53 protein-coding genes and 1 pseudogene (1 of these 54 cut by a window edge) are annotated in these 56,783 nt (G+C 54.1%); 23 read left to right on the top strand and 31 right to left on the bottom strand.

Features of this window, described 5'->3' with window-relative positions:
- Positions 1-67 precede the first annotated feature (67 nt).
- Positions 68-532 (top strand): DUF3841 domain-containing protein, encoded by a 465-nt coding sequence (locus BG910_RS06130; RefSeq protein WP_089036081.1) that lies wholly within the window; start codon positions 68-70, stop codon positions 530-532.
- A gap of 50 nt (positions 533-582) precedes the next feature.
- On the opposite strand, the gene rsgA is transcribed toward BG910_RS06130, so the two are convergent.
- On the bottom strand, positions 583-1,449 hold the full coding sequence (gene rsgA / locus BG910_RS06125; protein WP_089036080.1) for a ribosome small subunit-dependent GTPase A: 867 nt from the start codon (positions 1,447-1,449) through the stop codon (positions 583-585).
- Positions 1,450-1,605: 156 nt separating this feature from the next.
- Complete coding sequence (gene pyk, locus BG910_RS06120) at positions 1,606-3,075, bottom strand: pyruvate kinase (protein ID WP_089036079.1); 1,470 nt, start codon at positions 3,073-3,075, stop codon at positions 1,606-1,608.
- A gap of 362 nt (positions 3,076-3,437) precedes the next feature.
- Between pyk and BG910_RS06115 the strand changes: the two genes are divergently transcribed.
- Positions 3,438-3,947, top strand: a complete 510-nt coding sequence (locus BG910_RS06115) for a hypothetical protein (protein ID WP_089037168.1) — start codon at positions 3,438-3,440, stop codon at positions 3,945-3,947.
- Between the two features lie 414 nt (positions 3,948-4,361).
- Here the strand turns inward: BG910_RS06115 and BG910_RS06110 are convergent, their stop codons facing one another.
- From BG910_RS06110 to BG910_RS06105, 3 genes are read right to left on the bottom strand one after another with little or no spacing between them, the layout of a single operon-like run.
- Positions 4,362-5,261, bottom strand: a complete 900-nt coding sequence (locus BG910_RS06110; protein WP_089036078.1) for a hypothetical protein — start codon at positions 5,259-5,261, stop codon at positions 4,362-4,364.
- A gap of 9 nt (positions 5,262-5,270) precedes the next feature.
- Positions 5,271-5,516, bottom strand: coding sequence for a surface-adhesin E family protein (locus tag BG910_RS13170; RefSeq protein WP_408633794.1), 246 nt, complete (start codon positions 5,514-5,516; stop codon positions 5,271-5,273).
- Positions 5,446-5,670, bottom strand: coding sequence for a hypothetical protein (locus tag BG910_RS06105; RefSeq protein ID WP_089036077.1), 225 nt, complete (start codon positions 5,668-5,670; stop codon positions 5,446-5,448). Before BG910_RS06105 ends, BG910_RS13170 begins: the two co-directional genes overlap by 71 nt.
- Positions 5,671-5,879: 209 nt before the next feature.
- On the opposite strand from BG910_RS06105, the gene BG910_RS06100 reads away from it, so the two are divergent.
- Positions 5,880-7,739 (top strand): ribonuclease catalytic domain-containing protein, encoded by a 1,860-nt coding sequence (locus tag BG910_RS06100; RefSeq protein WP_089036076.1) that lies wholly within the window; start codon positions 5,880-5,882, stop codon positions 7,737-7,739.
- Between the two features lie 411 nt (positions 7,740-8,150).
- Here the strand turns inward: BG910_RS06100 and BG910_RS06090 are convergent, their stop codons facing one another.
- Complete coding sequence (locus BG910_RS06090) at positions 8,151-8,585, bottom strand: MarR family winged helix-turn-helix transcriptional regulator (protein WP_089036074.1); 435 nt, start codon at positions 8,583-8,585, stop codon at positions 8,151-8,153.
- Positions 8,586-8,879: 294 nt separating this feature from the next.
- On the opposite strand from BG910_RS06090, the gene BG910_RS06085 reads away from it, so the two are divergent.
- The 3 genes from BG910_RS06085 (at position 8,880) to hrpA (ending at position 13,033) form a co-directional block, all read left to right on the top strand.
- Positions 8,880-10,328, top strand: coding sequence for an MFS transporter (locus BG910_RS06085; protein WP_089036073.1), 1,449 nt, complete (start codon positions 8,880-8,882; stop codon positions 10,326-10,328).
- A gap of 53 nt (positions 10,329-10,381) precedes the next feature.
- Complete coding sequence (locus BG910_RS06080; RefSeq protein ID WP_198344833.1) at positions 10,382-11,542, top strand: M20 aminoacylase family protein; 1,161 nt, start codon at positions 10,382-10,384, stop codon at positions 11,540-11,542.
- 93 nt (positions 11,543-11,635) lie between these two features.
- The gene (hrpA, locus tag BG910_RS06075) at positions 11,636-13,033 is read left to right on the top strand and encodes an ATP-dependent RNA helicase HrpA (protein ID WP_089036071.1); all 1,398 of its coding nucleotides are present in this window, start codon (positions 11,636-11,638) and stop codon (positions 13,031-13,033) included.
- A 197-nt stretch (positions 13,034-13,230) separates the two neighbouring features.
- Here hrpA and BG910_RS06070 read toward each other — a convergent pair whose 3' ends face one another.
- The 4 genes from BG910_RS06070 to trxA all read right to left on the bottom strand — a co-directional run bounded on the left by BG910_RS06070 (position 13,231) and on the right by trxA (position 15,387).
- Positions 13,231-13,560 (bottom strand): thioredoxin family protein, encoded by a 330-nt coding sequence (locus tag BG910_RS06070; protein WP_089036070.1) that lies wholly within the window; start codon positions 13,558-13,560, stop codon positions 13,231-13,233.
- A 42-nt stretch (positions 13,561-13,602) separates the two neighbouring features.
- The gene (locus BG910_RS06065; RefSeq protein ID WP_089036069.1) at positions 13,603-14,394 is read right to left on the bottom strand and encodes an SDR family NAD(P)-dependent oxidoreductase; all 792 of its coding nucleotides are present in this window, start codon (positions 14,392-14,394) and stop codon (positions 13,603-13,605) included.
- Positions 14,395-14,456: 62 nt separating this feature from the next.
- Positions 14,457-15,002, bottom strand: coding sequence for an OsmC family protein (locus BG910_RS06060; protein WP_089036068.1), 546 nt, complete (start codon positions 15,000-15,002; stop codon positions 14,457-14,459).
- 52 nt (positions 15,003-15,054) lie between these two features.
- Positions 15,055-15,387, bottom strand: coding sequence for a thioredoxin (gene trxA / locus BG910_RS06055; protein WP_089036067.1), 333 nt, complete (start codon positions 15,385-15,387; stop codon positions 15,055-15,057).
- Positions 15,388-15,616: 229 nt separating this feature from the next.
- Between trxA and BG910_RS06050 the strand changes: the two genes are divergently transcribed.
- Both BG910_RS06050 and BG910_RS06045 read left to right on the top strand, forming a co-directional pair.
- Entirely contained in the window at positions 15,617-16,186 is a 570-nt protein-coding gene (locus tag BG910_RS06050; RefSeq protein WP_089037167.1) for a TetR/AcrR family transcriptional regulator, read from the top strand.
- A gap of 269 nt (positions 16,187-16,455) precedes the next feature.
- Complete coding sequence (locus tag BG910_RS06045) at positions 16,456-19,695, top strand: DUF3418 domain-containing protein (protein ID WP_408633793.1); 3,240 nt, start codon at positions 16,456-16,458, stop codon at positions 19,693-19,695.
- Positions 19,696-19,743: 48 nt separating this feature from the next.
- On the opposite strand, the gene BG910_RS06040 is transcribed toward BG910_RS06045, so the two are convergent.
- Both BG910_RS06040 and BG910_RS06035 read right to left on the bottom strand, forming a co-directional pair.
- The gene (locus BG910_RS06040) at positions 19,744-20,187 is read right to left on the bottom strand and encodes a hypothetical protein (RefSeq protein ID WP_198344832.1); all 444 of its coding nucleotides are present in this window, start codon (positions 20,185-20,187) and stop codon (positions 19,744-19,746) included.
- Positions 20,188-20,193: 6 nt separating this feature from the next.
- Entirely contained in the window at positions 20,194-21,075 is an 882-nt protein-coding gene (locus tag BG910_RS06035) for a hypothetical protein (RefSeq protein ID WP_089036065.1), read from the bottom strand.
- A 211-nt stretch (positions 21,076-21,286) separates the two neighbouring features.
- Here BG910_RS06035 and BG910_RS06030 point away from each other — a divergent pair, with 211 nt between their 5' ends.
- Complete coding sequence (locus tag BG910_RS06030; protein WP_232462251.1) at positions 21,287-21,649, top strand: MGMT family protein; 363 nt, start codon at positions 21,287-21,289, stop codon at positions 21,647-21,649.
- A gap of 112 nt (positions 21,650-21,761) precedes the next feature.
- On the opposite strand, the gene purB is transcribed toward BG910_RS06030, so the two are convergent.
- From purB to BG910_RS06015, 3 genes are all read right to left on the bottom strand, one after another.
- A complete protein-coding gene (gene purB / locus BG910_RS06025) occupies positions 21,762-23,132 on the bottom strand; it encodes an adenylosuccinate lyase (RefSeq protein WP_089036063.1) in 1,371 nt (456 codons plus the stop codon).
- A gap of 168 nt (positions 23,133-23,300) precedes the next feature.
- Positions 23,301-23,882 (bottom strand): YdcF family protein, encoded by a 582-nt coding sequence (locus BG910_RS06020; protein WP_232462250.1) that lies wholly within the window; start codon positions 23,880-23,882, stop codon positions 23,301-23,303.
- Between the two features lie 334 nt (positions 23,883-24,216).
- Positions 24,217-25,128: a patatin-like phospholipase family protein gene (locus BG910_RS06015; protein ID WP_089036062.1), complete on the bottom strand. Its 912-nt coding sequence runs from the start codon at positions 25,126-25,128 to the stop codon at positions 24,217-24,219.
- A 257-nt stretch (positions 25,129-25,385) separates the two neighbouring features.
- Here BG910_RS06015 and BG910_RS06005 point away from each other — a divergent pair, with 257 nt between their 5' ends.
- Complete coding sequence (locus BG910_RS06005; protein ID WP_089036060.1) at positions 25,386-25,865, top strand: SEL1-like repeat protein; 480 nt, start codon at positions 25,386-25,388, stop codon at positions 25,863-25,865.
- A gap of 514 nt (positions 25,866-26,379) precedes the next feature.
- On the opposite strand, the gene BG910_RS06000 is transcribed toward BG910_RS06005, so the two are convergent.
- On the bottom strand, positions 26,380-28,227 hold the full coding sequence (locus tag BG910_RS06000) for an ABC transporter ATP-binding protein (protein WP_089036059.1): 1,848 nt from the start codon (positions 28,225-28,227) through the stop codon (positions 26,380-26,382).
- A 127-nt stretch (positions 28,228-28,354) separates the two neighbouring features.
- Positions 28,355-28,933, bottom strand: coding sequence for a Holliday junction branch migration protein RuvA (ruvA, locus tag BG910_RS05995; RefSeq protein WP_089036058.1), 579 nt, complete (start codon positions 28,931-28,933; stop codon positions 28,355-28,357).
- A 223-nt stretch (positions 28,934-29,156) separates the two neighbouring features.
- Here ruvA and dinG point away from each other — a divergent pair, with 223 nt between their 5' ends.
- Positions 29,157-31,340: an ATP-dependent DNA helicase DinG gene (dinG, locus tag BG910_RS05990; RefSeq protein ID WP_089036057.1), complete on the top strand. Its 2,184-nt coding sequence runs from the start codon at positions 29,157-29,159 to the stop codon at positions 31,338-31,340.
- 269 nt (positions 31,341-31,609) lie between these two features.
- Here dinG and BG910_RS05985 read toward each other — a convergent pair whose 3' ends face one another.
- The 4 genes from BG910_RS05985 to bioH form a co-directional block, all read right to left on the bottom strand.
- A complete protein-coding gene (locus tag BG910_RS05985; protein ID WP_089036056.1) occupies positions 31,610-31,819 on the bottom strand; it encodes a type II toxin-antitoxin system YafQ family toxin in 210 nt (69 codons plus the stop codon).
- Between the two features lie 51 nt (positions 31,820-31,870).
- Positions 31,871-32,161, bottom strand: coding sequence for a type II toxin-antitoxin system RelB/DinJ family antitoxin (locus tag BG910_RS05980; protein ID WP_089036055.1), 291 nt, complete (start codon positions 32,159-32,161; stop codon positions 31,871-31,873).
- A gap of 186 nt (positions 32,162-32,347) precedes the next feature.
- The gene (locus BG910_RS05975; RefSeq protein WP_089037164.1) at positions 32,348-33,127 is read right to left on the bottom strand and encodes a methyltransferase domain-containing protein; all 780 of its coding nucleotides are present in this window, start codon (positions 33,125-33,127) and stop codon (positions 32,348-32,350) included.
- 245 nt (positions 33,128-33,372) lie between these two features.
- Complete coding sequence (gene bioH / locus BG910_RS05970; RefSeq protein ID WP_232462249.1) at positions 33,373-34,116, bottom strand: pimeloyl-ACP methyl ester esterase BioH; 744 nt, start codon at positions 34,114-34,116, stop codon at positions 33,373-33,375.
- Here bioH and BG910_RS12780 point away from each other — a divergent pair.
- The 5 genes and pseudogenes from BG910_RS12780 (at position 34,115) to BG910_RS12555 (ending at position 37,827) form a co-directional block, all read left to right on the top strand.
- Complete coding sequence (locus BG910_RS12780; protein ID WP_232462248.1) at positions 34,115-34,828, top strand: ComF family protein; 714 nt, start codon at positions 34,115-34,117, stop codon at positions 34,826-34,828. The two genes, bioH and BG910_RS12780, sit on opposite strands and share 2 nt — an antisense overlap.
- Before the next feature lie 65 nt (positions 34,829-34,893).
- Positions 34,894-35,358, top strand: a complete 465-nt coding sequence (trmL, locus tag BG910_RS05960) for a tRNA (uridine(34)/cytosine(34)/5-carboxymethylaminomethyluridine(34)-2'-O)-methyltransferase TrmL (RefSeq protein WP_089036052.1) — start codon at positions 34,894-34,896, stop codon at positions 35,356-35,358.
- Positions 35,359-35,401: 43 nt separating this feature from the next.
- Positions 35,402-35,899 (top strand): annotated as a pseudogene (locus BG910_RS05955) (septal ring lytic transglycosylase RlpA family protein); the annotation flags it as partial.
- 137 nt (positions 35,900-36,036) lie between these two features.
- On the top strand, positions 36,037-36,420 hold the full coding sequence (locus BG910_RS05950; RefSeq protein ID WP_089036050.1) for a hypothetical protein: 384 nt from the start codon (positions 36,037-36,039) through the stop codon (positions 36,418-36,420).
- Between the two features lie 243 nt (positions 36,421-36,663).
- Positions 36,664-37,827: an ATP-binding protein gene (locus BG910_RS12555; RefSeq protein ID WP_123805271.1), complete on the top strand. Its 1,164-nt coding sequence runs from the start codon at positions 36,664-36,666 to the stop codon at positions 37,825-37,827.
- Positions 37,828-38,001: 174 nt separating this feature from the next.
- Here the strand turns inward: BG910_RS12555 and recQ are convergent, their stop codons facing one another.
- Positions 38,002-40,341, bottom strand: a complete 2,340-nt coding sequence (gene recQ, locus BG910_RS05930) for a DNA helicase RecQ (protein WP_089036046.1) — start codon at positions 40,339-40,341, stop codon at positions 38,002-38,004.
- Between the two features lie 249 nt (positions 40,342-40,590).
- Here recQ and BG910_RS05925 point away from each other — a divergent pair, with 249 nt between their 5' ends.
- The gene (locus tag BG910_RS05925; protein ID WP_089036045.1) at positions 40,591-41,037 is read left to right on the top strand and encodes a surface-adhesin E family protein; all 447 of its coding nucleotides are present in this window, start codon (positions 40,591-40,593) and stop codon (positions 41,035-41,037) included.
- Between the two features lie 237 nt (positions 41,038-41,274).
- Here the strand turns inward: BG910_RS05925 and BG910_RS05920 are convergent, their stop codons facing one another.
- Complete coding sequence (locus BG910_RS05920; RefSeq protein ID WP_089036044.1) at positions 41,275-41,844, bottom strand: L-threonylcarbamoyladenylate synthase; 570 nt, start codon at positions 41,842-41,844, stop codon at positions 41,275-41,277.
- 70 nt (positions 41,845-41,914) lie between these two features.
- Complete coding sequence (gene purD / locus BG910_RS05915; RefSeq protein ID WP_089036043.1) at positions 41,915-43,183, bottom strand: phosphoribosylamine--glycine ligase; 1,269 nt, start codon at positions 43,181-43,183, stop codon at positions 41,915-41,917.
- Positions 43,184-43,380: 197 nt separating this feature from the next.
- Between purD and prfB the strand changes: the two genes are divergently transcribed.
- Positions 43,381-44,484 (top strand): peptide chain release factor 2, encoded by a 1,104-nt coding sequence (gene prfB / locus BG910_RS05910; protein WP_089036042.1) that lies wholly within the window; start codon positions 43,381-43,383, stop codon positions 44,482-44,484.
- 67 nt (positions 44,485-44,551) lie between these two features.
- Here prfB and BG910_RS05905 read toward each other — a convergent pair whose 3' ends face one another.
- From BG910_RS05905 to waaC, 4 genes are all read right to left on the bottom strand, one after another.
- The gene (locus BG910_RS05905) at positions 44,552-45,166 is read right to left on the bottom strand and encodes an IMPACT family protein (protein WP_089036041.1); all 615 of its coding nucleotides are present in this window, start codon (positions 45,164-45,166) and stop codon (positions 44,552-44,554) included.
- Between the two features lie 75 nt (positions 45,167-45,241).
- Entirely contained in the window at positions 45,242-46,177 is a 936-nt protein-coding gene (locus BG910_RS05900; protein ID WP_089036040.1) for an electron transfer flavoprotein subunit alpha/FixB family protein, read from the bottom strand.
- Between the two features lie 11 nt (positions 46,178-46,188).
- On the bottom strand, positions 46,189-46,938 hold the full coding sequence (locus BG910_RS05895) for an electron transfer flavoprotein subunit beta/FixA family protein (RefSeq protein WP_089036039.1): 750 nt from the start codon (positions 46,936-46,938) through the stop codon (positions 46,189-46,191).
- A 156-nt stretch (positions 46,939-47,094) separates the two neighbouring features.
- Complete coding sequence (gene waaC, locus BG910_RS05890) at positions 47,095-48,066, bottom strand: lipopolysaccharide heptosyltransferase I (protein WP_089036038.1); 972 nt, start codon at positions 48,064-48,066, stop codon at positions 47,095-47,097.
- A gap of 368 nt (positions 48,067-48,434) precedes the next feature.
- On the opposite strand from waaC, the gene tsaA reads away from it, so the two are divergent.
- Positions 48,435-49,121, top strand: coding sequence for a tRNA (N6-threonylcarbamoyladenosine(37)-N6)-methyltransferase TrmO (tsaA, locus tag BG910_RS05885; protein WP_089036037.1), 687 nt, complete (start codon positions 48,435-48,437; stop codon positions 49,119-49,121).
- A 161-nt stretch (positions 49,122-49,282) separates the two neighbouring features.
- On the opposite strand, the gene BG910_RS05880 is transcribed toward tsaA, so the two are convergent.
- Positions 49,283-49,573, bottom strand: a complete 291-nt coding sequence (locus BG910_RS05880; protein ID WP_089036036.1) for a helix-turn-helix domain-containing protein — start codon at positions 49,571-49,573, stop codon at positions 49,283-49,285.
- 374 nt (positions 49,574-49,947) lie between these two features.
- On the opposite strand from BG910_RS05880, the gene BG910_RS05875 reads away from it, so the two are divergent.
- Positions 49,948-50,544: a restriction endonuclease gene (locus BG910_RS05875; RefSeq protein WP_198344831.1), complete on the top strand. Its 597-nt coding sequence runs from the start codon at positions 49,948-49,950 to the stop codon at positions 50,542-50,544.
- A gap of 256 nt (positions 50,545-50,800) precedes the next feature.
- Here the strand turns inward: BG910_RS05875 and gap are convergent, their stop codons facing one another.
- Entirely contained in the window at positions 50,801-51,805 is a 1,005-nt protein-coding gene (gene gap / locus BG910_RS05870) for a type I glyceraldehyde-3-phosphate dehydrogenase (protein ID WP_089036034.1), read from the bottom strand.
- A gap of 469 nt (positions 51,806-52,274) precedes the next feature.
- Between gap and lpxC the strand changes: the two genes are divergently transcribed.
- Positions 52,275-53,192, top strand: coding sequence for a UDP-3-O-acyl-N-acetylglucosamine deacetylase (gene lpxC, locus BG910_RS05865; RefSeq protein WP_089036033.1), 918 nt, complete (start codon positions 52,275-52,277; stop codon positions 53,190-53,192).
- Between the two features lie 102 nt (positions 53,193-53,294).
- Here the strand turns inward: lpxC and ggt are convergent, their stop codons facing one another.
- Positions 53,295-55,070 carry a gamma-glutamyltransferase gene (ggt, locus tag BG910_RS05860; protein ID WP_089036032.1) on the bottom strand — a complete coding sequence of 592 codons (1,776 nt, stop codon included), beginning with the start codon at positions 55,068-55,070 and terminating at the stop codon, positions 53,295-53,297.
- Positions 55,071-55,116: 46 nt separating this feature from the next.
- On the opposite strand from ggt, the gene BG910_RS12245 reads away from it, so the two are divergent.
- Complete coding sequence (locus tag BG910_RS12245; protein ID WP_123805275.1) at positions 55,117-55,446, top strand: hypothetical protein; 330 nt, start codon at positions 55,117-55,119, stop codon at positions 55,444-55,446.
- A gap of 40 nt (positions 55,447-55,486) precedes the next feature.
- On the top strand, positions 55,487-56,783 hold the 5' portion of the coding sequence (gnd, locus tag BG910_RS05855) for a decarboxylating NADP(+)-dependent phosphogluconate dehydrogenase (protein WP_089036031.1). Its footprint extends 152 nt past the window's final position; only the first 1,297 of its 1,449 coding nucleotides appear in the window; the start codon lies at positions 55,487-55,489; its stop codon lies off the right edge, out of view.

The following is a 56,783-nucleotide window of genomic DNA, read 5'->3' as shown; positions in this document are numbered from 1 at the left end:
CCGCCCCGCCGAAGACTGCCTGCTGCTGCAACGGCAGGGTTTCCTGACCGCCGATGCGGCTTATGTGATGCCCGAGCGGCTGGCAGCCTACCGCTGGATGGCGGCGCGCTTGGCTGAAAAAGTCCCGCCACCTGCGAGTGTGGCGTTCCCCATTTGGGCGTGGCGTTTTGCGCACGGGCGGCGGCAGCCGAAACCTGATTTGCGGCGGCGCGGACATTTGGAAAAAGGTGCGGCAGGCGTTCGGATTGAGTTTGAAATTCCGCAGGAACAGGTTTTGCTCAGCAGTTTCGACGGCTGGCACGCGGTTTTGAACGATACGTTTTTTTCGTTGGGCGATGAGGAATATGAACGCTGCGAACGGCTGGAGGCCGAATTGCCGTCTGAAAAATTACGCGAAGCCAAAGAGAAGAGCTGGTACGGAATTTTTGATTTGAGCAAACTGCCCGGCCCCGATGTTTACGAAGTGCAGGCCGTGTTTTGGCGGCTGGATATGACGATGGTCGGGAAAGTGGATTTTTTACGGCAAGGGTAAAGCAAAGGCCGTCTGAAACTTTCAAACGGCCTTATTTTTCCCAAACCGCATTACCGCAGCAATTCATCCGTAATTTTCTGCAACAGCGCCACGCGGCTTGTTCTGACTTTGCCGTTTTCCGCGGCTTTTTTGACTGCGCAGTCGGGTTCGGCGCGGTGGGTGCAGTTGTGGAAGCGGCATTGTCCGGCGAGATGGCGCAAGTCGGGGAAATAGTGCAGCAGGTCGGCGGCTTCGAGATGGTGCAGGCCGAATTCCTGCAAACCCGGGGAATCAATCAATCGGGTTTCTTCATTTAAATCATACAATTGCGCGTGGGTGGTAGTGTGTTTGCCCGAATCGAGGGCGGTGGAGATTTCTCCGACGCGGGCGGTTTGGCTGCCCAAAAGTGCGTTGGTCAGCGTGGATTTGCCCATGCCGCTTTGGCCGAGAAAAATATTGGTGTGCCCCTGCAAAAGCGGGCGCAGGGCGTCGGCACCCGCGAGCGCGCTCACTTCGGCAATTTGGTAGCCGAGCGTTTGGTAAAACGCGAGTTTGTCGCGCCACGCAGCGGTTTCGGGCAGGTCGGTTTTGTTCAACACAATCACGGCTTCGATGCCCGCGGCTTCGGCGGCAATCAGCGCGCGTTGCAGCAGCGCTTCGCTCGGCGCGGGAACGGCGGCGGTGACGACAAATAATCTGTCCACATTGGCGGCAATCAGCTTGGTTTTCCACGCGTCTTGGCGGTAGAGCAGGCTTTGGCGCGGCAGGAAATCTTCGATGACGGCCTGTTCGCCGTTAATCGGGCTGATGCGCACTTGGTCGCCGCAGGCAAAATCGACGCGCTTTTTGCGCGTGGTGGCCTCGAAGGTCGCGCCGTCTGGCGTGCGCACGATATAGCGGCGGCCGTAGCTGGCGGTGATTTGGGCGGTGTCGGTCATGAAAGTGTTTGGTCGGAAAGGGGAAACGGTATTTTACAGGAAAAGGCCGTCTGAAAACCTGCAGGGGCTAGGGATTCCGTCCGATACGGCGCTTATCCGCAGGAGCGGCGAAAAATAAAGCAGCCCTTTTCGGGGCTGCTTTGCATTTTTGTGCCGTTATCTCACGGTCAGCACTTCCAGCGTGTTGGTCGAACCGCTTTCGCGCATTTTCGAGCCGCTGGTGATGATGTATTGGTCGCCTTGTTTCATGATGTTGCGTTCCACCAAAATCGCTTCCACCTCGCCCAGCGCGGTATCGTGGTCGGTGCTGGTAGCCAGAATCATCGGGCGCACGCCGCGGTACATGGCCATGCGGCGTTGGGCGGCAATGCTGGGGGTGAGCGCGAAAATCGGCAGCTGGATGTTGTGGCGGCTGATTTCAAAGGCGGTCGAACCGCTTTCGGTCAGGGCGACAATCGCTTTGGCGTGAACGGCGCGGGCGACGTTTACCGCGCCGGCTGCGATGGCGAGGTTGGTGCTGACGGCCTGCCCTTCGATGCGCTCGGAAACGCCGATGAGCGAATCCTGCTCGCGTTCGGCGGCGGCGGCGATAATCGCCATTTGGGTAACGGTTTCAAAGGGATACGCGCCGACGGCGGTTTCGGCGGAACACATCACGGCATCGGTGCCGTCCAACACGGCGTTGGCAACGTCACTCACTTCGGCGCGGGTCGGCACGGGGTTGGTAATCATGGATTCCATCATTTGGGTGGCGGTGATGCTGAAGCGGCGCAACTCGCGGGCGCGGCGGATCATGCGTTTTTGCAGCGCGGGCACGGCGGCGTGGCCGACTTCGACCGCCAAGTCGCCACGTGCGACCATGATACCGTCTGAAGCCAAAATGATTTCGTCTAAGTTTTCAATCGCTTCCACGCGCTCGATTTTGGAAACCAAACCGGGGCGCACAGCTTTGCTGTCTTTCATTTCTTCTTCGACTTTGGCACGCGCGATGTGCAAATCTTCGGCGGATTTGACGAAACTGACGGCGAGATAGTCGCAACCGATGGCGATGGCGGTTTTGAGGTCGCGGAAGTCTTTTTCGGTCAGCGCGCCTGCGGAAAGGCCGCCGCCGCGTTTGTTGATGCCTTTGTTGCTCTTCAAAACATGGCTGTTTTCAACGGTGGTCGTGATTTTGCTGCCTTCGACGCTGTCCACGGTCAGGGTCAGCAGGCCGTCGTCCAGCCACAAAACATCGCCGGCTTTGACGTCGTTGGGCAGGTCGCGGTAGTCCAAACCGACCGCTTCGCGCGTGCCCTCGCCTTCCAAAGCGGCGTCTAAAACCAGTTTTTCGCCTTTATTGAGCTGGATACTGCCGCCCGCGATTTTACCCACGCGGATTTTCGGTCCCTGCAAATCTGCTAAAATGGCGACTTCCTGACCGGAACGCTTCGCCGCTTCGCGCACGATGCGCGCGTTTTCCTGATGGAATTCGGGCGTGCCGTGGCTGAAATTGAAACGGACGACGTTCAGGCCGCCGACGCGGATCATGTCTTCGAGCAGCTGCACGTCGTTGCTGCCCGGGCCCAAAGTGGCGACGATCTTGGTGTTGTGACTGATACGGGTGGTATCGCGTTTTGAGGCGGTCATAAGAAGCATCCTTTCCGGTAAGGTATTGATTTCAACCGTCGGATTGTACGCCTGACGGTCGGTGTTTGGCAGAAAATTACATATTTTTCTGATTTAAACCAAATTTATAAAATTTATAAATGTAACAAACCTACATTTTTTTATAGTGAAGTAAAATAAGGAAGATACAAGGCGGCAAGCCGAAGACAGTACAACTAGTACGGGACAGATGAACTTGGCGCTTCAGCGCCTTAGTGAATCGTCCTCTTTGAGCCCAGCCGCAGCCAATGCTGTATATTTCTTATTTTTTAATTCACTATATTTTTCAGACGGCCGCTGATGCCGTCCGAAAACAAAACGCCTTTTGTTTTAAAGGACTGCACATGAAACGGCTGTTTTCGTCCCTCTCCGTCTGGCTGGTTTTGGCCGACATGGTTTACGGCTTCGGCCTCAACCTCTCGCAAAGCATGAGCCTGCAACAGGCCGCGCCGCATCAGGCCGACGGCCTCGCCGTTACCCCCGACATCGCCTTTTCCGGCCTCCAGCTCGCTGCAAACGGCGGCATGATCCTCATCATCGGCTTCGGGCTTTTGGTGTTGCTCCAGCTCAACCGCACTGTATTAAAACAACAAATCCTGTCTATCGGCATCTTCCGCACCCTCGGCCTGCTCGCCGTAATGGCGTTTACCCTTCCCGCACTGTGGGAATGGCTGTGGACAGCCGTTTCGCTCTCTCAGGGCAAACCTGTCGTCAACCTGACCAACCCGCGCTACCTCGTCGTCGCCCTCTGCCAGCCCTTTATCGCCGCCCTGTGCATCAGCCGCCTGTGGGGCTGGTACCGCCTGCATAAAACCGCACCGGTTGTGCCGGAAAACATCCCGCCTGTGGTATAAACAGGCGGTTTGAAACGTTCCTACATTTCCATTCCGCCCGTCTGTTTGTTTGAAATCTGAAAATGTGGATAAGGCCGTCTGAAAACGTCAAGCTGCGTTTTCAGACGGCCTTGTTTTATCCTATACGGGTATTCATAAATACCCGCGGGCTGGAAACAGAAAAGCCCCATTGGCGTGGGGCTTTTCTGCGAAACCAACCCTAGAAAGGATAGGTTTCAAATGAAACAGACCATTGCTAAGCGCTGCTTCAGACTGAAACTCAGTACAGTCATTTAATAAGATGATCTTAATGCTGTTGCTAAGTCAATAACGGGGCAGTAAAACCCAAAAAACTTTGTGTTTCCACCTGCCATAAAATGCAGGCGGTTTTTCTTGGCGCGAATGCCGTCTGAAATTTTTCAGGCGGCATCTACTTCATTTCAACAACCCTTTGTCCAGCTTCGACCAAAACGGATATTCTTTACGGCAGAATCCGACATAATCAGGCGCATTTTCAGCAGCCTGCAAAGCATTGTCCGAAGAAGTTTGAACGAGCGCCTGAATGGCTTTCTCGTCAAGAATTTCCCAACATTCGAGCTGTGAGAATTGGCGGCTGAAACTTTCTCTGTCACGGTGTGGCTCCAAATCGCAATACCCTGAAACTGATTCGTAATAGCCGAGGTTTTTGGCAACCTGCTCACATTTTGCCTGTTTTTCCACCAGCCTTTCTACATCCGCCTGAAACTGCGCTTTTTCCTCCGCTTTTTTATCCAACTGGCCGCGCAAATCAGCTACCTCCGTCCGCAGGCTTTCGACTTCCGTCTGCGGATTGATTGCGGAAGCGGCGGCTTCCGTACCGACAACCGGATTATCCGTCTCAGAAGCTGTCGATTTGGCAGTCGCAGAAACTGCAGAGGCAGCAGGCGCAACCGCATCATCAGATCCGCCCGCCATTTTTGCGATAAACAAACCGCACAATACAATCAGCAAAACCAATAAAACGGCAAGCAGGCCGTAGAGTATGGATTTCATAGGTATTCCCGATTTTGATTTTTGGGGAGCGGTAGGTCGGAAATCGGTAACCGGCGTGTCAGATGGTGCCGTCTGAAAAGAGGCAGCAGGCGTATCTGCTTGGGAAACAGGCGGGGAAGCCTCATCCTGCTTCTGCTCCCAAGAGGCAATCAGCCACCAGACGACCGTACCGATAATAATGACGGGTAAGCAGGTGTAATAAATATACACGCCGACATAGGAGGACGTTTTGATGCAGAAGCCCAAAACTCCCGCCGCCACCAACGCCGCCCAGCCCGCGAGACTGCGGATTTTGGCAAGCATGACAGCACCCTATTCCGATATTTGCTTGCAGATAATGTTATATATAGTTTCACCCCAAGTTCCGGGGATAGCATAGTTAGATTGGGCAGAATATGGTGTCATGTCATAAGAATCCACCACTTTACCCGATTTAGTATGAAAAACAGCTGATAATCGCTTATATTGATTATTCCGACATGATGTTTCAATTAATACCGTTATACTTAGAATAAAAAACTGGCGGATTCTTCCCCTCCAATTTCTGCGGTTTTTTATATCGCCATTGCGTCCAAATCTGATTATGCGCCATGCTTTCCGTGTCAATCCAAATAGTTGCTTCACTATCACCACCCACATTCACCCAATTTGCCGCAGCCACCTGCCCAGCCAATCCCAAAACCACAATCCCAGCTGCAAATTTCTTCAGCATTTCTTATATCCTTATGAAATTAAAATAAAATGCCGTAAGATTGTAAAAAGAAAAAAGAAAGTTAAAACTCTAAAAAGACATATTTACATTTCTCCGTGAGGCCGTCTGAAAATTTTATCGTTCCAAACAAGCTTTTTTCAGACGGTCTTCCCCCTCCCGAATCTGTTAAAATCACGACCGATATAGATTTGGAGCGCCAAAAGAGCAGTATGAATATTTTTTACGAAGAATCCGGTCAGTTTAAAGTGGCCGCAGTCGTTCAGAAAAACGACGCGACTTATCAGGCCGATACGCAGCACGGCAAGCGCACGAAGGTAAAGGCGAACAACGTATTTGCCGAGTTTGACGGCGATATGGCGGCGTTTTTGGAGCAGGCGCAGGCGGAAGCGGCGCAGATGGATACCGGCCTTTTGTGGGAGGTTTGCGGCGAAGAGGAGTTTTCCGCCGAGTCGATTGCGGCGGAATATTTCGGCCATGCGCCGACGAAAACGGAGCTGGCGGCGACGCTGATTGCGCTGTATGCCGCGCCGGTATATTTCTACAAAAAGGCCAAAGGCGTGTTTAAAGCCGCGCCGGAGGAAACGCTCAAGCAGGCGCTAGCGGCTGTGGAGCGCAAGAAGCAGCAGGACGCGCAGATTGAAGCGTGGGCGGAAAGTCTGAAACAGGGCGAAATGCCGTCTGAAATTGCGGCGGATTTGAAAACGATTCTGCACAATCCCGACAAGCAGAGTCTGACTTACAAGGCGTTTACCAAAGCGGCGGACGCGCTGAAACTTTCGCCGCTGGCGTTGGCCAAGCAAACCGGCGGCGTGTCGGGCGCGGCGCAGTATTTGCACGACGGTTTCGAACTGAAACATTTTCCCGACGGCACGGCACTGCCGGAAATCGTGCTGCCCGAGTTGCCCGAACTGCCGCGCGCGGATGTGGCGGCATTTTCGATTGACGACGATTCGACCACCGAAGTCGATGACGCTTTGAGCGTAACTGATTTGGGCGTCGGCAAAAAGCGCGTCGGCATCCACATCGCTGCGCCGTCGCTGGCGGTGGAAGCGGGCAGCGAAATCGAAAAAACCATCGCGGCGCGCCAGAGCACGGCGTATTTCCCCGACGGCAAAATCACGATGCTGCCCGACAACTGGATTGCCGCGTTCAGCCTCGACGAGGGTGCGTACCGCCCCGCCGTGAGCATTTATTTCGAGGTGGATGCGGATTTCAACGTCGGCGCGCCCGTGAGTAAAATCGAGGCGGTCAAAATCGCGGAAAACCTGCGCATTCAGGCCATCGAGCCGCATTTCAACGCGGAAACGGGGCTGGATTCAGACGGTATGGCGATGTTCAACCACCATCAGGATTTGGTCTGGCTGTATCAGTTTGCCGTAGCGCGGCAGAAAGCGCGCGGCAAATACGAGGAAAACCGCACGCCGCAATACGATTACAGCATTGAATTGGATTCGGACGGCCAAGTGCGCGTATCCCGCCGCGAGCGCGGTTCGCCGATTGATACGCTGGTGAGCGAAATGATGATTCTGGCCAACTCGACTTGGGCGCAGATGCTTGACGAAGCCGGGTTGCCCGGGCTGTTCCGCGTGCAGCCGGGCGGAAAGGTACGCATGAGCACCAAATCCGAACCGCACATCGGCATGGGCGTGCAGCATTACGGCTGGTTTACCTCGCCGCTGCGCCGCGCCGCCGACTATATCAACCAAAAACAGCTTCTCAGCCTGATCGACAACACCCGCGCGCCGCTGTTCCAAAGCAACGACGCCGAACTCTTCGCCGCGCTGCGCGATTTCGACGCGACCTACACCGCCTACGCCGATTTCCAGCGCCGGATGGAAGGCTACTGGAGCTTGGTTTACCTCGAGCAGCAGGGCATCCGCGATGTCAACGCGACGATTCTGAAAGAAGACCTCATCCGCATCGACGGCCTGCCGCTGGTCACGCGGGCGACAGGCATTCCGTTTGACGCGCTGCCCAAATCGCAGGCGCAGTTCCATATCACGGAATTGGATTCGGAAAAACAGTTTGTCGCACTGAATTATGTAAAAGCCGTTGCGCCGCAGGCGTAGGGTTTGAAAAGGAAAGGCCGTCTGACACTTCGACTACGCTCAGTAACCGAATTTCAGACGGCCTCGTTTTATCCTATACGGGTATTTATAATGCCCGCGGGGCCAGAAACAGAAAAGCCCCATTCGCGGTGGGGCTTTGTTGCGAAACCCGGTCCGAGAAAGGATGGGTTTCAAATGAAGCAGACCTACCGTAACGGCTGCTTCAGACTGAAACTCAGTACAGTCATTAAGATAATCTTAATGCTTGTGGCTTGTGCTGTTGCCAAGTCAATAACGGAGCAGTAAAAAACAAAAAACCTTGTGTTTCCGCCTGCCCCCAAAAGCAGGCGGTTTTCCCTTTGGGCGAAGGCCGTCTGAAATCCGGTATCCATCGTAATTTTCAGACGGCCTTCGGTTTTTCCGATGCTTGTTTCAAATCTTTCCCGCCTGCCATTCCTGAACCGACGCCCAAGCCTGATTGAGCAGTTGGTGCAGCTGTTCCCATTCTTGCGCGTCGAGTTTGGCAAACATTTTCTGTTCCAATTCATGCCCGATTTTTTCAGCCTGCTGCCAAATCTGTTCGCCCTGTTCGGTCAGGTCGAGGTATTGGCGGCGGGAATCGTTGGGATCGTTTTCGCGCTTGATGCAGCCTTTTTGTTCTAATTTGGCAAGGTTTTTGGAAAGCAGGGTTTTGTCCAGCTCCGTCATGCCGAGCAGCTCGCCGGCGGTGCGGTGCGGCATTTCGTGAATCAACCGCAAAACCCGCAGCTCGCGGACTTTCAGCCCGACGGCCTGCTGGTAAACAGGGTCGGCAGCTTTGATGGCCATGTTGCTGATTTGGGTAAGGCGGTAGGTGAGGTAAGGCATGGCGGTATCCTCTGTAATATTTCAGACAGGCATTATCTAATAATGTCTAATGTGAGAGAACCAGTATAGTTGATTTTGTCAAACTATTGTTTGTAGGGATATTTTATTACGCTTGCTAAATTGTTGCAATGCGCAACTAAATTGATTTGTGTCAAGTTTCACATCTAGACGAACAGATTTTGCGGGCATAGGATAGGCAAAAAGTTGCAAAAGGAAACCATCTGCGCAACGATGCTTCCTTTGTGCAGCCCGAAGCAGGAGCTCAAACCGTTTCGTTTTAAAAGGTGAAACAAAATGAATACGCAAACTTCGACGACGTTTAAAGGCAATGACAAATTGCTGTTCGGTATGATTATGGGGGTGGTGGCGTTTTGGATGTTCGCGCAAACCACGCTGAATATCGGCCCGGATATGCAGAAAGATTTGGGCATCGAGGCGGATATTATGAACATCGCAATTGCGATTACCGCCTTGTTTTCAGGGATGTTTATCGTGGTGATGGGCGGTTTTGCCGACCGCATCGGCCGCGTAAAAGTGATGACTTGGGGCTTTTTGCTGAGTATTCTCGGCGCAGCCTTAATCGGTTTTGCCCCGAGCAGTGCGCTGGCGACGCCGTTTCTGATGGCAGGCCGCGCGGTGCAGGGTTTGTCGGCGGCATGCATCATGCCGGCCAGCCTGGCTTTGGTGAAAACCTATTGGGACGGTACGGAACGCCAGCGTGCGGTAAGTATGTGGTCGATCGGCTCTTGGGGCGGTTCGGGTCTGTGTTCGCTGTTCGGCGGCTTTATGGCGGCCAACTTGGGCTGGCGCTGGATTTTCTTTGCCTGTATCGCGGTTTCCTTAACCGGTATGCTGATGGTGCGCGGTACGCCTGAAAGCAAAGTGGAATCCGGCGGCGAGGTGAAAACCGACTGGGGCGGCATCCTGACCTTTATGGTCACGATGGTGGCTTTGCAGATTGTGGTCACTCAGGGCAACCGCTTGGGCTGGGGCAGCACCGCTGTGATTGTATTGGCCGTAACCGCCGCCGTATTCGGTTTCCTGTTTGCCAATTTCGAGAAAAAAGCCGACAAACCTTTTATCGACTTCAGCCTGTTCAAAAACAGCATTTTTACCGGCGCCACCATTTCCAACTTCATGCTCAACGGCGTGGCCGGTATGCTGATTGTGTCGCTGCAACTGCTACAACTCGGCGGCGGCTTGAGCGCACAGCAGGCCGGTATGCTGACCATCGGCTATGCAGTCACCATAATCGCGTTCATCCGCGTCGGCGAGAAACTGCTGCAACGCTTCGGCTCGCGCAAACCGATGATTTGGGGCTGCCTGATTACCGGCCTTTCCATCGCCATGCTGATGCCCACACAGATTATGTTGAGCCAATATCAAATTTTAGCCATGGCAGCTTATGCACTGTTCGGTATCGGTTTGGCTTTCTACGCCACACCGTCCACCGATGCCGCCCTGTCTAACCTGCCTGCCGAACAAGCCGGTGCGGGTGCGGGCATCTACAAAATGGCCTCGTCTTTGGGCGCAGCATTCGGCGTGGCCATCTCGGCCGCAGTATTCACCGCATTGCGCACCGGCGAAGGCGGCATCTTGGGCGGCGTCATCGATTTCGTCGGTCGTCAGGACAACGTCGCCGTCCGCGAAGCCGCTACTGTTGCCTTAGCCATCAACCTGCTGATGATTGTGGCCGCCATTATCTCGATCATGCTGACCATTCCCAAAGGCAAAAAACACTGACCGACCGTTTTCAGGCCGTCTGAAAACCCACCCGATACATAAGGAGTCATATCATGGAAAACTTAGTCCAAACCATCAAAAACAGCGTACAAACCTCGATGGACAGCCATTTCGAACATCTCCACCGCCATCCCGAAGTGGCCTTTGAAGAACAAAATTCCGCTAAATACATCGTCGACAAACTGCGCCAATACGGCTACGAAGTGTTTGAAGGCATCGGCAAAACCGGCGTCGTAGGCCGTCTGAAAAACGGCGACGGCATCGCCTCCATCGGCCTGCGCGCCGACACCGACGCCCTGCCGATAGTCGAAAAAACCGACCTGCCCTACAAAAGCAAAACCGAAGGCAAAGCCCACCTCTGCGGCCACGACGCCCACACCGCCATGCTGCTCGGCGCCGCCGAATACCTGGCCGAACACAAACCCTTCAACGGCACCCTCTACCTGATTTTCCAACCCGCCGAAGAAATCATGGGCGGCGCCGTCGCCATGCTTAAAGACGGCCTGCTCGAAAAATTCCCCATGCAGGCCATGTTCGGGCTGCACAACATGCCCTCGCTCGAATTAGGCAAAATCCACTTCACCGTCGGCCCCATCATGGCAGCCGTGGACAACTGGGAAATCAAACTCACCGGCGTCGGCAGCCACGGCTCCATGCCCGAAAAAGCCATCGACCCCGTCGTCGCCGGCGCCGCATTGGTCATGTCGCTGCAAACCATCGTTTCCCGCAACGTCGCCGCCAAAGACTCCGCCGTCGTCACCATCGGCGCCTTCCAATCCGGCACCGTCGGCAACATCATCCCGCAGGAAGCCGTGCTGCGCCTCAGCACCCGCACCGCCCGCCCCGAAACCCGCGAACGCGTGCTCAACCGCATCCGCGAAATCACCCGCCTCACCGCCGAAGCCTATGAAGTCAAATACGAAATTTCCGAAAGCCAACCCGGCGCCGTCTTGGTGAACGACCCCGAAAACACCGAACGCGCCACCGCTGTCGCCCAAAAAGTGCTCGGCGAAGCAAACGTCGTCAACCCCGGCCCCACCTTCATGGGCAGCGAAGACTTTGCCTTCTTCGCCCAACAAATCCCCTGCGTGTACGGCTTTATCGGCAACGGCGACACCCCGATGGTGCACCACCCCGAATACGTCTTCAACCGCAGCAACCTGCCCCTCGGTGCCGCGTATTGGGTGGGGATTGTGCAGGAATATCTGAAATAAAATCCTGCTGAAAGCATCAAGGCCGTCTGAAACCGTTTCAGACGGCCTTTTTGCTATAATTCCGTTCTCTTTCCATTTTGAACCCATCCCGCCATGCCCCAGTCCGACCTCTCCCAAACCCTCTCCCGCGACCGCCATTTCCTGCAAAACGCCTTCAAAAACCCGAAACGTTTCGGCGGCTTGGACACCGTGCAGAAAAAATACCAAAAATCGCACGAAGCCTACCTGAAACGGCAAGCCGCGCTGCCCAAACCGCAGTACGACGGCACGCTGCCGGTGCACGAGCGCTTGGACGACATCAAAAACGCCATTGCAAACAACCAAGTAACCATCATCTGCGGCGAAACGGGTTCGGGCAAAACCACGCAGCTGCCGAAAATCTGCTTGGAACTCGGGCGCGGTGCGGCGGGTTTGATCGGGCACACGCAGCCGCGGCGGTTGGCGGCGCGTTCCGTAGCCGAGCGGATTGCCGAAGAATTGGGCAGCCCCATCGGGCAGACCGTCGGTTACAAAGTGCGTTTCAACGACAACACCTCGCGCGACGCCAGCGTGAAGCTGATGACCGACGGCATCCTGCTCGCCGAAACGCAGACCGACCGCTTCCTCACCGCCTACGACACCATCATCATCGACGAAGCGCACGAACGCAGCCTGAACATCGATTTCCTGCTCGGCTACCTGAAACAGCTCCTGCCGCGCCGCCCCGATTTGAAAGTCATCATCACCTCCGCCACCATCGACGCCGAACGGTTTTCGCGCCATTTCAACGGCGCGCCCGTGCTCGAAGTGAGCGGCCGCACCTTCCCCGTCGAAATCCTCTACCGCCCGCTGCATTCGCAAGACGAAGACGAGGCCGAAATCGAAATCGCCGACGCCATCGTCGATGCCGCCGACGAACTGGCGCGGCACGGCGAAGGCGACATCCTCGTCTTCCTGCCCGGCGAACGCGAAATCCGCGAAGCCGCCGAAGCCTTGCGCAAATCCCCCTTGCGCCGCCACGACGACATCCTGCCCCTGTTTGCCCGTCTGTCCAACGCCGAGCAGCACAAAATCTTCCACCCCGGCGGCACCAAACGCCGCATCGTCTTGGCCACCAACGTCGCCGAAACCTCGCTCACCGTGCCCGGCATCAAATACGTCATCGACACCGGCCTCGCCCGCGTCAAACGCTATTCCGCCCGCGCCAAAGTCGAGCAGCTTCATGTGGAAAAAATCTCCCAAGCCGCCGCCCGCCAGCGTTCCGGCCGCTGCGGACGCGTCTCCGCCGGCATCGCCGTGCGCCTCTATTCCGAATACGACTTCAACCAACGCCCCCCGTTCACCGACCCCGAAATCGTCCGCAGCAACCTCGCCGCCGTCATCCTGCGCATGGCCGCGCTGAAACTCGGTGACGTCGCCGCCTTCCCGTTTCTCGAAGCCCCCGACCAACGGTATATCAACGACGGGTATCAGGTGTTGCTGGAATTGGGGGCGGTGGAGGAGGCCGTCTGAAAACGGACGGATACGGGGAAATCCGCGTAGGGTGGGTGTAAACCCACCGCTGATATGTATAGAAAATGGTGGGTTTACACCCACCCTACGGCTGCGCTGCGGTTTTCAGACAGGCATTTCAGGCTGCCTGAAATGCCTGTCTGAAAAATCAAAACAATGCCGTCTGAAAAATAATCTTTCAGACGGCGTTTCCTATTTCAAGCATTCGCAAAATTAACCCAGCGATCCAATTCAGATTCCAACTCAGCAAAGCGGAAAAATTTTGCCATACGCCACACTTCTTTCCCCTGATAAAACATAATCGCCACAGGTACAGTCAAAGCATGGAAAACGCTTGCCATTTCAGGGATTTGAGCAATATCTGCTTGAACGGTTGCGATTTCAGGCAGCAGGGAAAGCATGTTTTCCAATTTTGGCAAAATCGCATGGCATACACCACAATTTGGGGCGGAAATATACAGCAGCGACAATTCGTTTTCTGTGATAACAGATTGAACTTCATCTAAACAATGTGCCGATTTCAACATGGCATCGCTCCCTTAGAAGTTTTCAGGCTGCCTGAAAAAATATTAATTGCCTTGTTTGCGTTGAGCCATGGCACCTCCGTCCACATCCCATATGGCGCCTGTTACCCAAGATGCTTTGTCTGAAAGCAGAAAAACAATTGTTTCGGCAACATCGCGCGGCGTACCGTTGCGTCCCAGCGGATGGAATTTTTTAAATCCTTCCAAAGTGTCTTTTACCTGTTCGGCATTGGCAAAGCGTTCAAAAATTTTGGTTTCAATCATTGCCGGAGCAACGGCATTAACGCGGATTTGATGGGCGGCCAATTCTGCTGCTGCGTGTTTAGTTAATGAGTCTAAGCCTATTTTTGCCATTGAATAGGCAGATGCCGGTACGGTATCAATCGGTAAGCGGGCGGGAACGGCTGTTACATTTACAAATGAACCTGCTCGTTTTTGTGCAACCAAATTGTTAGCGACCGCTTGGATAATGAAAAAAGTAGAGCGATTCAAATCCAAAAATTTATCATAATCCGACCGGCTGTGTTCCAAGAAGGTAATAGGGAAATAAACGCCGGCAGAATTGACTAATAAGTCAATATCTTGATGTTCTTTATTCAAACGGTTCAGTAAGGTTTCCACGCTGTCAAAATCCATCAAATTGGCGGTTAATGCAAAAGCCTTGTCATCGCCTGCAATTTGAGCAACTTCTTGGCGGGCAGCTTCGGCTTTTTCGGGATTATTACCCACCAAAACCACAGAACCGCCCTGTTCTGCAACCATTTTGGCCGTTTCTAAACCGATACCGCTTGTACCGCCGATAACCAATAATTTATGTTGGGAAAAATTAGTATTCATATCGATGATTCCTTAATCATGTCATTAAAATTATTAAAAAAGTTTTCAGGCTGCCTGAAAGATTAAACCGGCCGGTTCACAACCGGCGTGGGGTTGCGAATCAAATCATAAATCGGCGAATAATTTGGAATTTCAGCAATTAACGCGTCCAATTCCGCACGGCTGGCGGTCGGACTTTCCAAGTGGATGTCGGCACGGATTTCGCTTGCGCCGTTGCGCACATCAGGGTTGAGTTTTAAAAAGCCGTTCAAATCGGTATCCACCGCCAAATCGATACGGATATCGTCCAATTCAATGCCTTTCTGTGCCGCCAAAATCGTCAGCGTTGCGGTGTAGCAACCGGCCAAACCTTGCAGAATATATTCCAACGGACTCAATCCCTTATCCGATCCGCCCAAAGCGGCAGGCTCATCGCCAATCGTGGTGAATTTACCTACCCGACCGTCATCTGCCACGCCGTTTTGCAACGTTAAACCGGTAGTGGTTTTGACGCCCACCCCGCCATTTGATTGGCTTTTTAATTGCAAAGTTAATTTTCCCAATTCAGGTTTGGCTGCGACGGTATCTCGTAATTCGGCTATGGCTGCTGCATTTGCAAACGGTTTCATTTTTACTGTCCTTATGAATTGTTAAATTAAAATTTTCATGCTGCCTGAAAGGTCAAGCGTGAATGGCATAATCAATCAGTTTGGCCAATTCGGGTTTTGGCATTGCCCCTGCGGTGCGGGCCAGCATTTTGCCGTCTTTAAACGACATCAAAGTAGGGATATTGCGGATATTCAAAGCGGCCGCAATCTCTTGATTTTCATCAATATTGACTTTGACGATTTTGGCTTTGCCTGCATATTCGTCCGCCAAATTGTCCACAAAAGGAGCAATCATTTTGCAAGGCGGACACCAGTCGGCGTAAAAATCCACCAGTACAGGCAGCTCGGATTGCAAAACGTCTTTTTGGAACTGTTGGTCGTTTGAATAAATGATGTTTTTGCTCATTTGGATTTCCTTTGCTTTAATTACCTACCAGTTGATAGATTTGATGGGTGGATTATGAACCTCTACTTTTTATCTGTCAACCAGTAGGTAGGTTTTAAAATAAGATTTCTAACTAACTGAATGATTTATAAGAGAACATAGTGTTCAAGCAGCCTGAAATGCTGGTTTGGCATAACCAAAACGGTTTATAATTACCTACCAATCAGTAAACAGAATGTACGAGAAAATAATGCGACAAGAAAACACACGCGAAAAATTATTGGATTTGGCAGACAGGCTTATCCGGGAAAAAGGTTATTCATCGTTCAGCTACGCAGATTTGGCAAAGGAAATCGGGATTTCCAAAGCCAGCATCCACCATCATTTCCCGGCCAAAGAAGATTTGGGGCTGGCGGTAGTGGAACAAACGCAAACGGCTTTGGCGGAACGGTTGGCGGCAATCCGGCAGCAATTTTCGTCTGCAAAAGAGCGTTTGCAGGCATATATCGATATTTTTGCGGAAGGTTTGCACACGCCCCTTTTGCCGTTGTGCGGAGCGATGTCGGCAGAAATGGCGAATTTGCCCGAAGCCTTGCAAATGAAGACCTGCGATTATTTTTCTTTTCAACTCAAATGGTTGGAATCGGTTCTGCAAGAGGCGGCAGCCAATGGCGAATGCTCGGGCGTATTGCCGGCAGACGCGGCACTATTGGTTCTGAATGCTTGTGAAGGGGCAAGTTTGGTAGCGAAAGCGGTGGAGCGGACGGATATTTTCGAGCTGACAAAACAGCAGATTTGGACAGCATTGCAGGCAGCCTGAAATGCCTGTCTGAAAACTGGCCATGCCGTCTGAAAACAAAGCTGCAACGAAATATCAAATTGTCTGAATTTTCTGTTTCCCGCTTCCCCGAAGGCAACCCGAAACCCACCGAACCCAAACAATCCGCTATGCAAAACACACCGAATAAACCGATAAAAAATCCGAACACGCCGTCTGAACTCCTTTCAGGCAGCCTGCCCCCCCATGCCGACAAACCAAGCCTGTCTGAAAACCGCCCCCGCTACCGCCTGACCAAACTCGGCGAGCAGATGGCGCGGCTGCCGATAGACCCGAAAATCGCGCGCATTCTGCTGGCGGCGAAGAAGCACGACTGCGTGGCGGAAATTCTGGTGATTGTGTCCGCACTTTCCGTTCAAGACCCGCGCGAGCGGCCTTTGGAGAACCGCGAGGCGGCGGCGAAGGCGCATGAGCGGTTTGCCGACAAGCAGTCGGATTTTCTCGCCTACCTGAATATTTGGGACAGCTTCCAGCGCGAGCGCGACAAAGGCTTGTCGAACAAGCAGTTGGTGCAGTGGTGCCGGCAATATTTCCTGTCGCACCTGCGGATGCGCGAGTGGCGCGAGCTGCACAAACAGCTTGCCGAAATTGCGGTGGAAATGGGTTTGGCGTCGCGCGAACAGGTTTTCAGACGGCCTGCCGAAGCGGCGCAGTTGAGGCCGTCTGAAAACGCGGGCGATCAGGATTTGTCGGCGAAACTCAAGCAAAAACAACTGGATAAAAAGCAGCACCGCGCCAACATCCGCGCCGCCAAAGAAGCGGGCTACGAACAAATCCACCGCGCCCTGCTCACGGGGCTGATTGCCAACATCGGCATGAAGTCGCCCGACGGCCACGACTATACCGGCGCGCGAGGTTCGCATTTCCACCTGTTCCCCGCGTCCGCCCTGTTCAAGAGCAAGCCGAAATGGGTGATAGCGGCGGAACTTGTTGAAACAACAAGGCTTTACGCGCGCGACGTGGCCGCCATCCAGCCCGAATGGATCGAGCAGGAGGCGCGGCATCTGGTGCGCTACCACTATTTCGAGCCGCATTGGGAGCAGAAACGCGGCGAAGTCGTCGCCAGCGAACGCGTCACGCTCTACGGCCTGACCGTGCTGCCGCGCCGCCCCGTCGCCTACGGCCGCATCGCCCCCGAAGAGGCGCGCGAAATCTTCATCCGCAGCGCACTGGTGGCGCAGGAATGCGATTTGAAGGCGGATTTTTTCGTCCACAATAAAAAACTGATTAAGGAAATCAGCGAGTTGGAACACAAATCGCGGCGGCAGGATGTGCTGGTGGACGAAGAGGCGTTGTTTGATTTTTACAACCAAAGGCTGCCTGAAAGGTATGTGCCGTCTGAAACCGTAGGTCGGGCATTTATGCCCGACACAGGCAATGCATCCGCACACACTCCGTCGGGCATAAATGCCCGACCTACGCCGTCTGAAAAATCCGTTTCAGACAGCCTGAACCCGCAAAGCCTGTCTGAAAATCCGCGTAGGGTGGGTGTCAACCCACCGTTGCAAAACACGGCAGAAACGGTGGGTTCACATTTACCCTACGAAACCGGTAACGCCCCAACAGAATGCCTGTCTGAAAACCAAGAAACCGTAGGTCGGGCATTCATGCCCGACACGGGCAACGCAGTGGCACAAACCCCGTCGGGCATCAATGCCCGACCTACGCCGTCTGAAAAATCCGTTTCAGACGGCCTGAACCGAGAATGCCTGTCTGAAAATCCGCGTAGGGTGGGTGTCAACCCACCGTTGCAAAACACGGCGGAAACGGTGGGTTTACATTTACCCTACGAAACCGGTAACGCCCCAACAGAATGCCTGTCTGAAAACCAAGAAACCGTAGGTCGGGCATTCATGCCCGACACTGGCAACGCAGTGGCACAAACCCCGTCGGGCATCAATGCCCGACCTACGCCGTCTGAAAATCCGCCGTCTCAAAACACGGCGGAAAAAACGGCAAATTCAAACCCGCCCCGTCAAAGGCCGTCTGAAAACGCCAAACCGCTGGCCGACATCCGCACTTTCCAAGCGTGGCTGAAGCAAACCGAAAAAGAAAACCCGCGCCTGCTGTTCCTCACCAAAGAAGACCTGATGCAGCACGCGGCGGCGCACGTTACCGAAGAGCAATTCCCCAAGTTTTATAAAACACCCGACGGCAAATTCAAACTGGCCTACCGCTTTGAGCCGCACCACCCGCTTGACGGCGTAACCCTGACCCTGCCGCTTACCGTGCTCAACCGCATCCACGCGCCCGCGCTCGAATGGCTGGTGCCCGGCATGTTGCGCGAAAAAATCCAGTTGTTAATCAAAGCATTGCCCAAGCAGGTGCGCCGCGTGTGCGTGCCCGTGCCCGAGTTCGTAACGAAATTTCTCGAAAGCGAGCCGAACCGCCAAGAGCCGATTATTCCCCAGCTTGCCCGTTTTATCGCCAAAACCGCCGGCGATATGCGTCTGCTCGAGCAAATCGATTTGGACGAATGGGCGGCGTTCAGGCTGCCTGAACACTGTTATTTCAACCTGCGCGTGGTGGACGACGGCGGGCAGGAACTCGGCATGGGCAGGAATTTAATCCAGCTGCAACAACAACTTGGCCAAGCCGCCGCCGTTACCTTCCGCGACAACACGCAAGAATTCGAGCGCGACAACGTCACCGCGTGGGACATCGGCACGCTGCCCGAAAGCATCAAGTTCGCGCGCGGCAAACAGCAGCTCACGGGCTATCTCGGCCTGCAAAAACAGAAAGACGGCAGCATCGCCCTGCGCCTGTTCGACACGCCCGAAGCCGCCGCCCAAGCCCACCGCAAGGGCGTGATTGCGCTCATGGCCTTGCAACTCAAAGAGCACATGAAGGATTTAAACAAAGGCATTCAAGGGTTTACCCAAGCCGCCATGCTGCTCAAACACATTCCCGCCGACACCCTGCGCGACGACCTCACCGCCGCCGTGTGCGACCGCGCCTTTATCGGCGACGACGAACCACCCCGCAGCGAAAAAGCGTTCAAAGAACAAATCAAACGCGCCCGCAGCCGCCTGCCCGCCGTCAAAGAAGCCGTCAGCCGCTATCTGCAGGACACCGCCGCCGCCTACGCCGAACTCAACGGCAAACTCGCCGGCGGCAAACACCCGCTCGCCCACCTGCTGCGCGAACGCGTGCAAACCCTGCTCGGCGCAGGCTTCGCCGTCCGAACCCCGTGGCCGCAATGGCCGCGCCTGCCCGTCTACCTCCGCGCCATGACCCTGCGCATGGAAAAATACAGCGGCAACCCCGCCCGCGACGCCGCGCGCGAAGCCGAAATTCAGGAGCTGGAACAGATGTGGCAGGAAAAAACGGACAGCCTCACGCGGCAAAACCAACCCGTTTCAGACGGCCTCGCAGCGTTCAAATGGCAGATAGAAGAACTGCGCGTATCGCTGTTTGCGCAGGAGTTGAAGACGCCGTATCCGGTGTCGGTGAAGAGGTTGGGGAAGGAGTGGGATAGCTTGAATACTTAGTTTTCAGGCAGTCTCAAAGCTATTAACATTAGTTTGATTTATTAACCGTTATTCATAAAATTCCAATACTGCTACTGCCGTATCATATAAGATAAAAAGAGAATAAATGAATACAGTTGATAATAAAACTTCTAATCCCGCATTTATCAATAAAGGTTCAAAAGTCCAACTACTCTTCTTTGAAAGAATAGATAAAATTAAAGCAACACCAATTAAAGTAACTTGTTCTCGTACGGATAATAATAATTGTGCTTTTGTATTCTTAAATGAATCATTAATTTTTTGATTGTGCTGCTTACTTATTTCATACAATTTTGACAGAATAACAGCCACTGTAGCCGTATTTATCGCCATTAATGTTATTAAAATGTTTAATAAATTGGAGCGCATAAAGTCTCCCATAAAATAAACTCCTATAAAATATTGAATCAAATATAAAACAAGAGAAATTACGAAAGATTTAGCTGCTGTGCAAGTAACAGTATTTATCATATTTAATTATCTGTTTTGAAAGAAATTTTTAATTCTTTCTAGTAAGCTTATTGGGGACACTTCAACTGTGTACTCATCTGTAATAATACTAGAATGTGTGTTTGCTGTATCTTTTTTAGTTCGAACTCCTTTATATTTGACCCTAATACTCCCACCTCCCTTACTACTATAATCAACCAAATCTTGCAATTGGGGCAATTTAGGTGATAAATTTAATTCCCCATTTTCAGGGGCATTCATAGTTAATTCCGTATTTGCCGAATTCGAGTATTTGGCTAATGCTTTCAAGTCATCGCTCAATGCCTTTGAAATATTTGCCATATTTGGAGTAACCATTTTAAATTCTATCTGCTCAACTTTGTGACCTTCTACTAATTGCCAAAATGATTGTTTATCAAAAATAGGATGAATTTGAACATTTAAATTATGCTTATACAATACTTTGTTTAATCTCTTTGCTAGCAAATTAGCCAAAGTATTTGTTTTATTAAATGCACTTGTCCGATGTTCTAATGCTAATACTTGTTGTTCATCATCATTCCAAACAATCACATGAACGCGGGGCCAATCTTCTTCGGACATTGTTTCAAAATTTTCAGTTTCTCTGGTTACTGTTTTGCAAGCTGCAACTTTAAATACATAGAATTGATTATGTGTTGTTTCTTGCAAAGGATAAACTTCTTTAATTCTTAATTTGCGACCAGTATCATCTATTTCATCTAGCATACTTTGTAATGCGATTTGCCTAAATGCTTCAATAAAAAATTCATTTTTACGTTGGATTACTTCATCAACAGATAATTCACTTTCTGATAGATGAAGTTTTTCCTGAATACGTTCATTGGGAATAATTTGGTAACGATACAGATGAAAAATCCGTTGAGACATAATAAAATATTTCCTTAAAAAATTTTGATTGCGCAATTATATTCCAAAAAATAAAACAATATCTATTATTTTGTAAAATAAGGATTTTTATGCCAAAACCACCCAAGGTAAAAACCACCCTGAACGGTATTGCGCGGCATATCATGAACAAAACCATTGTGCACGTTACCATACGCCAGTCTAAATTATGTTAGGAAATGCCCGTTAACCTATGTCTTCCCAAAGGCCGTCTGAAATGCCCAACCCCAAATCCTATTTCCCCACCCCCACCCGCCCCAAAAACGACCGCCTTGCATTCGAAATTCTATCGGTAGTCGAAGAAATCCCTGCGGGGCTGGTGGCGACTTACGGGCAGATTGCGCGTTTGATTGGGCGGGAGAAAAACGCGCGTCTGGTGGGGAGCGTGTTGGCGAATGCAGCATACTACGGGCGTTATCCCTGCCATCGGGTGGTGAACGCATCGGGCAGGCTGGTGCCGGGCTGGGCGGAGCAGGCCGAGTTGCTGCGTGCGGAAGGGGTTGGGTTAAAGGAGAACGGCTGCGTGGATTTGAAGCGGTATGGTTGGGAATGTTAAGCATCGGTGTTTGCTTGAATAACATCGGGCCGGAATGTAAAAAGGCCGTCTGAAAACCCTATACAGGTTTTCAGACGGCCTTTGCGGTTTCAAACCCGAATCAGCCCCGCGTTCAAATCCGTTTCGCCAATTCTTCGGCCTTACCCACATACAGCGCGGGGGTCAACGCGAGCAGTTGGGCTTTGGCGTCGCTTGGGATTTCCAGCGATTCGATGAAAATTTTCAGCACTTCGGGCGTGATGCCGTCTTTGCCGCGCGTGAGGTCTTTCAGTTTTTCATACGGATTGGCAACGCCGTAGCGGCGCATCACGGTTTGGATCGGTTCGGCGAGCAGTTCCCAAGTCGCGTCGAGATCGGCGGCGAGCGCGGCGGGGTTGGGTTCGAGCTTGTTCAGGCCGCGCAGGTGGGCGGCGTAGCCCAAGAGGGCGTAACCCGCGCCGACGCCCATGTTGCGCAATACGGTGCTGTCGGTGAGGTCGCGCTGCCAGCGGGAAACGGGCAGTTTTTCGGCGAGAAAACCGAGTACGGCGTTGGCCATGCCGAGGTTGCCTTCGGAGTTTTCAAAGTCGATGGGGTTGACTTTGTGCGGCATGGTCGAGGAGCCGACTTCGCCCGCTTTGACTTTCTGTTTGAAGTAACCCAATGAAATATAACCCCAAACGTCGCGGTTGAAGTCGATCAGAATGGTATTGATGCGGCTGAGGGTTTGGAAAAACTCGGCCATGTAGTCGTGCGGCTCGATTTGGATGGTGTAGGGGTTGAACGTCAGACCGAGCGCGGCTTCGACGAAGTTGCGGCAATGCGTTTCCCAGTCCACATCAGGGTAGGCGGCGAGGTGGGCGTTGTAGTTGCCGACGGCGCCGTTGATTTTACCCAAAAATTCCTGCGCTTCAAGCATCGCAATCTGGCGGCGCAGACGGGCGACGACGTTGGCGATTTCCTTGCCGAGCGTGGTCGGCGTGGCGGGCTGGCCGTGGGTGCGGCTCATCATCGGCACGGCAGCGAGGCCGTGCGCCATTTCGGTGAGTTTGGCGATGATTTCGTCCAACTTCGGCAGCAGCACGGTTTCGCGCGCTTCCTGCAGCATCAGCGCGTGGGAGAGGTTGTTGATGTCTTCGCTGGTACAGGCGAAATGGATGAATTCGCTCGCAGCCGCCACTTCGGGCACGCCGGAAAAACGCTCTTTCAGCCAATATTCAACGGCTTTCACGTCGTGGTTGGTGGTGGCTTCGATGGCTTTCACCGCCGCCGCATCTTCGAGCGAAAAGTTTTCGATGACTTTGTCGATTTCAACCACGGTAAATTCACTGAACGCGCTCACTTCCGCGATTTTCGGCTCGGCGGCCAAAGCCTTGAGCCAGCAGAGTTCGACTTTGACACGGGCTTTCATCAGGCCGTATTCGGAGAAAATCGGGCGCAGCGCTTCGACGGATTTGGCATAGCGGCCGTCTAAGGGAGAGAGTGCGGCGATGGGATTGATCATGGCACGTTCCTTGAATGGGGGGAATGAAAGGGGAAACGGGGTTTCGGACGGCTATTGGCAGATGCCGTCTGAAAAATGCAGAAGCCCGTGGAAATTGTCGGCAATTATACAGGATTCGGCGGCATCAGGCCGTCTGAAAAACAGCGGCGGCGGGTTTTTCAGACGGCCTCAAAACCGCCCTTTAGCCCCGTTTTTCACCACCGCAGCCACCTCGCGCACGAGGGAAAACGCATAACCGCCGTTCGGCTCCGAACAAAACGGCGCGGCGAAAACCTGAATATCCTTGCCCGGCCACTGTTTTTCCGCCATCCAACGCGAACGCATCAAATGATAACCCGCGCTGACCAGCACCACGCGCGGACTGTTTTCGATGAATCTCGCGCTGAACACGATATTCTCAAAGGTATCCGACGATTGGTCTTCCTGCTCGATAGCGGAAGCCGGCACCCCCATCCGCTCCGCCAACGCCTGCATCGTGCGCGATCCGTAGCGGTGGTCGCGGTTGATGCCGCCGCTCATGACCAGCTTCTTCACTTTTCCCGCACGGTAAAGCGCCGCGCCGGCCTCCACCCGCGCCGCCAAACAGGGATTCGGACGGCCTTGTTCGTAAGCCTTCGTCGCCAGCACCACCGCCTTGTCCGCCGGCCGCACGGCCTCAATCCCGCGGCGGGAAACGAGATAATCCTGCACCGCAATCCACGCGGGCAGCGCGGGCAGCAGGATCAGAACAATCAACAGTTTTTTCAGCATAAACATCAGCTTTCGGGTAAACAGATATAGAGTCGCAAAACGCGGGTAAGGTTCAGTCAAACAGGCCGTCTGAAAAAAGTTTAACCTTTTCAGACGGCCTGAAACGTTTGCAAACAAAAAGCACCTACCTGAATGCCGTCTGAAATTACGCCAACCGATGTCATTCCCACCTGTGCAGCTGTGCGGAATAAATCTTTCTGATATATCAAACTATCGGGAATGACGGAATTGGCGTTTCAGACGGCATTCAAACAGCCTTTTTGCTTTTTGCAAAAACGTCAGGCCGTCTGAAAATATCGAAATTTTCAGACGGCCTGTTTTGCAGCGTTCCGAATCAATAGCGGTAAGCCGCCAGCTTACGCTTGATTTCCGGCAGCGCGGCGCGGGCGGCTTCTTCGCCCAGGCGGATGGCGCGGGCTTTTTGGTCGAAACCGCCGACCGAGCCGAGTTCCAAAACTTTAGGTTTGATGACCACGTCGGCCTTGCCCAATTCATTGTGCAGCGCGGATGTGCTCATAATATTGAGCGTTTGGTCGAGGTAGGCAAAGAAACCCGCGTTGGTGCGCTCGCTCGGGCGGGCGGAAATATCGACCGCGATCACGAAATTCGCACCTTGACCTTTGGCGGCGGTAACGGGTACGGGCTGCGACAGGCCACCGTCAACGTAGCGGCGTCCGCCGATAACGGCGGGCTGGAACACGTTGGGAATCGAGGCCGACGCGCGCACGGCCTGCCCCGCGTTGCCGCGGTTGAACGCCACGGCTTTGCCGCTTTGGAAATCGGTCGCCACCGCTGCGAATTTCAGCGGGAATTTTTCGATGGGACGGCCGCCGACTTTTCGGTTGATGTAGTTTTGCAGCGCATCGCCTTTGATGAAGCCGCTGGTGGAAAGGGTCAGATCGACCAAATCGGTTTTGCCCAAAATTTCGGCTTCCAGCTCGAGACGGTCGGGCGACATGCCCGAGGCGTAGAGGCTGCCGACGATCGAGCCGGCGGATGTGCCCGTCACCACTTTGACGGGAATGCCGTTTGCTTTCAATACCTTGATAATGCCGATGTGGGCAAAACCTTTAGACGCGCCGCCGCCCAAAGCCAGAGCCACCACGGCCTGCGGTTTGGGTTTCGGCGCAGGCGGCTGCACGGTCGGTTTGGGCGCAACGGGCGCGTTGCTGCTCGGGCAGGCGGAGAGCGCCAGCGCGGCGCAAAGCGCCAAAGCGGCGCGGAAGGCGGTAGGGACGGTTTTCATTTTTTTCAGACGGCCTTTTAGTGAACTGTGTTAAACAAACAGGGTAAAAACAGAATCAGAACAAACGCCCGATTATCGCACAGGCGGGGAATGCCGTCTGAAAAATTTGTTTAAATCCGGCAACGCCTGCCGTAGGGGATTGATGTATTTTTGAAACGCTTATCCCGTCAGGATTCAAATAATTCCGCCTAAAAATATTCCGTATGCGATTGTTATAGTAAAATTTACCGATAACAAATTTTAACAACGGGAAAAACATGAAAAAATTCTTAACGGCGCTCGCCGTGCTGTTGCCTTTGGACGCGCCGGCAGACGGCGCGTTTGACGAACAGGCATACAATCAGGCCGCACAAATGTGCGCGCAAAACGACTTGGAAAGCTGCGTACAATACGGCATCTGGACGCGCGACGTGCTCGATAATCCCGAATCCGCGCTCGCACCACTGCAAAAAGCCTGCGACGGCGGCAATATGAAAGGCTGCAATATTCTGGCCAACCTCTACGCCGACGGCCATACCGCCGCAGGCAAAGACTACCGCCGCGCCGAAGCGCTCTACCGCCGGTCGTGCGACGGCGGCTACGGCAACGCCTGCATCAACCTCAAGCGCCTGAAAGCGGAAATGCCGTCCGAACAGCAAATCGAACGCGAGCAGGTTTTGTCTTCGCTGCAAAACGACTGCGCGCAGGAAGACATGACCGCCTGCGAAGCACTGGCGCGGGAAACGGCGCAGATTTGAGTTTTTGGGATTTTTAATCACAAGGCTGTCTGAAAAACTGTGGGAACAGTTTTTCAGACAGCCTTCGGCAAGCTTGGGTATTGCCGTAATTACGTCCGCTTAAGGCGGATTAACACGACCTTCATGAAGTCTTCTTTCGATTTTTTCAAATTCAGACAAAGAACCGGTCAGATTTCTTTATCTGTTTGCACGTTTGAGTACCGCAATAGCGGCAGCGCTTGCTGCGACTAGGACAGCGCCTGTTAAGTCTAGGGCAGCCCAACCACCGCCGGTACCCCCAACCGCCAGAAACCTGTTTCAGCTCATTAATTTTCAACTCTTGCATGATGATACTCCTTAGTTATTGTTTTTCTTTGCAAAAATTATCTATGATATTATTTTATGCGGAAAGTTTAAATTTTATAGAGCATAGGAGGCCGGATTCAAGAATCAGACCCCAATCGGGCAGGCAGATTAAAGGCCGTCTGAAAAGCATTCAAACTTTTCAGACGGCCTTTTGCCGCGCCTTTCAAAATCAATGCTCAATATGCTCGGGCAGGAAACCGCCGCTCTGGTGTGCCCAGAGTTTGGCGTAGAGGCCGTGTTTTTCGAGCAGCTCGGCGTGGGTGCCTTCTTCGATGATGCGGCCTTTGTCGAGCACAATCAACCTGTCCATCGCGGCGATGGTGGAGAGGCGGTGGGCGATGGCGATGACGGTTTTGCCTTCCATCATTTTGTCGAGGCTTTCCTGAATGGCGGCTTCGACTTCGGAATCGAGCGCGCTGGTGGCTTCGTCCAAAAGCAGAATCGGCGCGTCTTTCAGCATCACGCGGGCGATGGCGATGCGCTGGCGCTGGCCGCCGGAGAGTTTGACGCCGCGTTCGCCGACGTGGGCGTCGTAGCCGCGCCGGCCTTTGGCGTCGGAAAGGTTGGGGATGAAGTCGGCGGCTTCGGCGCGTTCGGCGGCGTTAAACATTTCTTCGTCGGTGGCGTTCGGGCGGCCGTAGATGATGTTGTCGCGCACGGAACGGTGCAGCAGCGAGGTGTCTTGGGTGACGAGGCCGATTTTGGCGCGCAGGCTTTCTTGGGTTACGTCGTTGACGTTTTGCCCGTCAATGGAAATGGTGCCGCTTTGCGGTTCGTAAAAGCGCAGCAGCAGGTTCACAATCGTGGATTTGCCCGCGCCGCTGCGGCCGATGAGACCGACTTTTTCGCCGGGTTTGATGGTGAGGTTGAACCCGTTGAGCAGGGGTTTGCCGGCTTCGTAGGAGAAATCGACGTGTTCGAATCTGATTTCGCCCTGCGATACTTTCAAGGGAAGCGCGTCGGGTTTGTCGATGATGGTATGCGGTTTGGAAAGCGTTGCCATGCCGTCGTTGACGGTACCGATGTTTTCAAACAGTCGCGCGGATTCCCACATGATAAATTGCGATAAGCCATTGACGCGCAAGGCCATTGCGGTGGCGGTGGCGACGGCGCCCACGCCGACTTTGCCCTGATGCCAGAGCCAGATGCCCAACGCGGCGGAAGAGAGGGTCAGCGCGGTGTTGACGATGAAGCTGCACGTTTGCAGCGAAGTGGCCAAGCGCATCTGCGCGTGTACCGTAACCATAAATTCTTCCATCGACTGCTTGGCGTAAGCCGCTTCGCGCGCGCCGTGGGAGAAAAGTTTGACGGTGGTGATGTTGGAATAGGCATCGGTGATGCGGCCGGTCATCAGCGAGCGCGCGTCGGCCTGCCGCGCGGCGGTTTTGCCCAAACGCGGAATGAAAAGCCGCATCACCAGCGCAAAGCCGATAATCCAGCCGGCAAACGGCAGCAGCAGCCAGCCGTCGAGCGAAAACAGAATCACGCCCGAAGTGATGAAATACACCAGCACATACACCACCATATCGGCCACGGTCATCACCGCATCGCGCAGCGCCAGCGCAGTCTGCATCACTTTTGCCGACACGCGTCCCGCAAATTCGTCCTGATAAAAACCGAGGCTTTGGTTTAACATCTGGCGGTGGAAATTCCAGCGCAGCCGCATCGGAAACACGCCTTGCAGCGTTTGCAGGCGCACGTTGGCGGAGAGAAACGTCCACACAACCGAAAACAGCATCATTGCCGCCATCGCCGCGAGCATCGTTCCTTTTTCGGCAAACAGCGTCGCGGGCGTGTATTTGCCCAGCCAGTCCACCACCTTGCCCATAAACTGAAACAGCAGCGCTTCCATCACGCCGATGACAGCCGTCATCACCGCCAAAACCAAAATCCACTTGCGCACCCCCGCAATACTGCTCCAAACAAACAGCCACAGCCCGTTTGCCGGCGGCTGCGGAATCTCTTCGGGATACGGGTCGATGCGGGATTCAAACCAGGAAAAAATCTTCTTAACCATTATTTTGCTTCGTTTCGATAAAGACATTCAGACGGCCTGCCGAAACAGAAGGCCGTCTGAAAAAAATAATATTATATCAGGAGCGTAGGCAGTTGGTGGCGGGGCGGGCGGAAAGTTTTCAGACGGCCTATTTCAACAAATTCTTCAACGCCAGTCTTACGCCCTCGCCCACGTCCGTGCCTTTCGGAATGCCTTTTACCGCCGCTTTGGCTTCGCGTTCGTTGTAACCCAGCGCCATCAGCGTGCTGACGATGTCGTCGGTTTCGTCTGTGGCGGAGGCGGAAAGGCCGTCTGAAACGGCGGCGGAAACGAGTTTGCCGCGCAGTTCCAAAACCATGCGTTCGGCGGTTTTTTTACCGATGCCGGGCGCGGAGGAGAGGCGTTTGACGTCTTCTCCGGCAACTGCCTGCGCCAATTCGTCGGCGTTCATCGCGGAGAGGATGCCCAGCGCGGTTTTGGCGCCGATGCCGCTGACTTTGACAAGCTGGCGGAACGTGGCGCGTTCGGCGGCGCTGCTAAAGCCGAACAGCAGATGCGCGTCTTCGCGCACGACAAGCTGGGTGTAGAGCTGCACGGTTTCGCCGAGCGCGGGCAGCTGGTAAAACGTCTGCATGGAAACGTCGGCTTCATAGCCGACGCCGTTGACGTCGATGACAATTTGCGGGGGATTTTTTTCGATGAGTTTGCCGGTAAGTCTGCTGATCATGGGGGTTCCTGAAAAGGGATGAAAGGCCGTCTGAAATTTTCAGACGGCCCTGATTGTATCAAACAAACCGGACGGGACGGATTTTTCAATATGCAGGCTGAAACTTCTGCAAAACAAGCCGCCTGCCGAAAGGCCGTCTGAAAACTGTTTTTTCAGACGGCCTTTCTCCGCCCCGAAAATGCTAAAATAACATCTTTTCCCATCCCCTTTACAGACGGCCTCAATGCTTACCGACCTCGAGAAAAACGCCATCCGCGACCATTACCAAAACATCGGCAAAAACCTGCCCGGTTTCCGCCCGCGCGCGTCGCAGCGGGAAATGATTGCGGCGGTGGCCAACGCGTTTTCGCGCACGTTGAGCCGCGAAGAGGGCGGCGACGCGCCCAAGCGCGAGGGCGAGAGCATCGCCGTCATCGAAGGGCCGACGGGCGTGGGCAAATCGCTGGCCTATCTGTTGGCGGGCGGCATTATGGCGCAGACGCGCGGCAAAAAGCTGGTGGTGTCGAGCGCGACGGTGGCGTTGCAGGAACAGCTCGTCGACCGCGATTTGCCGTTTCTGGTGGAAAAAAGCGGGCTGGAGCTGACGTTTGCCATCGCCAAAGGGCGCGGCCGCTATCTCTGCCCCTACAAGCTCTACCAGCTCACGCAGGGCAACGCGCAGCAAAACCTGCTCGGCTTCGAAGCCCCGGCGGTGTTGTGGGACAGCAAACCCAAGCCCGACGAAATGAGGCAGATGCGCGAACTGGCCGACGGTTTCGCCAACCGCAGCTTCAACGGCGACCGCGACACCTGGCCGGAAAAAATCGACGACGCGTTGTGGTTCAAAATCACCAACGACCGCCACGGCTGCCTGAAAGCGGCCTGCCCCAACCGCGCCGAATGCCCGTTTTATTTGGCGCGCGACACGCTGGAAACGGTTGATGTGGTGGTGGCCAACCACGATTTGCTGCTGGCCGACATCAGCATGGGCGGCGGCGTGATTCTGCCCGCGCCGGAAAACAGTTTCTACTGCATCGACGAAGCCCACCACCTGCCCAAAAAAGCCCTGAGCCAGTTTGCCGCCGAACATTCGTGGAACACGGCGGTGTGGACGTTGGAAAAACTGCCGCAAATCACCGCCAAAATCGCCGCCGTAACCGACAAGGCCGAAACCGCAAACTTGGCCGACGAAGCCGCTTCATCGCTGCTCGACAGCCTGCACGAATGGCAGTTCCACCTTGCCGAAGAACCGTCGCTGGACTTAAGGCCGTCTGAAAACGAGCGCAGTGAGTTTCGCCAAAACGACAGCGATTTCAACCGCAAACACAGCGACCCCGTATGGCTGTGGCAGGACGGCAAAATCCCCGAAGATTTGGAACTTTTGGTGCAGAACACCGCCGTTGCCGCCCGCAGCCTGCTCAAACACGTTTACAGCCTGAACGAAGCATTGTCCGCCGCCCGTCGCGAAAAAGACCAAGACGGCGCGCTCATCGACCGCATCAGCAGCGAATTCGGCCTGTTTACCGCCCGCACCGAACAAATCAGCGCCGTGTGGGACTTATTGTCCGCCGTACCGCCCGAAGGGAGCGAACCGCTGGCCAAATGGATTACCCGCCGCATCGACGACAAAAACGACTACATCTTCAACGCCAGCCCCATCAGCAGCGCGAGCCACCTCGCCAACAGCCTGTGGCGGCGCGCAGCCGGCGCGGTGCTGACCTCCGCCACCCTGCAATCGCTCGGCAGCTTCAACCTGATTCTGCGCCAAACCGGCCTGGTTTGGCTGCCCGAAACCGCCACCCTCGCCCTCAAAAGCCCGTTCGACTTTGAAAAACAGGGCGAACTCTACATCCCTCCCGTGCACGCCAGTCCCAAAGACCCCGCCGCCCACACCGCCGCCGTCGCCGAATGGCTGCCCAAACTCATTTCCCCCCAAGAAGCCATCGGCACACTCGTGCTCTTCTCATCACGCAAACAGATGCAGGAAGTCGCCCTGCGCCTGCCCGACGACTACCTGCCGCTTTTGCTGATACAGGGCGACCTGCCCAAAGCCGCACTCTTGCAGAAACACCACCAAGCCGTTGCCGAAGGCCGCGCCAGCATCATCTTCGGCCTCGACAGCTTCGCCGAAGGCCTCGACCTCCCCGGCGAAGCCTGCGTGCAGGTCATCATCGCCAAACTCCCGTTTTCCATGCCCGACAACCCGATAGAGAAAACCCAAAACCGCTGGATCGAACAGCGCGGCGGCAACCCCTTCATCGAAATCACCGTGCCCGAAGCCGGCATCAAACTCGTCCAAGCTGTCGGCCGCCTCATCCGCACCGAAACCGACTACGGCCGCGTGACCATTTTAGACAACCGCGTCAAAACACAAAGATACGGCCAGCAACTTTTAGCATGTCTGCCGCCGTTTAAGCGGATTGGGTGATGGGGATAAACAATTAAAAAGGCCGTCTGAAAATTTCAGACGGCCTCAGACTTTTGTAAAAAAAAAACAAATCAAATCCGAAAATGTGCGGACGTCATTCCCGCGCAGGCGGGAATCCAGAAGGTTGAACCCACTCAACTGTACGTTTAAAAAGTATTACTCATCTCATATTACTGGGAATGACGGATTTGGCGTTTCAGACGGCCTTTAGTCGGTATTTGTGAATTTTGCAAAGAGCCCAACCTTTTCAAAATCCAATCAAACTCGAATCAAAACAATTCGGCATGTGTACCCAAACGGTGCAGTTCGACCGCGTTACCCAAAATTCTGTACACCAACACCAAATCCGGCTTGACATGGCAATCGCGAAAACTCGCCCAATTTCCCGTCAGCGCATGGTCTCTGTACTTTTCAGGCATGGGCGAACCCTCTGCCAAACAGCGGACAATATCCGCCCATGATTTGCTGACCAAAGCCAAATGGTGTTTTTTACATCGCGTTTGAAAACATTGCTCAGATGAAAAACACGCTCACTCATCTGCAATATCCATCAAGCCGCCGGCCAGCCCATCCGCGCTGTGTACCGTATAACGCCCGTTTTCCATCTCCGCCACACTTTCGCGCAGCAATGCCTCGGCTTGAGCGTTGAATTTTGACTCTTCCGTCCAGTCAAACGACAACGGCACTTTCCCCGTCTGCCCGATTTGATTGAAAAACATCCTGACCGCCTGACTGGGCGTGAGGCCGTACTGTTCCAAAACCGGATAGGCGCGGGAACGCAAATTGTCGTCGAGGCGCATATTGAAATTTGTATAGCCCATTTTCTGCTCCTGATGGGTAAAAGATAATTGTGTTGTAATTATGATTTAATTACATCATATGTCCAAGTGTGTGGCAAAGGCCGTCTGAAATTTTCAGCAAGCGTAGGTCGTGTTAGTCTGCCCCAAGCGGACATAACACGACAAAACCATGCCTGATTTTTCAGACGGCCTTTTCCGTTCCAACCTCTACCCGCGCGGATAAAACCGTACCAGATTCTCACCCTGCGGCAACACCCGTTTTTTCACCGCGTGGCCGTACACCGTTTCCAGCGTTACCGTCAGTCCGCCCTCATCGGCAAACAGCGCAGACACCGCATCCCGCGCGGCAGCGGGATCGCTGAAACGCAGCGCGTTTTCCAGTCCCAGCGTAGCCATGTCCTGCCAAAACATTTCCGCACGGCGGTAGGTCAGCTCGAGTTTGGCGGTATCGGTTACGGGGTCGTAAAAACCGTTGTCGGCCAGCATGTCGCCGAGGTCGTGCATATCGATCAGCGTCGGCGTTTCGCAAGCAATGCCGAGATTTTTCAGACGGCCTTTCAGCCCCTCGAGCGTGTCGCGGCCGAAATGGGTGAAAAACAGCAGCCCGTCGGGCTTGAGCGCGCGCGCCCAGTTTTGGAACACCTCGGGCAGACGCCCGGCGGCAGGCAGGCTCAGATTGGCCCATAGCATATCCGCCGCCGCCTCGGGCAGCGGCGCAGTCAGGCTTTGGCAGGTTTGAGGAACGGTTTTGCGGGTCAGTTTCTGCCACAACCCGCCCCCGCGCACCTTTGCCGCCGCCTGCAAAAAATCCGCACGCGGGTCGTATTCGGCAAACGCCGCCTGCGGAAAACGCACCGCCAGCAGGCGGCGGCTGATGTCGGCATCGGCACCGACAAGCAACACCGACTGCGGCGGCGTGCGCAAAAGTTGCAGACGTTGGTCGGTTTCTTCGGCAAGCAGCCGGTGGATTTGCCAGCGGTCGGTCATGGGGCGGCCTTTTTGATGGTAAGTTTGGGAACGGGACGGGTGGTTTTTAAGCTTGGTAGGTACGGTTAGCCGCCCCAAAGGCGGCGTAACCGTACGCTGCAACAGAAAAATAGGGCAGCAGGCTTGTAATTCATACAGCATAGTTGCGCAGGTTTGTACGGTTACGCCGCCTTTGGGGCGGCTAACCGTACCTACGGCTTGGGTCTCAAGCCTCATGCCGTCTGAAAACCAAACGCCCCGCACTTTCAAACGGCCTCGACAAACCCCCGATACACTTCCGCAAACTCGTCCGCATGGCTGAGAAACGGCGTGTGGGCGGCTTTTTCGATCAGGTGCAGGCGGCTGTTTGGCAGGTGGCGGGCGAGGTATTCGCCCATACGCGGCGGGGTGATGCTGTCTTTGCCGCCGTACACAAGCAGGGTCGGGGTGTGGATTTTCGGCAGCAGGCTGCGGGTGTCGGCCTGTTCCGCCGCATCGAGCGCGGCCTGAAGCGCGGCCGGCGCGCCGTGGCTGACTAAATCGGGCAATACTTTTGCGGTGATTTCGGCGGCGTTTGGGGTGTTGAGAAGCTGGAGTTGTAGAAACAATTTCATATATTTGGCATAATCCTGCTGAAACGGATCAATCATCCTGCCCAGCGCAGGAGCGGCCAACCCCTCGGGGTAATCTTCGGACGCAACGAGTTTGGCAAAACCTGCGGTCAGGCAGAGCGAACGCACTTTTTCGGGGTAATGCGCGGCGATGTGCAGCGCAACCAGACCGCCGAGTGACCAGCCGAGCAGGTCGGCGGGTGTATCGAATTGTGCGGCGAGGCCGTCGGCAGCGGCGGCAATGTCAAACGCACTGTCAAACGGTGCACCGCCATGCCCCGGCAAATCGGGCGTAACGACGTTCCAAGCGGCGGGCAGGCGCGGGGCGAAATCGTCAAAGATGTGGCGGTTTGCACCCCAGCCGTGAATCAGATAAATTTTTCGGGCAACATTCGGCATGGATTTTCTTTCTTTATGGCGCAAACTGACGCAGGCGAGGCGTTGCGTATTATGCCACGATTCGGCGCTTTCAGACGGCCTCTGCGCGGGTTGTGCGCAGGATTTGGCGGCGGTGTTTACTGATGCGGCAAACAGCTGCCCGCTGTGTTTCCGCCAGATTGCCGGTGGCGCGGTGTGCGGCGCGTGCCAGAAAAAGCCGCCGCAATACGCGCGGCTGTGGGCGTCGGTTTATTATCAGCCGCCCGTGAGCGGCATGATTCATGAGTTTAAGCATTTGGCCGATTCCGGGATGTGCCGTCCGCTCGCCGCGCTGATGCGCCGCAATGCGCCCGATTGGCTGGAAACGGCGCGGATTGATTGTGTTTTGGCGATGCCGTTGAGCAAAGAACGGCGGTTTTACCGCGGGTTCAACCAAAGTGAGGCGCTGACGGACGCGCTGGCGGCGCATTACGGCTGGCGCGTTTTGCCGCGCGGTACGGTCGTCCGCAAACACACGCCGCCGCAGAGTACGCTCAAGAGTGAAGCGCGGCGGCGCAATGTGAAAAATATTTTTGAACTAAAAAATCCTTTGGAATCAAATTGTAATGTATTGTTAATTGATGATGTGACTACTACCGGCGCAACTTTCGCCGAACTCGCCAAAACGCTGAAGCAATCGGGCGTCGGGCAGGTTTACTGCTGGTCGCTGGCGCGTTCGCAAATGAAAAGTTAGCCTAAATGCTTTGACACCCCTGCCGCCCTGTGGCAATCTTTCATTCTTATAAGTGACTGATTTATATGTTTACTGTCGTTTTATACCAGCCTGAAATCCCGCCGAATACGGGCAACATCATCCGCCTTTGCGCCAATACCGGCGCCGATCTGCATCTGGTCAAACCGCTCGGTTTTCCGCTCGATTCCGCCAAGATGCGCCGCGCGGGGCTGGACTATCACGAATTTGCCAAACTGACGGTACACGAAAATTTCCAAGACTGCCTCCAAGCCCTCGCCGGCCGCCGCATTTTCGCGCTGACCACCAAAGGCAAAACCCGCCCCGACAAGGCCGGTTTCCAAGCGGACGACGTGTTTCTCTTCGGCCCCGAAACCCGCGGCCTGCCGTCTGAAATTCTCGATGCCATGCCTGACGCGCAAAAGCTGAGGCTGCCGATGCTGCCTGAGAGCCGCAGTATGAATCTGTCGAACACCGTTGCCGTAATGCTTTTTGAAGCGTGGCGGCAAAACGACTACGCGGGCGGAATTTAGGCCGTCTGAAAACCCAAGATCAACTCAAGAAACGGAATTCGTTTTGACTGCAACCAAAACCACCTTACTGACCCTTCTCGCCGCTGCCATCGGCAGCATTTCATTCTCTGCAACCGCCGCTCCTGCGGGCGACCACGTTGTCCGCGCCGAGAAACTGCACGTTTCCGCCAACCGCGCCTACAAAGTAGCGGGCAAACGCTACCAGCCCCTGCAAAAAGTTTCCAATTTCAGCCAAAGCGGCCGCGCCTCATGGTACGGCAACCAATTCCACGGCCGTAAAACCGCCAGCGGCGAGCGTTACAATATGCACGCCATGACTGCCGCCCACCGCACCCTGCCGATTCCCAGCTACGCCCGTGTAACCAACACCAAAAACGGCAAAAGCGTTGTCGTCCGCATCAACGACCGCGGCCCCTTCCACGGCAGCCGTGTGATGGACGTCTCCAGAGCCGCCGCGCAAAAACTCGGTTTCATCAACCACGGTACGGCTCATGTGAAAATCGAACAAATCCTCCCGGGCGAAAACGCCACCGCCCAAGAAACCCCCGCTCAAGAAATCTTCGAGCCGGTCGGTCAAACCCTGATTTAACTTTTCAGACGGCCTGTTTTCCGAAACAGGCCGTTTTGAACATTTGACGGTTAAGCGCCGTTTCCGCATTGCCACAACAGGATACCGAAATGCTCTCATTCGCCGTTTACAATATGCCTCTGGCCGATTACGAAGCCTTGAGCGAACAGTTTCGCAGCCAGCAGATCACCCCCCTGCAATATCAGGCCGAACTCGGACGGCTGTCGGTTGTCTCCGGCTTTGACGCAACCGCCGCCGAATACATCGTCTCACTCAAAGAACAAGGCCGCGCCGTGACTGCCGCCAGCCCAAACGCCTGGACAACCCATCTGGGCATCCGGGCCGGACTTTTGGCCGAAATGCTCGCCGAACGCGTTGCCCATACCGAACAACACCTGCTGCGCGACATCCGCAAAGTCAACAAACTCACGCTTGCCCAAATCCAAACCACGCCCGAGAAAGAATTGACCGTGGTGATGGTGGAGGAAAACTAAGGCCGTCTGAAATTTTCAGACGGCCTTTGGACAGACGTTTTTATTTTGTGGAGAAAACGCCTTAAGATTCGGTTAAGCCGCGCGCGGTTTAATACACACCCCGAAACTTCCCCCCAAAAAATGCACACCCCATGCGTATCCTGCTCATCGAAGATGATCCCCACATCGCCGCCGGCCTGCTGGCCAACGCCGTTTCCCTGACCCTCTTTCCCTGCAGAGCTCAACGAAGCCTCCGACAGCCAGATGAGCGGCCTTGCCCGCGCACTGCCTTATGCAGCCGTTCCAGGCGGGCAAACCGCCCGCCTGCCCGAAATCCAAAACCTGCCGCAGGGCAGGAGCAGCGAAGCTGATCCCGACCACAACGGTATCGCCCTTTGGGACAAAAACGGCAAACTCATCCTCGCCGACCGGAAAGGCCGCGGCATCCCCTATTCGCAAACCGACGGCTTCACCGGCACCGCCCCCTTTTGGCAACCCGGCAGCTGGCGCATCCTCTATCTGCACGACCCTGCAACCGGCCAAACCGCCGCTGTTTCCCAAAGCTGGCACGAACGCCTGATTACCCTGTTCGACACCGTCTGGGGACAGCTTGCCACCTCCTTGATTGTTCTGCCGTTTATGATATGGATTCTGCACGCCGCCATTAACCGCAGCCTGAAACCCCCTGTCCATCCTCGCCCACGAACCTTCCCACCGCCCCGCTGCCGATCTTTCCCCCGTCCGCTGCCCCGAACTGCAGGAAACCCGAGCCCTCGTCGAAGCCCTCAACACCCTGTTCCAACGCGTTCAGACAGGCATCGCGCGCGAACAGCGCTTTACCGCTTGCCGCCCTCAAAATCCAAACCGAAGTCCTCGCCATCAGCGAACCGGACGAACAGCCCCACCATCTCCGCCAAATCATCGAGCGCGCCGAACACCTCATCAACCAGCTCCTCGCCCTCTCCAAACTCGACCCCGAACACGGCATTTCCGACGCACAGCCCATCGATTGGGCCTCCCTCAGCAGCCAAGTTCTGCAAAACACCAACCTTGCCGCCCTCGAAAAACGCATCCGCCTCAAACGCGAACTCTCCGACCACCCCCTGCCGCTTTCCGGCAACAACGAACTTTTGCAGCTCATGCTGCGCAACCTGCTCGGCAACGCCGCGCGCTATTCCCCCGAAAACAGCGAAATCCTGCTGCGCATCCCCCCGAGCGCATCGAAGTGCGCGACCACGGGGCGTCGGCATCGCCCCGCAGCATCTGTCCAAAATCAAAGAATGCTTCTACCGCCCCGCCGACCAAAACAAACAGGGCAGCAGGCTGGGGCTTTCCATCGTCGAACAAATCACCAAACTGCACGGTTTGGCGGTTCGGCTGGAAAACCGTAATGAGGGCAGGTTGAGTGTTTGGATGGAGAAGATGTGAGGTGGAACAGGCATCGGTTGGCGAGCCTGTCGAACATTTAAATGCCGTCTGAAAACTCACCGCGTTTATTTGATACAATCAAGGCCGTCTGAATATTTTTCAGACGGCCTAAAATTTGCAAAAATGCCGACAGACAGGTTGATGCCGTCAGAAACAGTCAAAACTTTACCGGCATCATGCCAAACAAACCGCCAATACCGCCTCCCCGTATTGCGCGGTTTTTTCTGCGCTCATGCCGTGGATTTCGGCCAGCGCCGGCAGGGTTTGCGGGCATTTGGCGGCGATGGCGCGCAGGGTGATTTTGCTCAACACCTGATGCGGTTCGATGCCCTCGGCAGCGGCGGTTTGGGCGTTCCATTCGAGCAGGCGGCGCATCAGGCGGCGGCGGGATTCGGCGGCTTCAGGCAGGCCGTCTAAAAACGGGTAACAAACGGCAAGCAGGTCGGTGGCGTATTTTCCGGCGCGGACTTCGCCCAGCCCGTAAATGCCCTGCAAATCGAGGTTGGTTTCGGGCGTGTGACGGACGAGGTCGTGCAGGCTCTCATCGGTCAAAACGGTGCGTTCCGCGCAGCCTTCGGCTTGCGCCTGCCTGCTGCGCCAAACGCTCAGGGCGGCGAGAAGCTGTTGTTCGCGTTCGTCGGCAGGTTGGAACGCGGGCACGGAATCCGTGGGGCTTCTTGTGGAAGCATCAGACGGCCTGTTCCCGCCTGCCGCAATTTCGGCCGAATGGGCACAGATATTGAGGATTTCCGCGCCGAATTTTTGGATTTTGGCCTCGCCCAAGCCATAAATTTGATGCAGTTCGGGCAGGGTTTGCGGCATTTTCTCGACGATGTCGCGCAGGGTTTTGTCGCCGCAGACAACGTAAGCGGGTACTTCTTCCTTGCGCGCGCGCGCCATACGCCAGCCCCGCAGCGCCTGCCAGACGCGTTCTTCGCGCTCGGTGCGCAGCCATTCTTCTTTGGGTTTTTGGGTGGCGGCTTTTTCGCGTTTGAGCGGGCGCAGCTGTACGGTTTCGCTACCTTTTAGGATTTTCTTTGCATTTTCAGTCAATTGCAGGGCTTGGTATTGGTGCGGATTGACGGTCAGAAAGCCTGCGCTGATGCACTGCCGGATAACGCTGCGCCATTCTTTGTCGCTCAGATTGTCGCCGATGCCGTAGGTGGAAAGCGTGTCGTGGCGGTTTTGGCGGATCCAGTCGTCGCTCTTGCCGCGCAATACGTTTACGACGTAGCCGGCGGCAAAACGCTGGCCGACGCGGTACACGCAGCTCAAGAGTTTTTGTACCAAAACCGTGCCATCGAAACGCTCGGGCGGGTGCAGGCAGTTGTCGCAATGGCCACAAGGCTGCGATTCTTCGCCGAAATGGCGCAACAGCAAAACGCGGCGGCATCCGGCGGTTTCGCAAACGGCCAGCATGGCGTCGAGTTTCTGCATTTCGACCTGTTTCTGCGCGTCGCTGCTCTGGCTCTCGGCAATGCGTTCGCGCAGCAATACCCAGTCGTTGAGGCCGTAACACAGCCAGCTTGCGGCGGGCAGGCCGTCGCGCCCTGCACGGCCGCTTTCCTGATAGAAATGTTCGACGCTTTGCGGCATATCGAGGTGGGCGACGAAGCGCACGTCGGGCTTGTCGATGCCCATGCCGAAGGCGACGGTGGCGACGACGATAATATTGTCTTCGCGGGTAAAACGGCGCTGGTTGGCTTCGCGCGTTTCCATGCTCAAACCGGCGTGGTAGGGAATGGCATCAAGGCCGTGTTCGCACAAAAACGCGGCGGTGTCTTCGACTTTTTTGCGACTCAGGCAGTAAACGATGCCGCTTTGGCCGTCCATCTGTTTCTGAATAAAATCAAGTAGCTGCTTTTTGCCGTTGTTTTTTTCGATGACTTGGTAGTAGATATTCGGGCGGTCGAAACTGGCGACAAATTCGGGCGAATCTTCGAGACGGAGGTAATGTTTGATATCGGCGCGGGTGGCGGCGTCGGCGGTGGCGGTCAGCGCGATGCGCGGTACGGCGGGATAACGGTCGGCCAGCATGCCGAGCTGTTGGTATTCGGGGCGGAAATCGTGCCCCCATTGGCTCACGCAATGCGCTTCGTCGACGGCAAACAGGCTGACGGTCTGCTGGTCGAGAAAACGCAGAAAACGCTCGGTAACCAGCCGTTCGGGCGCGACGTAGAGCAGTTTCAGACGGCCTTTGCTGAGTTTGTCGGCGACTTCACGCGCTTCATCGGCGCTTGTGCCGCTGTGGACGCAGGCCGCTTCCACGCCCGCGGCATGCAGGTTGGCGACTTGGTCGTTCATCAGAGCAATCAGCGGCGACACTACCACCGCCACCCCGCCGCGCATCAGCGCAGGAATCTGATAACACAGCGATTTTCCGCCGCCCGTCGGCATCAGCACCATCAGGCTCTGCCCTGCCGCCAGCGTTTCCACCACGGCCTGCTGGTTGCCGCGGAAGGCGGGATAGCCGAAAACATCGTGCAGAATCTGTTGGGCGGACGGCGCGGGCATAATCGTTCCGAAACTTTTGAAGAAAAACGTTATTTTAACGGTTTTGCGCGGGCGCTGCTTGAGGTCGTCTTGAATATTCGGTTACTGAGCGTAGTGGTTCGACGTTGCTCGCCAACCATCGAAGTACTTGTGCTGAGCATAGTTGAAGCATCAGACGGCCTCAAGCCGCTGCCGACGGCACGTTTGCCTGAAGCGCGGAATACGCGGATAATGCGGCATCCGGTTTACAAATTGATTTGAAAGGATTTTATGAATCTGCGCTTTTTACGTTTCGCCGCTGCGGCGTCATTGGCCGCGCTGTTGACCGCCTGTACCTCTTCGGGCACGTCCGGCGGCAGCACTTCGGGCAACTGGTCAAGCATCGGCACGATTTCAGACGGCAATATCAAGGTTTCCATCGACAAAAACAGCATCAGGAAAAACGGCGCGCTGGCGACGTTCCGCGATAAAAAAGTCGTTTCCAAAGCCGACGAAGAAAAATTCACCAACACGCCGGCCTACAAAACCGCCATCGGCGAATGGGAAATCCACTGCACCAACAAAACCTACCGTCTGACCTCGCTGAAACTGTTCGACAAACACGACAAAGTCGTTTCCGCGCAAAAATACACCGCCGCCGCGCTGCGCCCGATGAGCGTGATGAACGGCACGATTACGGAAAAACAATACGAAGAAGTCTGCAGCAAAAAGCTGTAAGTTTTTTGTCTGCAAACAGGCCGTCTGAATTTTCAGACGGCCTGTTTTGTTTTCTGCGCAAACGCACGCTGCTTCTATAGTGAAATAAAATAAGAAAGATACAAGGCGGCAAGGCGCAGACAATACGGGACTGATGAACTCGGTGCTTCAGCGCCTTAGTGAATCATCCTCTTTGAGCTCAGCCACAGACAACGAAGTAGATTTTTTATTTTAATTCACTATACGTTTCACCTGAGTTTAACGCAGGCGCCGCCCCGTTTCCCCGTCAATAATCATGCTCGGCGCTTTCTGCCCCAGCGTGCGCCCGCCGATAATCATCACTTTGCCGCCAAACTGCCGTCTGACTTCCCGTTCGGTTTTACACGCGCGTTTGCCTGCGCAGTTGCAGGACGTGGAAACCAGCGGGGTTTTGAGGATATGGCAGAGCGCGCGGGCGCCGTGATGCAAGGGAACGCGCACGGCGAGTTTACTCCGGCCTTTACCGCGCAATGCGGGCAATACGTTTCCGGCGGCGGGCAGCAGAAAGGTTTTTGCCGCCGGCCATGCTTGGTCGAGCATGGTTTGCGTGTTTTCAGACGGCCTTTTGAGCAGGGGCAGAAGCTGGGGCAAATCTGCGCCGATGACAATCATGCCTTTGTGTTGCGGGCGTTTTTTCAAACGGATCAGGCGGCGCAGGGCCTGCGCATGGGTCGGCAGACATCCCAAGCCGTAGCAGGATTCGGTGGGATACGCCGCCAGACCGCCCCGCTTGAGGTGGGCTTTGAGTCGGCGCTGCATGGCGGCGGCAGGCATTTTGGGAATATTCATGGCGAAGCAAGAGGCCGTCTGAAAAAGTCGGATGCGTGCGGCAACCGTTTTTCAGAGGCCTTAAGCAGGATTAGCGGTTGACGGCTTTGTCGGCAATGTCTTTGCGGTACTGCATGCCGTCGAAGCTGATTTTTTCCAGCGCTTCGTAGGCGCGCGCTTTGGCAGCGGACACACCGTCGCCCAAACCGACGACGCAAAGCACGCGGCCGCCGTTGGTGAGGATTTGGCCGTCTGAAAACGCTGTACCGGCGTGGAACACTTTGCCGGTTTGATTGGCGGCTTCGATGCCGTGAATGGCGTCGCCTTTTTTCGGCGTTTCGGGATAATTTGCCGCAGCCAAAACCACGCCGACAGAGGTTTGCGGGTTCCATTCGGCGGAAACCTGGTTCAGACGGCCTTCGATGCCGGCATCGACCAAATCAACGAAATCGCTGTCGAGGCGGCTCATAATCGGCTGGGTTTCGGGATCGCCGAAGCGGCAGTTGAACTCAATGGTGTAGGGCGCGCCGGTTTTGTCGATCATCAGGCCGGCGTATAAAAAGCCGGTAAACGGATAGCCTTCGGCCTTCATGCCTTCGATGGTCGGCAGAATGATTTCGTCCATCGCGCGGCGGTATACTTCGGGCGTGACCACGGGCGCGGGGCTGTAAGCGCCCATGCCGCCGGTATTCGGGCCTTTGTCGCCGTCGAGCAGGCGTTTGTGGTCTTGGCTGGTCGCCATCGGCAAGACGTTGTTGCCGTCGGCCATCACGATAAAGCTGGCCTCTTCGCCTTGCAGGAAGTCTTCAATCACCACGCGCGCGCCGGCATTACCCATTTTGTTGCCCAGCAGCATATCGTCGATGGCGGCGTGCGCCTCGTCCAAAGTCATGGCGACAATCACGCCTTTGCCGGCAGCGAGGCCGTCAGCCTTAATCACAATCGGCGCACCTTTCCGACTGACATAGTCATGTGCCTCTGCGGCATTTTCAAAGGTTTGGTATTGCGCGGTGGGAATGCAGTATTTCGCCATAAAGGTTTTGGCGAAATCTTTCGAGCTTTCAAGCTGCGCGGCGTATCGGGTCGGGCCGAAGATTTTCAGACCGGCGGCACGGAAATCGTCCACAATCCCCGCAGCCAGCGGCGCTTCGGGGCCGACGAGGGTAAACGCGATGTTTTCTTTGCGGCAGAAATCGATCAGATCGGCATGGGCGCTCAGAGCTAAATTTTCGAGCTTGGGCTCAACCGCCGTACCCGCGTTACCCGGCGCGACAAATACGGTTTCTACTTTGGGCGACTGCGCCAATTTCCAAGCCAATGCATGTTCGCGTCCGCCGCTGCCGATAACGAGCAGTTTCATGCCATCTCCTCAATTCATATTGTTTACAAAATAAGACTCTGATTATAGCCTATCCGGCCGTTTTGAAACAATCTTGCGCCTGGAGAAAAGGCCGTCTGAAAAGCATCTGTGCGCTGTTTTCAGACGGCCTGCCATCATGGAAAAAAGCCTGCAAATCCCTTACAATACAGCCCTTAAATTCAGAAAGAAACAACGATATGGAAGCCGAACTCATCAACCAACTCAACAATACGCTCGACGATTTGGAGCGACGGAGCGCGGATATCCGCGTGTATATGGATTATCAGGGCAAGAAAGACCGCTTGGAAGAAGTCATCGGCCTTTCCGAGGATCCCGAATTGTGGAACAACCCGAAAAAAGCGCAGGAAATCGGCAAAGAGCGCAAGATTCTGGAAGGCATCGTTCTGACGCTCGACACCATCAGCAGCGGCATCGAAGACAACCGGATGCTGATTGAAATGACGGTGGAGGAAAACGACGAGGAAGGCTTCGCCGCGCTTCAGGAAGACGTGGCCAATCTGGAAAAACAGATGGCGGATTTGGAATTCAAGCGAATGTTCAACCAGCCTGCCGATCCGAACAACTGCTTTATCGACATTACCGCCGGCGCGGGCGGCACGGAAGCGGAAGACTGGGCAGGCATGCTGTTCCGCATGTATTCGCGCTATGCCGAACGCCGCGGCTTCAAAATCGAAATTCTGGAAGAAGACGACGGCGAAATCGCCGGCATCAACCGCGCCACCATCCGCTTGGAAGGAGAATACGCCTACGGCCTCTTGCGCACGGAAACCGGCGTTCACCGCTTGGTACGCTATTCGCCGTTTGACTCTAACAACAAGCGCCATACTTCGTTTGCCTCGGTATTTGTTTACCCCGAAATCGACGACAGCATCGAAATCGAAATCAACCCCGCCGACCTGCGCATCGACACTTACCGCGCATCCGGTGCAGGCGGTCAGCACATCAACAAAACTGATTCCGCCGTGCGCATTACCCACGAGCCGACGGGAATTGTGGTTCAATGCCAAAACGACCGTTCGCAACACGCCAATAAAGCCGCGGCGATGGATATGCTGAAAGCCAAGTTGTACGATTTGGAAATGCGCAAACGCAATGAAGAAAAACAGGCGCTGGAAGAGGGCAAATCGGATGTGGGCTGGGGCAGCCAGATCCGTTCGTATGTATTGGACTCGTCCCGCATCAAGGATTTGCGTACCGGTTACGAAATCGGCAATACCAAAGCCGTACTCGACGGCGATTTGGACGGCTTCATCGAAGCAAGTCTGAAACAGGGCGTTTGATTATCGGGTTTTAAAATGTAAGGCCGTCTGAAAGTTCAGACGGCCTTTTTTGTATCTGCACTTCACATCATTCAAACGGCTTTTCTACATCCACTTCAATCTGCCGCATATGCTGCCAGGCAGCTACGCAGGCTTCAAATGCTGCCAGCGGCAGCTTGACTGTCAGCCTGCAATCCAACTGCAAATCTTGTTCTAAAATTTCTGCCTGATGTTGTTTGACAATGCGGATGGCGTCGTTTAGCGCAGGATAATCGCAACGAATCCAAACTGTTTTTTCAACATTCTTTTCAACGATTTGCGCAACGGCCAACGCATCTGCCGCCGCCGTTTTATAGGCGTGAATCAGCCCGGGCACACCCAGCAGTGTGCCGCCGAAATAGCGCACAACGACCACTAAAACATCCGTCAAACCGCACGAATCAATCTGTCCCAAAATAGGGCGGCCTGCGCTGCCCGAAGGCTCGCCGTCGTCATTGGCACGAAACTGCGTATTATCCACGCCCAAACGGTAGGCGTAACACCAATGCCGCGCCTTGCGGTGTTCTTCCCTTAAAACCCCTACATAATGCTTGATTTCCGCCGCCGTCCGAACGGGATAAGCATAGGCGATAAAGCGGCTGCCTTTGTCTTTAAACTCAGCCTCGACGGGCACTGCAATGGTTTTATAAGCGGTAACTGTCATGCTCTATCCGTAAACAATTCAGACGGCCTGCGGATACCCGAGGCCGTCTGAAAACAGGTTTCACGTGAAACGGAATCAGCCTTTCAAAGCAGCTGTTAACTGCGGCACGATTTCAAACAAATCGCCGACAATGCCGTAATCCGCCACATTGAAAATCGGCGCATCAGGATCTTTATTGATGGCCACAATGACTTTGCTGTCCTGCATTCCTGCCGTATGCTGAATCGCGCCGGAAATGCCGACGGCAATATAAAGCTGTGGCGCGACCACTTTGCCGGTTTGACCGACTTGGGAATCGTTCGGCGCATACTCTGCATCCACAGCTGATCGGGTAGCGCCAACGGCGGCACCCAAAGTATCGGCCAGCGGTGTTAGCAGCTCATTGAATTTTTCAGCACTACCCAACGCGCGCCCGCCCGAAACCACCACTTTCGCCTGCGTCAGCTCGGGGCGGTCAGATTGCGGTAATTCACGACCGACGAAGCGGCTCAGATTTTGCGCAGGCGTTGCCTCTACTGCCAAAACTTCCGCATTTCCTCCGGCAGCGGCTGCCGCATCAAAAGCTGTTGCACGGAAGGTCAACACCAATTTCTCAGCCTGACATTCTACCGTTTCAAACGCATTCCCTGCATAAATCGGGCGGACGAACGTATCCGAATCAACCACTTCGGTTAAATCGGAAATCTGCGGCACATCCAGCAAAGCCGCCACGCGCGGCAACAGGTTTTTACCGAATGCCGTCGCAGTCGCTGCAATATAGCGGTAATCAGCCGCCAGTTTCACAACCAACGGCGCCAGCTCTTCCGCCAAACCTTCGGCATAATAATCGGCATCAGCCAGCAAAACTTTAGATACGCCGGCAATCTGCTTGGCCGAATCGGCAACCGCTGCCGCATTTTTACCGGCTACCAAAATATCGACGCTGCCCAATTTCGCCGCCGCAGTAACTGCATGAAGCGTTGCGGGATTCAACTTTTGGTTGTCGTGTTCGGCAATAATCAATACGCTCATTTCTCGCTCCTTCAGATTACTTTGGCTTCGTTTTTCAGTTTTTCAACCAATTCGGCGACATCTGCCACTTTCACACCCGCCTGACGCGCCTGCGGCTCGGCAACTTTTACCACATGGACGCGCGGCGTAATATCCACGCCGAAATCGGCAGGCACTACTTTATCCAAAGGTTTTTTCTTTGCCGCCATAATGTTCGGCAATTTGACGAAACGCGGTTCGTTAAGGCGTAAATCCGCGCTCAATACGGCCGGCAGTTTCAATGCCACCGTTTCTTCGCCGCCGTCGATTTCGCGGGTCACGACCACTTCGTCGTTTTCCAAACTCACTTTGGAAGCAAACGTCCCTTGCGACGCGGTCAGCAACGCAGCCAACATTTGCGCCGTTTGGTTCGCATCATCGTCAATCGCCTGCTTACCCAGAAGCAGAATTTGCGGATTCTCTTTTTCCGCTACCGCTTTCAACAATTTGGCCACAGCCAGCGGCTCTAATTTTTCTTCGGTTTCCACATGAACCGCGCGGTCGGCGCCCATCGCCAAAGCCGTGCGCAGCGTCTCTTCACATTTTTTTCCGCCCAGCGACACAGCCACAATTTCGCTGACTTTTCCGGCTTCTTTCAAGCGCACCGCTTCTTCAACCGCAACTTCGTCAAACGGGTTCATCGACATTTTCACATTACCGATGTCCACATCCGAACCGTCGGCCTTAACACGGACTTTGACGTTGTAGTCCACCACGCGCTTCACTGCGACCAATGCTTTCATTAAAAATTTCTCCCTGAAAGGATTTGATTGAATTCGATTCAAAAACAGCCGCGGCAATCAATGCCGGAAATACCTGATTATACTACTTTTAAAGTAATCACTCAGAAATCACTCAGAGCGCTTTACCGATTTTATCGGTAGCCTTTTCAGACGGCCTCACCCGTTCCGTTTAGCGGCAACGCATTCTTTTAAAATTTCATACACTTCTTCTACCGTTGGAATCTGCGCGATACCGCCTAGATTTTTTGCCCAATCAGAAACCTGAACACCCGTTTTTGCAGGATCGGTATCGGTAAAAATCCCGACCACAGGTTTATCCAGCGCATTGGCCAAATGCAGCAAACCTGTATCCACACCGATAACACCGCACGCGTTATCCAACAAATAAGCCGCCTGAAGCAGATTCATCTTGTCGCATACTTTGGCAAACGGCAGGTTTTCGGCAATTTTTTCCGCCCGCAGTTTTTCGGGTTCATTGCCCCACGGCAGATAAACAAAACAGTTTTCCGCTTCATGCAAACGCCGCAGCAAAACGATCCAATGATCCACAGGCCAAAGTTTGCTGTCGCGGCTGGTCGCGTGCAAAGCCGCGTAAAACGGCATTTTCAAGTCGTTCAGACGGCCTGATTCAGGCACCGCCAAACCAAAAGTCTGCCGCCCGGGCATTTCATAGCCGAAAACTTGGGCAAACAATTTCCGATTCCGCCAAACCGCATTCCGGCCTTTTTCAACCGCAAAAGCCTGCCTGTAAAACCAAGCCGCCAACGGCTCGCGCGCGCTTTGTTTATCCAAGCCTTTGATGGGTGAGGCCGTAAATTTGGCAAACAACACGCTTTTAAGCAAACCCTGACTGTCTAAAACAAAATCATAACGCTCGTTTTGCAAATCCGTTTTCAGACGGCCTATGGACTGCCAAGTTTCCTTTTGACCCAACTTCTTGCGCCATTGCCGCCAAGCCATCGTATGCACTTTTTTCACAAACGGATGCAGCCGCGCAATATCGGCAAACCCTGCCTCGCAAAGCCAATGCAGCTCGACTCCCGGACACATCTGCGCCAAATCGTTTACCGCCGGCAGCGTATGGATTAGATCCCCCATGCTCGACAACCTGACCAACAAAACTTTCACAGCGCAATCCTTTGAGCGTTTCACGTGAAACAAATATAACTATTTAATATTATTAAATTTTATAAACAATATTTCACCAATTCCATCCGGCAAACCATGCGGGCAGCAGCTTCTATACCAAGTTACCATTATAACAAAACCAGCCCTTAAAAAGAGGATATTTAGGCCGTCTGAAACTTCATCGTTTGGCAGACAAAATCGCACTACTTCATCCAATACCCAAATTTTCAGATGGTCAAACCCACCACACTAAGCCTATGCTATAGTGAAATAAAATAAGAAAGATACAAGGAGGCAAGCCACAGCCAACGAAGTAGATTTTTTATTTTAGTTCACTATATCATTAGCTTTTTCAAAATTCCACCACCATGCCGCATACCATCCGCCCCATCGCCACCGCCCATTCCCCCTACAAACAAAAATTCGGCATCGCCCGACAGCCAGGCCTCGTTCCCGCAGCAGAAGTCTGCATCGAACTCAACCGTGAATTTACCGCCGACAGCGTGCGCGGTTTGGCCGATTTCGATTATGTCTGGATCAGCTTTATTTTCCACGACGCAATCGAAGAAGGTTGGGCGCAAATGGTACGCCCGCCGCGCTTGGGCGGACGGCGGAAAATGGGCATCTTCGCCACCCGCAGTCCCCACCGCCCCAACCACCTCGGCCTGTCGCTGCTGAAACTCGAGCGCATTGAAAGCGGCAAAACCGTCAAACTCTATTGCAGCGGCGCCGACCTGCTTGACGGCACGCCCGTTATCGACATCAAACCCTACATCCCCTTTGTTGAAGCCAAACCCGACGCCCGCGCAGGATTCGTCAGCGGCAAACCCGACGAACTCCATATCATATGGGCAGACAACACCGGCGCAGGCTTATCCGCAGGCGAGCGCGACCTCATCGGGCAAAGCATCGCCCAAGACCCCCGCCCCGCCTACCAAGACATCCCCGAGCGCGTATATGTGATGAATGTTTCGGATTATGAAGTGAAATTTCAAATCCAAGACAACACCGCCAAGATTATTGCCGTTGGACGCGCGGGACAAGGTTTACCGTAAAATGCCGTCTGAAATAGTTTTGTAACTTGAAACATTTGCATTGCCAGCACATAAATAAGCGATACCGTCTGAAACCTACCCGCAGTTTCAGACGGCATCGCTTATGAACAGTTTGCCTTTACCGCCTCCAGCAATTCAGCCAAAGTCGCAATCTGCGCCCGCTACTGGTCGATAAAACCGTTTTTCTCACCCAACATCGCCTGCAAATAACCCACCTGCTGTTTTAATTTTTCGATTTCAAAAACAAGCTGATCTTGCGACGAATAATAGTTTGACGAATTGGTGCTGTTTTCGATATTCAAATAAACCATTTTCTTATCTAGCGACAGCAAATCCACCACCTCCATCCCAAACACTTCCGCAATCTGCTCCAGCTTATCCAGCTGCAAACCCACTTCCCCACGCTCGATTTTCGCATAGCCGTTGGTCGACATCTGCAACTGCTCTGCCATATTTTCCTGAGAGAAATTTTTCAGCTCGCGAATCTTACGGATTTTTTATGAACTTTTATTAATCTTCCTTATATGAAAATGCCGATGACGTCATCAAAGCCATCGGCAAAATCGGCAGATGGAAAAATACTGTCAAACGTTTTTTTAATCTGGCTAAGGGAGATATTGTGGTCGTTCCCCTCCGCCGTTCAGTTGTTATCGGCATAGCCGATGGAGTGAAACGTTTTGATGCAGAATCTGCCAACGATGATGTCTGCAATCAGGTTAAGGTTGATTTATTCTGCGGACAAAACGGTAATATCATTCAGATTCCAAGGAATAATTTATCGTAAGGTTTTGAGAGCCGTCTGAAAGTCAGGATGACCATAACGAGTTTGAACGATTTTAAAGAAGAAATTTTAACCATTATCCAGAATTTGAAAGAAAAGGGCAGCTATCAGGCAAACAGTTATCTGACCGAGCAGGAAACTGCGGCAGAAGAAGCGTTTAAACAAGAATTGCTGGAATCCCTTGCCAATGGCAATACTCGGCTTGCTGCTGGCGGTAACGGTTTGGAGCAGTTGATAAAAGAATTGGTTGAAATCGAAGGCTATACGAAAGTCAGAATCGAAGCTAAAAACCAGTCTTCCGATATTTCCGATATTGACATCAGCGCAGAGAAAAACGACCGTTTCAACAACTCGCGCCTGCTGATACAGGCCAAGCACCACAGAGGCCAAACCAGCAGCCACGGTTTACGGCAACTGATTACCCACGAAACGGATGATGATGAATCCAACGTCCAAAAATGGTTGATGACGACGGGTAGTTTGAGCAGCGAATCAAAAAAATTGGCCGAAGAGCACAATATCCGTGTGATGGAAGGAAAGGATTTGGTGGAATGGATTAGCGAAAGCCTTGAGCATTTGAGCCCGGCTACCAAGCAGAAACTGGGAATTATCGAAGTGCCGAAAATCGTAAAATTGAAATAAACTGGAAATTTATTTAAAATCTACAAAAAAAATGCCGTATGATTTTTTCAGGGATGAAGACATCGAACCGTAGCGTAGGTCGGACACTTTTGCCCGACGTTGGCTAAATATTTAGCAATTAGCAATCGGCCAAACTATTTAACGGATTGTCGGGCAAAAGTATCCGACCACTCCGACTTGTTTTTAGTCGTTTCATCAAACCAAAATGCCGTCTGAAAACTTTTCAGACGGCATTTCTTCATTTCAAACCAACCGCTTAAATCTTAGCGGCAAAATACTCCAGCGTGCGCACAAGCTGGCAGGTGTAAGACATTTCGTTGTCGTACCAGGCCACGGTTTTGACGAGTTGTTTGCCGCCGACGGTCATGACGCGGGTTTGGGTGGCGTCAAACAGCGAGCCGAATTCCATGCCGATGACGTCGGAAGAAACCAGCTCTTCTTCGGTATAGCCGTAAGATGCGGTTGCGGCGGCTTTCATGGCGGCGTTGATTTCTTCTTTGGTAACGTTTTTTTCCAACACGGTTACCAGTTCGGTCAGCGAGCCGGTAGCAACGGGAACGCGTTGGGCGGAGCCGTCGAGTTTGCCCTGCAATTCGGGAATCACAAGGCCGATGGCTTTGGCGGCGCCTGTACTGTTCGGCACGATGTTTTGCGCGGCGGCGCGGGCACGGCGTTTGTCGCCTTTGCGGTGCGGCGCGTCGAGGGTGTTTTGATCGCCGGTGTAGGCATGGATGGTGGTCATCAGGCCTTCGACGATACCGAATTCTTTCTGCAAAACGGCGGCCATCGGGGCGAGACAGTTGGTGGTGCAGGAGGCGGCGGAAATGACGGTTTCAGAGCCGTCCAAAACGTTTTCGTTTACGCCGAATACGACGGTTTTCACGTCATTGCCGCCGGGTGCGGAAATCACGACTTTGCGCGCGCCGGCGCGGATATGTGCTTGGCATTTTTCGTTGCTGGTGAAAAAGCCGGTACATTCCAAGACGACATCCACGCCCAATTTTCCCCACGGCAATTCTTCGGGATTGGGGTTGGCAAATACTTTGATTTCTTTGCCGTTAACGACAATCGCGTCGTCTTTCAATTCGGCCGTACCTTGGAAACGGCCTTGTGTCGTGTCGTATTTAAACAGGTGTACCAGCATATCGGCAGGGGTCAGGTCGTTGACGGCAACAACTTCGATGCCTTCTGTTTTGATGATTTGGCGCAATGCCAAACGGCCGATGCGGCCGAAGCCGTTGATGGCGACTTTGATGCTCATTTTTTGCTCCTTGATAGATGGGGAAACTCAATGCAGTGATTGTAGCCTGAAATAAAACTACTACCTAGCGTTACATACAACTACTTAAAAAATGTTTGATTTAAATAAAGAAAATGGTTTTCAGACGGCCTTAGGGTAAATAAATGCCGTCTGAAAAATGCCGCAGTTTGAGTTGGTGTAAATGATAGAATAAATTAAAAAACCGAATTTGAAGAAGAAGCGGGAAAAGAGTTGTGAGTAAGTCAATAAATTATTTTTAAAACAAAAAATTAAATCTCAAAAAACCGCATGGCCAAACGCAACCGCTGTTTTTCATCCCAGCCTGTGGATAATCCGGTTTTTTTCTACCGCTTTTCCACAGACTTTTCAGACGGCCTGTCAAGCCATTGGTAAATACTATTAAAAACAATAGATAAGTACTTCGGATTTATCGTATTATCCGCCTATCCAATCCAACCCGGAAACCATTATGCTGCAACGGACTTTAGCAAAACCTATCAGCGTTACCGGCGTCGGCCTGCATTCGGGCGAACGCGTCGCGCTGACTCTGCACCCCGCGCCGGAAAACAGCGGCATTTCGTTCCGCCGCACCGATTTGAGCGGCGATCAGGGCGGAATCATCAAGCTTACGCCTTATCTGATCAACGACACCCGCCTTTCGTCCACTGTCGTTACCGAAAAAGGCGTGCGCGTCGGCACCATCGAACACATCATGTCCGCGCTGTCCGCCTACGGCATCGACAACGCGCTTATCGAGCTCAACGCTCCCGAAATCCCGATTATGGACGGCTCCAGCCTGCCGTTTATCTACCTTTTGCAAGATGCGGGTGTCATCGACCAAAGCGCGCAAAAGCGGTTTTTGCGCATTTTGAAAACCGTCGAAGTGAAAGAAAGCGGCAAATGGGTGCGCTTCACGCCTTACAACGGCTTCAAAGTGACTCTGACCATCGAATTCGACCACCCCGTGTTCAACCGCAGCAATCCTACTTTTGAAATCGACTTCGCCGGCAAATCCTACGTTGACGAAATCGCCCGCGCCCGCACTTTCGGCTTTATGCAGGAAGTAGAAATGATGCGCGCCCACAACCTCGGGCTGGGCGGCAACCTCAACAACGCCATCGTGATTGATGACACCGACGTGCTCAACCCCGAAGGGCTGCGCTATCCCGACGAATTTGTGCGCCACAAAATCCTCGACGCCATCGGCGATTTGTATATCGTCGGCCACCCGATTATCGGCACATTCGAAGGCTACAAATCCGGCCACGCAATCAACAACGCGCTCTTGCGCGCGGTGTTGGCCGACGGCACGGCTTACGAATGGGTGGAATTTGCCGACGAAAAAGACCTGCCCGCCGCGTTTCACGAACTGCCCAGCGCGGCTTGATTAAGCGGGTTTAAATATTAGGAATAGGAAGGCCGTCTGAAAAACTTTGAGTTTGGAAGTTTTCAGACGGCCTTATCATTCAAACAAACAAACAAAACCAAATCAATCCCCCATCACTTTCCCTTCGCGGCGCGGGTCGGCGCCGCCTTGCAGACCGGTTTTGCCGATGAGGATGCCTTGGACGCCGGAGTTCAAATCGCGTACCTGAACTTTATACCCGAGCTGTTCGAGCGCGCCGGCTTTGGCGGCGGCAGGGGTGTTTTGTTCGATTTCATACGTGCTGCCGCGGTTGAGCATGTTCGGCAGGGAAATGGCCGTCTGAATGTCCATGTCCCAGTCGATGTGAGCCACCAGCGTTTTGGCGACGTAGCCGATGATGCGGCTGCCGCCGGGCGAGCCGACGGCCAGATAGGGGCGGCCGTTTTGCATGACGATGGTCGGCGCCATGGACGAACGCGGGCGTTTGCCGCCGGCGACGCTGTTGGCGACGGGTTTGCCCGTTTCGTCGGCAGGTTTGAATGAAAAGTCGGTCAGCTCATTGTTGAGCAGATAGCCGTTGGCCATCAGCGTCGAACCGAAGGCGTTTTCGATGGAAGTGGTCATGGAAACGACGTTGCCGGCTTTATCGACGACGACGATGTGGCTGGTGGAAGGCAGTTCGACGGCTTTGCCCGCCGCCTGTTTTTTGCCGAACACGCCGGCCTCGACTTTTGGTAAGGCTTTGTCGGTATTTCGGATTTCTTCGGAACGTGGTTTCAGGTAGGCGCGGCTGATCAAGGATTTGGCCGGTACGCTGACAAACGCCGGATCGCCGACATAGCGGTCGCGGTCGGCAAAGGCGATGCGCGAGGCTTCGCCCAGCCAGCGCCAGCTTTGGATGTTGTCCGCACCCAACGCTTTCATGTCCTGCTGCTGCAACACGCCGAAGATTTCACCCAAGGCAATCGCGCCCGAACTCGGCGCGCCCATACCGCAGATTTCAAACTCGCGGTAGGGCGCGCAAACAGGTGTGCGCTCGATAACGCGGTAGTTTTTAAAATCGGCCATGCTGATCTTGCCGGGATTATCGGCCGCGCCGGTAACGGTGTTAACTATATTCTGCGCGGGTTTGCCGCTGTAAAACGGCGTGCTGCCTTTTTCGGCCAACAGACGTACGGATCGGGCGAACTCGGGGTTTTTCAGCAACGTACCCGCCGCCAGCGGTTTGCCGTTCGGCAGGAAATAGGCGGCGGTTTGCGGATAGCGTTGCAGATATTTCTGGTTCTGCTCGATGGATTTGGCCATGCGCGGCGATACGGCAAAGCCTTGTTCGGCCAGCGATATGGGTTTGTTGAACAGCGTTGCCCACGGCAGTTTGCCGTAACGTTTGTGTATGTCTTCCAAAAGTTTCGGAATGCCGGGTACACCCACCGAACGCCCGCCGACAACGGCATTCATGAATTCCAGCGGTTTGCCCGATGCATCTAAAAACAGCTCGGGTTTCGCCGCTTTCGGCGCGGTTTCGCGCGCATCAAACGTGGTCAGTTTTTTCGCTTTATTGTCCCAATACACCAAAAACGCGCCGCCGCCCAAACCGGAAGACTGCGGCTCGGTCAGGCTCAAGGTCGTCTGAATGGCAATCATCGCATCAATCGCACTGCCGCCTTTTTTCAACACTTCATAACCCGCTTCGGTCGCCAGCGGATTGGCCGACGCCGCCATAAAATTTTTGGCGTGTACCAGTTTCTGCTCGGTCAGCCCCGTTCCCTGTTCGGGCGCATGACTCTCCGCCGCCACCGGCTTGGTTTCAGACAGCCTTTCGGCAGGCGGTTCGGTCTGCGCGCAGGCAGCCAAAACCAGCGCCGAGAGCAGGCTGATTGTCAGGGTTTTCTGTTTCATCGCGTTCTCCTAAAAAGGTTTTTCAGACGGCATCAAGCCGTAAACGGTGAAACTATACCGCAAACTTGCCAATCTGCTGAAAAACAATCGGCAAAGTTGTGCACTTCCAGCCGTTTTATCCCCAAAAATTCCGTTCCAAGCAAACTTATCCACATTTGCCAACAGCAGCCGCTGCAGTTTATCCCGAGCTAAAAAATCGGATAGCCGTCTGAAAAATAAAGCGGATTTGAGTTGTCCACAGCCAAACCGCCTGCTCGACATCAAAATCTTTTTATTATTTAAATTCAGTTTTTATAAAGACTACTTTTTCAGACGGCCTGCAAATAGTTTGCAAACGGCAAAACGCAAAGGTGTGAAACAATCTCAAATCGGTTAAAATCACGCCATAAACAACCAAAAACGGAGCTTCGCAAGCAATGAAAGGCGACATCGGCGTAATCGGCCTGGCCGTCATGGGCCAAAACCTGATTCTCAATATGAACGACCACGGCTTCAAAGTTGTAGCGTTCAACCGCACCACTTCCAAAGTGGACGATTTCTTAAACGGCGCAGCCAAAGGCACCGGCATCATCGGCGCATATTCCCTGCAAGATTTGGTCGATAAGCTGGAAAAACCGCGTAAAATCATGATGATGGTACGCGCAGGCAGCGTCGTGGACGAATTTATCGAACAGCTTGTTCCCCTACTGGATAAAGGCGACATTATCATTGACGGCGGTAACGCCAACTATCCCGATTCCACCCGCCGCACCCATTATCTCGCCGAAAAAGGCATCCGCTTTATCGGCGCCGGCGTTTCCGGCGGCGAAGAAGGCGCACGCCGCGGCCCGTCCATCATGCCGGGCGGTGACGAAAGCGCGTGGCCGGAAGTCAAACCCATTTTCCAAGCCATTGCCGCCAAAACCCCGCAAGGCGAACCCTGTTGCGATTGGGTCGGCCGTGACGGCGCCGGCCACTTCGTCAAAATGGTGCACAACGGCATTGAATACGGCGATATGCAGCTCATCTGCGAAGCCTACCAATTCATGAAAGACGGCCTCGGCCTTTCCTACGACGAAATGCACCGCATCTTCAGTGAGTGGAACAAAACCGAGCTCGATTCCTATCTGATTGAAATCACAGCCGATATTCTCGGTTACAAAGATTCAGACGGTCACCCGCTGGTCGAAAAAATCCTCGATACCGCCGGCCAGAAAGGCACCGGCAAATGGACCGGCATCAACGCCCTTGATTTGGGCATTCCGCTGACCCTGATTTCCGAATCCGTGTTCGCCCGCTGCGTTTCCGCCTTTAAAGACCAGCGCGTCGAAGCCGGCAAACTGTTCGGCAAAACCGTCAGCCCCGTTTCCGGCGACAAAGCCGAATGGGTCGATGCCCTGCGCCAAGCCCTACTGGCCTCCAAAATCATCTCTTACGCACAAGGCTTCATGCTGATCCGCGAAGCCGGCGAAAGCAACGATTGGGCGCTCCACTACGGCAACATTGCCCTATTGTGGCGCGAAGGCTGCATCATCCGCAGCGCCTTCCTCGGCAACATCCGCGATGCCTACGAAGCCAATCCCGATTTGGTCTTCCTCGGTGCCGACCCCTACTTCAAAGGCGTATTGGAAAACTGCCTGTCCGCCTGGCGAAAAGTCGTTGCCAAAGCCATTGAATGCGGCATTCCCATGCCCTGCATGGCTTCCGCCATCACCTTCCTCGACGGCTACACCA

Origin of the sequence: Neisseria chenwenguii, assembly GCF_002216145.1 — a bacterium.
In the GTDB taxonomy this organism is placed as follows: domain Bacteria; phylum Pseudomonadota; class Gammaproteobacteria; order Burkholderiales; family Neisseriaceae; genus Neisseria; species Neisseria chenwenguii.
Note: the sequence above shows the minus strand (reverse complement) of the source record. Positions and strands in the feature narration are given on the sequence as shown.

Coding starts and splice junctions, on each gene's coding strand:
- BG910_RS05980 (WP_089036055.1), bottom strand. CDS start 32,161: ATGGGCTATACAAATTTCAATATGCGCCTCGACGACAATTTGCGTTCC.
- BG910_RS06020 (WP_232462250.1), bottom strand. CDS start 23,882: ATGCTGAAAAAACTGTTGATTGTTCTGATCCTGCTGCCCGCGCTGCCC.
- dinG (WP_089036057.1), top strand. CDS start 29,157: ATGCTTACCGACCTCGAGAAAAACGCCATCCGCGACCATTACCAAAAC.
- BG910_RS06005 (WP_089036060.1), top strand. CDS start 25,386: ATGAAAAAATTCTTAACGGCGCTCGCCGTGCTGTTGCCTTTGGACGCG.
- trmL (WP_089036052.1), top strand. CDS start 34,894: ATGTTTACTGTCGTTTTATACCAGCCTGAAATCCCGCCGAATACGGGC.
- BG910_RS05905 (WP_089036041.1), bottom strand. CDS start 45,166: ATGACAGTTACCGCTTATAAAACCATTGCAGTGCCCGTCGAGGCTGAG.
- BG910_RS05900 (WP_089036040.1), bottom strand. CDS start 46,177: ATGAGCGTATTGATTATTGCCGAACACGACAACCAAAAGTTGAATCCC.
- BG910_RS06085 (WP_089036073.1), top strand. CDS start 8,880: ATGAATACGCAAACTTCGACGACGTTTAAAGGCAATGACAAATTGCTG.
- purD (WP_089036043.1), bottom strand. CDS start 43,183: ATGAAACTGCTCGTTATCGGCAGCGGCGGACGCGAACATGCATTGGCT.
- BG910_RS06090 (WP_089036074.1), bottom strand. CDS start 8,585: ATGCCTTACCTCACCTACCGCCTTACCCAAATCAGCAACATGGCCATC.
- trxA (WP_089036067.1), bottom strand. CDS start 15,387: ATGAGCAAAAACATCATTTATTCAAACGACCAACAGTTCCAAAAAGAC.
- BG910_RS06065 (WP_089036069.1), bottom strand. CDS start 14,394: ATGAATACTAATTTTTCCCAACATAAATTATTGGTTATCGGCGGTACA.
- rsgA (WP_089036080.1), bottom strand. CDS start 1,449: ATGACCGACACCGCCCAAATCACCGCCAGCTACGGCCGCCGCTATATC.
- bioH (WP_232462249.1), bottom strand. CDS start 34,116: ATGCCGAATGTTGCCCGAAAAATTTATCTGATTCACGGCTGGGGTGCA.
- gap (WP_089036034.1), bottom strand. CDS start 51,805: ATGAGCATCAAAGTCGCCATCAACGGCTTCGGCCGCATCGGCCGTTTG.
- BG910_RS05975 (WP_089037164.1), bottom strand. CDS start 33,127: ATGACCGACCGCTGGCAAATCCACCGGCTGCTTGCCGAAGAAACCGAC.
- BG910_RS05895 (WP_089036039.1), bottom strand. CDS start 46,938: ATGAAAGCATTGGTCGCAGTGAAGCGCGTGGTGGACTACAACGTCAAA.
- recQ (WP_089036046.1), bottom strand. CDS start 40,341: ATGCCCGCGCCGTCCGCCCAACAGATTCTGCACGATGTTTTCGGCTAT.
- BG910_RS06100 (WP_089036076.1), top strand. CDS start 5,880: ATGAATATTTTTTACGAAGAATCCGGTCAGTTTAAAGTGGCCGCAGTC.
- BG910_RS06130 (WP_089036081.1), top strand. CDS start 68: ATGCCCGAGCGGCTGGCAGCCTACCGCTGGATGGCGGCGCGCTTGGCT.
- BG910_RS06110 (WP_089036078.1), bottom strand. CDS start 5,261: ATGCTTGCCAAAATCCGCAGTCTCGCGGGCTGGGCGGCGTTGGTGGCG.
- BG910_RS06045 (WP_408633793.1), top strand. CDS start 16,456: ATGGCGCGGCTGCCGATAGACCCGAAAATCGCGCGCATTCTGCTGGCG.
- lpxC (WP_089036033.1), top strand. CDS start 52,275: ATGCTGCAACGGACTTTAGCAAAACCTATCAGCGTTACCGGCGTCGGC.
- BG910_RS12780 (WP_232462248.1), top strand. CDS start 34,115: ATGGATTTTCTTTCTTTATGGCGCAAACTGACGCAGGCGAGGCGTTGC.
- BG910_RS06070 (WP_089036070.1), bottom strand. CDS start 13,560: ATGTTGAAATCGGCACATTGTTTAGATGAAGTTCAATCTGTTATCACA.
- ruvA (WP_089036058.1), bottom strand. CDS start 28,933: ATGATCAGCAGACTTACCGGCAAACTCATCGAAAAAAATCCCCCGCAA.
- prfB (WP_089036042.1), top strand. CDS start 43,381: ATGGAAGCCGAACTCATCAACCAACTCAACAATACGCTCGACGATTTG.
- BG910_RS06030 (WP_232462251.1), top strand. CDS start 21,287: ATGTCTTCCCAAAGGCCGTCTGAAATGCCCAACCCCAAATCCTATTTC.
- BG910_RS05925 (WP_089036045.1), top strand. CDS start 40,591: ATGAATCTGCGCTTTTTACGTTTCGCCGCTGCGGCGTCATTGGCCGCG.
- BG910_RS05950 (WP_089036050.1), top strand. CDS start 36,037: ATGCTCTCATTCGCCGTTTACAATATGCCTCTGGCCGATTACGAAGCC.
- ggt (WP_089036032.1), bottom strand. CDS start 55,070: ATGAAACAGAAAACCCTGACAATCAGCCTGCTCTCGGCGCTGGTTTTG.
- BG910_RS06050 (WP_089037167.1), top strand. CDS start 15,617: ATGCGACAAGAAAACACACGCGAAAAATTATTGGATTTGGCAGACAGG.
- BG910_RS06035 (WP_089036065.1), bottom strand. CDS start 21,075: ATGTCTCAACGGATTTTTCATCTGTATCGTTACCAAATTATTCCCAAT.
- BG910_RS06080 (WP_198344833.1), top strand. CDS start 10,382: ATGGAAAACTTAGTCCAAACCATCAAAAACAGCGTACAAACCTCGATG.
- BG910_RS06000 (WP_089036059.1), bottom strand. CDS start 28,227: ATGGTTAAGAAGATTTTTTCCTGGTTTGAATCCCGCATCGACCCGTAT.
- BG910_RS06015 (WP_089036062.1), bottom strand. CDS start 25,128: ATGAAAACCGTCCCTACCGCCTTCCGCGCCGCTTTGGCGCTTTGCGCC.
- BG910_RS06115 (WP_089037168.1), top strand. CDS start 3,438: ATGAAACGGCTGTTTTCGTCCCTCTCCGTCTGGCTGGTTTTGGCCGAC.
- tsaA (WP_089036037.1), top strand. CDS start 48,435: ATGCCGCATACCATCCGCCCCATCGCCACCGCCCATTCCCCCTACAAA.
- BG910_RS05920 (WP_089036044.1), bottom strand. CDS start 41,844: ATGAATATTCCCAAAATGCCTGCCGCCGCCATGCAGCGCCGACTCAAA.
- hrpA (WP_089036071.1), top strand. CDS start 11,636: ATGCCCCAGTCCGACCTCTCCCAAACCCTCTCCCGCGACCGCCATTTC.
- purB (WP_089036063.1), bottom strand. CDS start 23,132: ATGATCAATCCCATCGCCGCACTCTCTCCCTTAGACGGCCGCTATGCC.
- BG910_RS06105 (WP_089036077.1), bottom strand. CDS start 5,670: ATGCTGAAGAAATTTGCAGCTGGGATTGTGGTTTTGGGATTGGCTGGG.
- BG910_RS12555 (WP_123805271.1), top strand. CDS start 36,664: ATGAGCGGCCTTGCCCGCGCACTGCCTTATGCAGCCGTTCCAGGCGGG.
- BG910_RS05880 (WP_089036036.1), bottom strand. CDS start 49,573: ATGGCAGAGCAGTTGCAGATGTCGACCAACGGCTATGCGAAAATCGAG.
- BG910_RS06060 (WP_089036068.1), bottom strand. CDS start 15,002: ATGAAACCGTTTGCAAATGCAGCAGCCATAGCCGAATTACGAGATACC.
- BG910_RS06040 (WP_198344832.1), bottom strand. CDS start 20,187: ATGATAAATACTGTTACTTGCACAGCAGCTAAATCTTTCGTAATTTCT.
- pyk (WP_089036079.1), bottom strand. CDS start 3,075: ATGACCGCCTCAAAACGCGATACCACCCGTATCAGTCACAACACCAAG.